At 37.6% G+C, this 57,671-nt stretch carries 57 protein-coding genes and 1 tRNA gene (2 of these 58 running past the window's edge); 33 read left to right on the top strand and 25 right to left on the bottom strand.

Going from position 1 to position 57,671, the window contains the following annotated elements; all coding sequences use genetic code 11:
- Positions 1–1,208, bottom strand: the 5' portion of a protein-coding gene (locus A994_RS05155; protein ID WP_004030275.1) for a molybdopterin-binding protein. The gene continues 25 nt to the left of window position 1, outside the view; the window shows 1,208 of its 1,233 coding nt (coding positions 1–1,208); its start codon is at positions 1,206–1,208; the stop codon falls past the left edge of the window.
- A 1,485-nt stretch (positions 1,209–2,693) separates the two neighbouring features.
- Between A994_RS05155 and eif1A the strand changes: the two genes are divergently transcribed.
- The 10 genes from eif1A to A994_RS05105 all read left to right on the top strand — a co-directional run bounded on the left by eif1A (position 2,694) and on the right by A994_RS05105 (position 13,530).
- Complete coding sequence (gene eif1A, locus A994_RS05150; protein WP_004030274.1) at positions 2,694–3,005, top strand: translation initiation factor eIF-1A; 312 nt, start codon at positions 2,694–2,696, stop codon at positions 3,003–3,005.
- A 237-nt stretch (positions 3,006–3,242) separates the two neighbouring features.
- Positions 3,243–4,013 (top strand): serine protein kinase RIO, encoded by a 771-nt coding sequence (locus A994_RS05145; protein WP_004030273.1) that lies wholly within the window; start codon positions 3,243–3,245, stop codon positions 4,011–4,013.
- Positions 4,014–4,073: 60 nt separating this feature from the next.
- Positions 4,074–4,649: a KH domain-containing protein gene (locus tag A994_RS05140; RefSeq protein WP_004030272.1), complete on the top strand. Its 576-nt coding sequence runs from the start codon at positions 4,074–4,076 to the stop codon at positions 4,647–4,649.
- Between the two features lie 135 nt (positions 4,650–4,784).
- Positions 4,785–6,350 carry a DNA topoisomerase VI subunit B gene (top6B, locus tag A994_RS05135; protein ID WP_004030271.1) on the top strand — a complete coding sequence of 522 codons (1,566 nt, stop codon included), beginning with the start codon at positions 4,785–4,787 and terminating at the stop codon, positions 6,348–6,350.
- Complete coding sequence (locus A994_RS05130; protein WP_004030269.1) at positions 6,343–7,398, top strand: DNA topoisomerase IV subunit A; 1,056 nt, start codon at positions 6,343–6,345, stop codon at positions 7,396–7,398. The genes top6B and A994_RS05130 overlap by 8 nt, the downstream gene beginning before the upstream one ends.
- A gap of 328 nt (positions 7,399–7,726) precedes the next feature.
- Positions 7,727–8,740, top strand: coding sequence for a phosphorylating glyceraldehyde-3-phosphate dehydrogenase (locus tag A994_RS05125; RefSeq protein WP_004030267.1), 1,014 nt, complete (start codon positions 7,727–7,729; stop codon positions 8,738–8,740).
- A gap of 503 nt (positions 8,741–9,243) precedes the next feature.
- Positions 9,244–10,095, top strand: a complete 852-nt coding sequence (locus tag A994_RS05120) for a decaprenyl-phosphate phosphoribosyltransferase (protein WP_004030266.1) — start codon at positions 9,244–9,246, stop codon at positions 10,093–10,095.
- 118 nt (positions 10,096–10,213) lie between these two features.
- Entirely contained in the window at positions 10,214–10,855 is a 642-nt protein-coding gene (locus A994_RS05115; RefSeq protein WP_004030265.1) for a PHP domain-containing protein, read from the top strand.
- Between the two features lie 413 nt (positions 10,856–11,268).
- A complete protein-coding gene (gene pscS / locus A994_RS05110) occupies positions 11,269–12,417 on the top strand; it encodes an O-phospho-L-seryl-tRNA:Cys-tRNA synthase (RefSeq protein ID WP_004030264.1) in 1,149 nt (382 codons plus the stop codon).
- 219 nt (positions 12,418–12,636) lie between these two features.
- Entirely contained in the window at positions 12,637–13,530 is an 894-nt protein-coding gene (locus A994_RS05105) for a patatin-like phospholipase family protein (RefSeq protein ID WP_004030263.1), read from the top strand.
- A gap of 76 nt (positions 13,531–13,606) precedes the next feature.
- Here A994_RS05105 and A994_RS05100 read toward each other — a convergent pair whose 3' ends face one another.
- The 5 genes from A994_RS05100 to A994_RS05080 all read right to left on the bottom strand — a co-directional run bounded on the left by A994_RS05100 (position 13,607) and on the right by A994_RS05080 (position 17,264).
- The gene (locus A994_RS05100; protein ID WP_048204092.1) at positions 13,607–14,371 is read right to left on the bottom strand and encodes a nitroreductase family protein; all 765 of its coding nucleotides are present in this window, start codon (positions 14,369–14,371) and stop codon (positions 13,607–13,609) included.
- 68 nt (positions 14,372–14,439) lie between these two features.
- On the bottom strand, positions 14,440–14,718 hold the full coding sequence (locus A994_RS05095; RefSeq protein WP_004030260.1) for an ATP cone domain-containing protein: 279 nt from the start codon (positions 14,716–14,718) through the stop codon (positions 14,440–14,442).
- A gap of 452 nt (positions 14,719–15,170) precedes the next feature.
- Positions 15,171–15,497, bottom strand: coding sequence for a DUF5400 domain-containing protein (locus tag A994_RS05090; RefSeq protein WP_004030259.1), 327 nt, complete (start codon positions 15,495–15,497; stop codon positions 15,171–15,173).
- A gap of 150 nt (positions 15,498–15,647) precedes the next feature.
- Positions 15,648–16,490 carry a DsrE family protein gene (locus tag A994_RS05085; RefSeq protein WP_004030258.1) on the bottom strand — a complete coding sequence of 281 codons (843 nt, stop codon included), beginning with the start codon at positions 16,488–16,490 and terminating at the stop codon, positions 15,648–15,650.
- Between the two features lie 93 nt (positions 16,491–16,583).
- Positions 16,584–17,264 (bottom strand): DUF169 domain-containing protein, encoded by a 681-nt coding sequence (locus A994_RS05080; RefSeq protein ID WP_004030257.1) that lies wholly within the window; start codon positions 17,262–17,264, stop codon positions 16,584–16,586.
- Between the two features lie 85 nt (positions 17,265–17,349).
- Between A994_RS05080 and A994_RS13645 the strand changes: the two genes are divergently transcribed.
- Together A994_RS13645 and A994_RS05075 are read left to right on the top strand one after the other, a co-directional pair.
- On the top strand, positions 17,350–17,478 hold the full coding sequence (locus A994_RS13645) for a hypothetical protein (RefSeq protein WP_394295004.1): 129 nt from the start codon (positions 17,350–17,352) through the stop codon (positions 17,476–17,478).
- A 181-nt stretch (positions 17,479–17,659) separates the two neighbouring features.
- Positions 17,660–19,309: a GAF domain-containing protein gene (locus A994_RS05075; protein WP_004030256.1), complete on the top strand. Its 1,650-nt coding sequence runs from the start codon at positions 17,660–17,662 to the stop codon at positions 19,307–19,309.
- A 154-nt stretch (positions 19,310–19,463) separates the two neighbouring features.
- Here the strand turns inward: A994_RS05075 and A994_RS05070 are convergent, their stop codons facing one another.
- The 3 genes from A994_RS05070 to A994_RS05060 form a co-directional block, all read right to left on the bottom strand.
- Positions 19,464–20,279, bottom strand: coding sequence for an AIM24 family protein (locus A994_RS05070; protein ID WP_004030255.1), 816 nt, complete (start codon positions 20,277–20,279; stop codon positions 19,464–19,466).
- A 180-nt stretch (positions 20,280–20,459) separates the two neighbouring features.
- On the bottom strand, positions 20,460–21,152 hold the full coding sequence (arfB, locus tag A994_RS05065) for a 2-amino-5-formylamino-6-ribosylaminopyrimidin-4(3H)-one 5'-monophosphate deformylase (protein WP_004030254.1): 693 nt from the start codon (positions 21,150–21,152) through the stop codon (positions 20,460–20,462).
- A 57-nt stretch (positions 21,153–21,209) separates the two neighbouring features.
- Positions 21,210–21,686 carry an RNA-binding protein gene (locus A994_RS05060; RefSeq protein WP_004030253.1) on the bottom strand — a complete coding sequence of 159 codons (477 nt, stop codon included), beginning with the start codon at positions 21,684–21,686 and terminating at the stop codon, positions 21,210–21,212.
- Between the two features lie 108 nt (positions 21,687–21,794).
- Between A994_RS05060 and A994_RS05055 the strand changes: the two genes are divergently transcribed.
- The 5 genes from A994_RS05055 to A994_RS05040 all read left to right on the top strand — a co-directional run bounded on the left by A994_RS05055 (position 21,795) and on the right by A994_RS05040 (position 26,209).
- Positions 21,795–22,037, top strand: a complete 243-nt coding sequence (locus A994_RS05055; RefSeq protein WP_004030252.1) for an LSm family protein — start codon at positions 21,795–21,797, stop codon at positions 22,035–22,037.
- A 51-nt stretch (positions 22,038–22,088) separates the two neighbouring features.
- The gene (locus tag A994_RS13025) at positions 22,089–22,271 is read left to right on the top strand and encodes a 50S ribosomal protein L37e (protein ID WP_004030251.1); all 183 of its coding nucleotides are present in this window, start codon (positions 22,089–22,091) and stop codon (positions 22,269–22,271) included.
- Positions 22,272–23,162 (top strand): toprim domain-containing protein, encoded by an 891-nt coding sequence (locus tag A994_RS05050; protein ID WP_004030249.1) that lies wholly within the window; start codon positions 22,272–22,274, stop codon positions 23,160–23,162.
- 76 nt (positions 23,163–23,238) lie between these two features.
- Entirely contained in the window at positions 23,239–24,639 is a 1,401-nt protein-coding gene (purF, locus tag A994_RS05045; RefSeq protein WP_004030248.1) for an amidophosphoribosyltransferase, read from the top strand.
- Between the two features lie 280 nt (positions 24,640–24,919).
- Complete coding sequence (locus A994_RS05040; protein ID WP_004030246.1) at positions 24,920–26,209, top strand: peptidase U32 family protein; 1,290 nt, start codon at positions 24,920–24,922, stop codon at positions 26,207–26,209.
- Positions 26,210–26,363: 154 nt separating this feature from the next.
- Here A994_RS05040 and A994_RS05035 read toward each other — a convergent pair whose 3' ends face one another.
- Entirely contained in the window at positions 26,364–27,884 is a 1,521-nt protein-coding gene (locus A994_RS05035) for an MDR family MFS transporter (protein WP_004030245.1), read from the bottom strand.
- Between the two features lie 138 nt (positions 27,885–28,022).
- Positions 28,023–28,484 carry a MarR family winged helix-turn-helix transcriptional regulator gene (locus tag A994_RS05030; RefSeq protein WP_004030244.1) on the bottom strand — a complete coding sequence of 154 codons (462 nt, stop codon included), beginning with the start codon at positions 28,482–28,484 and terminating at the stop codon, positions 28,023–28,025.
- Between the two features lie 428 nt (positions 28,485–28,912).
- On the opposite strand from A994_RS05030, the gene A994_RS05025 reads away from it, so the two are divergent.
- A complete protein-coding gene (locus A994_RS05025) occupies positions 28,913–29,386 on the top strand; it encodes a CBS domain-containing protein (RefSeq protein ID WP_004030243.1) in 474 nt (157 codons plus the stop codon).
- Positions 29,383–30,177 carry a Ni-sirohydrochlorin a,c-diamide reductive cyclase ATP-dependent reductase subunit gene (gene cfbC, locus A994_RS05020; protein WP_004030242.1) on the top strand — a complete coding sequence of 265 codons (795 nt, stop codon included), beginning with the start codon at positions 29,383–29,385 and terminating at the stop codon, positions 30,175–30,177. The genes A994_RS05025 and cfbC overlap by 4 nt, the downstream gene beginning before the upstream one ends.
- Positions 30,178–30,179: 2 nt before the next feature.
- Here the strand turns inward: cfbC and A994_RS05015 are convergent, their stop codons facing one another.
- Both A994_RS05015 and A994_RS05010 read right to left on the bottom strand, forming a co-directional pair.
- Positions 30,180–30,635: a GIY-YIG nuclease family protein gene (locus A994_RS05015; protein ID WP_004030241.1), complete on the bottom strand. Its 456-nt coding sequence runs from the start codon at positions 30,633–30,635 to the stop codon at positions 30,180–30,182.
- Between the two features lie 20 nt (positions 30,636–30,655).
- The gene (locus A994_RS05010; protein WP_004030240.1) at positions 30,656–31,477 is read right to left on the bottom strand and encodes an MBL fold metallo-hydrolase; all 822 of its coding nucleotides are present in this window, start codon (positions 31,475–31,477) and stop codon (positions 30,656–30,658) included.
- Between A994_RS05010 and A994_RS13365 the strand changes: the two genes are divergently transcribed.
- Both A994_RS13365 and A994_RS05000 read left to right on the top strand, forming a co-directional pair.
- Positions 31,476–31,685 carry a hypothetical protein gene (locus A994_RS13365; protein ID WP_048204078.1) on the top strand — a complete coding sequence of 70 codons (210 nt, stop codon included), beginning with the start codon at positions 31,476–31,478 and terminating at the stop codon, positions 31,683–31,685. The two genes, A994_RS05010 and A994_RS13365, sit on opposite strands and share 2 nt — an antisense overlap.
- Positions 31,686–31,716: 31 nt before the next feature.
- Positions 31,717–32,127, top strand: coding sequence for a DUF371 domain-containing protein (locus A994_RS05000; RefSeq protein WP_004030239.1), 411 nt, complete (start codon positions 31,717–31,719; stop codon positions 32,125–32,127).
- Between the two features lie 36 nt (positions 32,128–32,163).
- Here A994_RS05000 and A994_RS04995 read toward each other — a convergent pair.
- Positions 32,164–32,247, bottom strand: a tRNA-Leu gene (locus A994_RS04995).
- A 247-nt stretch (positions 32,248–32,494) separates the two neighbouring features.
- Here A994_RS04995 and A994_RS04990 point away from each other — a divergent pair.
- Complete coding sequence (locus tag A994_RS04990) at positions 32,495–32,785, top strand: DUF167 domain-containing protein (protein ID WP_004030237.1); 291 nt, start codon at positions 32,495–32,497, stop codon at positions 32,783–32,785.
- A gap of 173 nt (positions 32,786–32,958) precedes the next feature.
- Here A994_RS04990 and rfbB read toward each other — a convergent pair whose 3' ends face one another.
- Both rfbB and A994_RS04980 read right to left on the bottom strand, forming a co-directional pair.
- Positions 32,959–33,897 (bottom strand): dTDP-glucose 4,6-dehydratase, encoded by a 939-nt coding sequence (rfbB, locus tag A994_RS04985; protein ID WP_004030236.1) that lies wholly within the window; start codon positions 33,895–33,897, stop codon positions 32,959–32,961.
- Between the two features lie 39 nt (positions 33,898–33,936).
- Positions 33,937–34,404, bottom strand: a complete 468-nt coding sequence (locus A994_RS04980) for a dTDP-4-dehydrorhamnose 3,5-epimerase family protein (RefSeq protein ID WP_004030235.1) — start codon at positions 34,402–34,404, stop codon at positions 33,937–33,939.
- Positions 34,405–34,761: 357 nt separating this feature from the next.
- Between A994_RS04980 and galU the strand changes: the two genes are divergently transcribed.
- Positions 34,762–35,607, top strand: a complete 846-nt coding sequence (gene galU, locus A994_RS04975) for a UTP--glucose-1-phosphate uridylyltransferase GalU (RefSeq protein ID WP_004030234.1) — start codon at positions 34,762–34,764, stop codon at positions 35,605–35,607.
- A gap of 193 nt (positions 35,608–35,800) precedes the next feature.
- On the opposite strand, the gene A994_RS04970 is transcribed toward galU, so the two are convergent.
- The 3 genes from A994_RS04970 to galE all read right to left on the bottom strand — a co-directional run bounded on the left by A994_RS04970 (position 35,801) and on the right by galE (position 39,982).
- Positions 35,801–36,934: a ligand-gated ion channel gene (locus A994_RS04970; protein WP_004030233.1), complete on the bottom strand. Its 1,134-nt coding sequence runs from the start codon at positions 36,932–36,934 to the stop codon at positions 35,801–35,803.
- A gap of 777 nt (positions 36,935–37,711) precedes the next feature.
- Positions 37,712–38,695, bottom strand: a complete 984-nt coding sequence (locus A994_RS04965) for a DUF4013 domain-containing protein (protein WP_004030232.1) — start codon at positions 38,693–38,695, stop codon at positions 37,712–37,714.
- 306 nt (positions 38,696–39,001) lie between these two features.
- Positions 39,002–39,982, bottom strand: a complete 981-nt coding sequence (gene galE / locus A994_RS04960) for a UDP-glucose 4-epimerase GalE (RefSeq protein ID WP_004030231.1) — start codon at positions 39,980–39,982, stop codon at positions 39,002–39,004.
- Between the two features lie 252 nt (positions 39,983–40,234).
- Here galE and A994_RS04955 point away from each other — a divergent pair, with 252 nt between their 5' ends.
- On the top strand, positions 40,235–40,726 hold the full coding sequence (locus A994_RS04955) for a thermonuclease family protein (protein WP_081580327.1): 492 nt from the start codon (positions 40,235–40,237) through the stop codon (positions 40,724–40,726).
- A 98-nt stretch (positions 40,727–40,824) separates the two neighbouring features.
- Here A994_RS04955 and A994_RS04950 read toward each other — a convergent pair whose 3' ends face one another.
- Complete coding sequence (locus tag A994_RS04950) at positions 40,825–41,544, bottom strand: hypothetical protein (protein ID WP_004030229.1); 720 nt, start codon at positions 41,542–41,544, stop codon at positions 40,825–40,827.
- A gap of 138 nt (positions 41,545–41,682) precedes the next feature.
- Between A994_RS04950 and A994_RS04945 the strand changes: the two genes are divergently transcribed.
- The 4 genes from A994_RS04945 to A994_RS04930 are packed head-to-tail and all read left to right on the top strand — an operon-like array spanning position 41,683 to position 48,106.
- Positions 41,683–42,747 carry a DNA double-strand break repair nuclease NurA gene (locus A994_RS04945; RefSeq protein WP_004030228.1) on the top strand — a complete coding sequence of 355 codons (1,065 nt, stop codon included), beginning with the start codon at positions 41,683–41,685 and terminating at the stop codon, positions 42,745–42,747.
- Positions 42,740–44,272 (top strand): helicase HerA domain-containing protein, encoded by a 1,533-nt coding sequence (locus A994_RS04940; protein WP_004030227.1) that lies wholly within the window; start codon positions 42,740–42,742, stop codon positions 44,270–44,272. The genes A994_RS04945 and A994_RS04940 overlap by 8 nt, the downstream gene beginning before the upstream one ends.
- The gene (locus A994_RS04935; RefSeq protein WP_004030226.1) at positions 44,272–45,417 is read left to right on the top strand and encodes a metallophosphoesterase family protein; all 1,146 of its coding nucleotides are present in this window, start codon (positions 44,272–44,274) and stop codon (positions 45,415–45,417) included. Before A994_RS04940 ends, A994_RS04935 begins: the two co-directional genes overlap by 1 nt.
- Complete coding sequence (locus A994_RS04930) at positions 45,353–48,106, top strand: AAA family ATPase (protein ID WP_237739702.1); 2,754 nt, start codon at positions 45,353–45,355, stop codon at positions 48,104–48,106. Before A994_RS04935 ends, A994_RS04930 begins: the two co-directional genes overlap by 65 nt.
- Positions 48,107–48,222: 116 nt before the next feature.
- On the opposite strand, the gene A994_RS04925 is transcribed toward A994_RS04930, so the two are convergent.
- On the bottom strand, positions 48,223–48,528 hold the full coding sequence (locus A994_RS04925; protein WP_004030224.1) for a putative quinol monooxygenase: 306 nt from the start codon (positions 48,526–48,528) through the stop codon (positions 48,223–48,225).
- A 133-nt stretch (positions 48,529–48,661) separates the two neighbouring features.
- Positions 48,662–49,438: an SDR family NAD(P)-dependent oxidoreductase gene (locus A994_RS04920; protein ID WP_004030223.1), complete on the bottom strand. Its 777-nt coding sequence runs from the start codon at positions 49,436–49,438 to the stop codon at positions 48,662–48,664.
- A 566-nt stretch (positions 49,439–50,004) separates the two neighbouring features.
- On the opposite strand from A994_RS04920, the gene A994_RS04915 reads away from it, so the two are divergent.
- Together A994_RS04915 and npdG are read left to right on the top strand one after the other, a co-directional pair.
- The gene (locus A994_RS04915) at positions 50,005–50,604 is read left to right on the top strand and encodes a TetR/AcrR family transcriptional regulator (protein WP_004030222.1); all 600 of its coding nucleotides are present in this window, start codon (positions 50,005–50,007) and stop codon (positions 50,602–50,604) included.
- Positions 50,605–50,830: 226 nt separating this feature from the next.
- The gene (gene npdG / locus A994_RS04910) at positions 50,831–51,508 is read left to right on the top strand and encodes an NADPH-dependent F420 reductase (RefSeq protein WP_004030221.1); all 678 of its coding nucleotides are present in this window, start codon (positions 50,831–50,833) and stop codon (positions 51,506–51,508) included.
- A 168-nt stretch (positions 51,509–51,676) separates the two neighbouring features.
- Here the strand turns inward: npdG and A994_RS04905 are convergent, their stop codons facing one another.
- From A994_RS04905 to A994_RS04895, 3 genes are all read right to left on the bottom strand, one after another.
- Entirely contained in the window at positions 51,677–53,092 is a 1,416-nt protein-coding gene (locus tag A994_RS04905; protein WP_004030220.1) for an MFS transporter, read from the bottom strand.
- 208 nt (positions 53,093–53,300) lie between these two features.
- Positions 53,301–54,791: a phosphoserine phosphatase SerB gene (gene serB / locus A994_RS04900; protein ID WP_004030219.1), complete on the bottom strand. Its 1,491-nt coding sequence runs from the start codon at positions 54,789–54,791 to the stop codon at positions 53,301–53,303.
- 33 nt (positions 54,792–54,824) lie between these two features.
- Positions 54,825–55,370: a TATA-box-binding protein gene (locus tag A994_RS04895; RefSeq protein WP_004030218.1), complete on the bottom strand. Its 546-nt coding sequence runs from the start codon at positions 55,368–55,370 to the stop codon at positions 54,825–54,827.
- A gap of 434 nt (positions 55,371–55,804) precedes the next feature.
- On the opposite strand from A994_RS04895, the gene A994_RS04890 reads away from it, so the two are divergent.
- The 3 genes from A994_RS04890 to A994_RS04880 all read left to right on the top strand — a co-directional run.
- A complete protein-coding gene (locus A994_RS04890) occupies positions 55,805–56,209 on the top strand; it encodes a hypothetical protein (protein WP_004030217.1) in 405 nt (134 codons plus the stop codon).
- Between the two features lie 91 nt (positions 56,210–56,300).
- On the top strand, positions 56,301–56,840 hold the full coding sequence (gene cyaB, locus A994_RS04885; RefSeq protein WP_004030216.1) for a class IV adenylate cyclase: 540 nt from the start codon (positions 56,301–56,303) through the stop codon (positions 56,838–56,840).
- Between the two features lie 561 nt (positions 56,841–57,401).
- Positions 57,402–57,671 carry the 5' end (the start) of a homocitrate synthase family protein gene (locus A994_RS04880; RefSeq protein ID WP_004030215.1) on the top strand. 906 nt of this gene lie beyond the right edge of the window, so 270 of the gene's 1,176 nt are visible here — the first part of the coding sequence; its start codon is at positions 57,402–57,404; its stop codon lies beyond the right edge, outside the window.

The raw sequence follows: 57,671 nt of genomic DNA, 5'->3' as shown, positions 1-57,671 counted from the left end.
TCTATTTCTTCACCTTTTTCAATGATCTCTACATTCTTGGGAACTTCAAAGTAACCATCTGCATCAGCAAGGGCAGTTATTGCCCCAGAATCCTTTAATATTGGATGAGCAATATTTTCTTCTATTTTTACCAGCACAAGGTGGCTTCTTCCCCTGGCAGAATGATACCTTCGTGACAATTTAAGTGTAGATACCTTTTGTTTCTCCATGAATTTTTTAACACCCGCAACTCCTCTTAAAAAGGGGGCTACAAATCCATGAAAAATCATCAAAGCAGATACAGGATATCCTGGAAGTCCAAACAAAATAATATCAACATCTTCATCAGGTAAAGTACCGATTAAAGTGGGTTTACCTGGTTTTACTGAAATTCCATGGACCAGAACTTCTCCCATATCTTCCACCACCTGGCGCAGAACATCCCCCGCACCAGCCGATGTTCCTCCCGAGGTAATTATTACATCAGCATGTTTATATTCATCAATTTTGTTTTTTATAGAATCATAATCATCTTTGGCTATTGTGGAAGCTAACGGTATGCACCCACATGATTTAACTGCATTTGCTATGGATTCTGAATTGATATCGTAGAGTTTACCGTGCCGAAGTTCCTCATCTGGTTTTATTAATTCATTTCCAGTGGAGATAACTGCCACGGTTGGCTTGGCAAAAACTGGGATTTTTTCCAGGCCAATTGCACTTAAAGCACCGATCTTATCAGCGGTTAAAAGAGTACCTTTTGCCAAAAGGAATTTACCCTTTTGAATGTCAGATCCCCTGAGGGCCCGGTTAGTTCCTGGGGTAACTGCCTCCAATATCTGGACCTTGTTCTCCTGGATATCGGTAACTTCAACCATTACCACTGCATCAGAACCCTCTGGCATGGGAGCACCGGTACCCACTTCACTACAAGTTCCTTTTCTAACTTTTTGGGAAGGGTCATCCCCTGCTCTGATTTTTTCTATTAAATCTAAAGTGATGGGGTCATCCTCTGAAGCTCCAAAAGTATCCTGAGCCTGTACTGCATATCCATCCATTGATGCCCGGTCAAAGGGAGGAAGATCAATAGCTGCATAAACATCTTCCGCCAGAACTCGTTGATAGGCATCACTCAAAGTAACCATTTCAATCTTCCGTTCTATGTTCAGAGAGTCTATGACCTTTTTCACATCGTCTGGATCCATTAGATTTAAGAATTCTTTGCCCATGAATAAAACCTCAAAAAAGGGATTTAATAGTGTTTTTTGTGACTTATATTATTTTTGTTTATAAATAAACCCACCCCCTCCTCCATTATCATTAATCCATAGATTAATATTTCAACCGGAAGATTGATTTAACAAAAAATAATACTTCTAATGGAGTTTGAATGAATCTTAATTTAAAATAAATATCTTGAATCTAGTGATATCCTGAATTTATTTGGAAAAATTGTTAAAAACTCGCAAAAAAAGGAAATTATAAACTGCATATTTAAATTAAAAAGCGATTAATATTTCAAATGAAATTTAATCATAGATTATAATTTTATGAATTAGTTAAATACAAATTAAGACTTTAATAAATTATTTAATTAAAATTAGCTTTAAATACATTAATTAGTAATTCAAATGTAAGTTATGATGAGAGCAGATAACTGATTCTGCTCAGGATAAACTTACATGAAGAATGAGGAATAATTTTGGAATTTTTAAAAACCGTTTTCTAGCGGATTTTCCTGTAACAGTTTAGATATTAAACATTGCAGATCTAAACGCTAACGGCCCATAAGTACTTAATTAATGTTTAACTCCTCTTCCTCTTTTATTTCCTGGTTTTGCATGTTTTGCTCTGGTTCTTTTTTTAGTTCCTTTCACTTTTGCCATTTTCTCAACTCTTATTTTTATTAGTTATTGATTTTATTTATTGGTATTGAATTGTATTGATCTATTGTATTAAATGGCTTTTATTGTATTGAATGATTTTACTAAGAAAAATTAGATACAATTTAACTTAGCGTGCACTGACATTAATTTAATCCATTATTGTTTTTAAAATGAATTAATAACAACTGACTGTATGCAATCAAACATTAAAAATATTATTTTATAAGCACTCACTTGAAATACGAGATCACCAATATTTTTTTGATATTTAGTATATAACTTATATATAATTTGTTAATGCCCTTTAAAAAATAATGTCCTTTAAAAAAAGATTTTTTCCTGTATTAATTTCTTCAATAAAAATCAATATTACATGTTTATTAATCAAATTTTAACATGTTTTTGAGGTTTAAGCGAATTGACATATTAATACCTCATTTCTAATGGTTCACTATTTTAATCCATCTTGTCGTGTTTCATAATTAAATTTTTAAATTCTTCAGATTTTTAATGAGTCTAATAAAGAATTTGTTAAGTATTTAAAGTAGTTCAATAGTTCAATATTTTTTTATGGATACATACACTCATATATCCTATTTATATCATATTTCATTCACATCTATTTAAAAAAAGCAAATGCACTTTTTTATATACATCAAAATACTAATATAAAAACGAAAGTTAAACGTTAAATGATCAAAATGGTAATGTTATTGATGAGTTAGTTCATGATGCCTATAAAAATTATTAGGCCATGTTAATCTATGTAATCTGATTATCTGTTGATCTTTTACCTATGTCATCATTTTAATAAAAGGAGGAGAGTATTTGAGCAGAGGAAATAGTCGCGGTCCGCAAACACAAGAAGTAAGAAGGGTCAGGTCCCCCAGAAGGGGAGAAATACCAGGAGTGGTGGAACAAATTATGGGTCATGGTAAACTTAAGGTACGATGTGCCGATGGTAAAATCAGGCTTTGCCGTATTCCTGGAAAGATGAAGAAAAGGATCTGGATTAGAGAAGGTGATGTTGTCCTGGTCAAACCATGGGCCTTCCAGAGTGATGAAAAAGCAGACGTTATTTGGAGATATACCAGAACTGAATCCAACTACCTGGAACGTCGCGGATTCCTCAAACTATAAACACATGTTCATTACCCGGTAATGAGCGCATCCTCATTTTTCCATAAAGATTTCAATTTAATAAAATATATCTAATCATATTTTTGGGATACGCAAGTGAAAAAAAGATTTCTAACTTAATTTTGAGTTATAATTTATTTTCACAAATTTTATTCCTAAAGTTTCCATCTAATTTTATAAATGGGTGAATTGAATATCTCTGCCCATTTTCCAAGCAAAACAATTGATGTGCATCATATGGAATCCCAGATAACCAAATCAGACATCAACCTGCAGAAAATGCGGGAAGTAAAGCGTATTAAAAGCGTGGAAGACAAAAGGGTGGGTAGTGAAGTCTTTGATAGGATCACTCTAAAAACTCTGTACAAGCTGGCTAATCAGGGTTATATTCACCTTTTAAATGGAGCCATAAGTACTGGAAAAGAGGCGAATGTCTTTAAAGGAGCAGATGAGGATGGTAAAATTGTTGCAGTTAAGATCTACAGGGTCACCACCTCTGATTTCAAGAAAATGCAGTATTACATCCAGGGAGACCCACGTTTCAATGTAAGGAGCAACAGTAAGCGTCAACTCATTAATAACTGGGTTTTAAAGGAATTTAAAAACCTTAACCGAGCATGTGAAGCAGGGGTGCGAGTACCCAGACCAATTGTAGCTAAAAATAACGTACTGGTCATGGAATTCATTGGAGATAAAGATGGAAGCCCGGCCCGTCTTATGAGACAGTCCCACATTTCCAACCCAGAATATGTTTCTGATAAAATAATAGATTACGTTAAAAAGTTATATAAGGATGCAGAACTGGTTCATGGAGACCTTTCTGGTTTTAACATTCTTATACAGGATGGCGAACCAGTTATAATTGACTTGTCCCAGGGTTTGGTTGTTGATCATCCCTTATCAGGGGAGCTTCTAAACAGAGATATAGAGAACTTAAGTAAAGATTTTAAAAAAATGGGTATTGAAATATCCCATGACGAGATTAAGAGAAAGATTATCGATTTATGAGGATAGAAAAGTATATCTTAAAGGATAACGTAAATAATCATTTAGAGTAGAGGTGAAATTTTGCCCAACACAGAATATCTGAAGATCCCCAAAGAGAGAGTGGGAGTACTTATTGGACCACACGGAAAAACCAAAGAGACCATTGAAAAAACCACCGAAACAATTATTGAAGTGGATAGTGAAGCTGGAAGCATAGCTATATCCCCACAAGAAGATGCTAAAGATCCTTTAGCAGTTTGGAAAGCCCGTTACATGGTTAAAGCCATAGGCAGAGGTTTTAACCCAGAAATAGCCCTTAAATTAATTGATGATGATGTGATGCTGGAAATCATCAACTTGCCAGATTACGTTGGAAAGTCTAAAAAAGCTGTTTTAAGGCAAAAAGGACGTATTATTGGTAAAGATGGTAAAACCCGTGATATAATCACGGAAATGACTGGCACTTATGTGTCCATCTACGGTAAAACTGTGTCCATCATTGGAGAAATGGAACATCTTCAAATTGCCAAGGAGGCCGTGGAGATGATTCTAGATGGTGCTAGGCACAAAACAGTCTATTCTTTCCTGGAACGAAAAAAACAGGAAATGAAACTGAGAGAAATAAAGATGGGACCATCATATATACTCAAAGATTAATAATATCACTTATTTAATTGAAAAATCCTAAAACTAATTAAATTGTGATTGGTTGAATAATTTTAAAACTAATTGAAAAATAATAAAAATCCATTAAATAAATGGAATATTGAAAATAGTTAAAGGAGGCATAGTTTGGAGCGAGAAGCAGCTGAACTATTTGAGGAATTTAAAGAACTCACCGCATCAGAATTTTTCAGAAGGAACAAACAGATGCTGGGTTTTTCCGGTAAAATCCGGTCCCTGACCATGGTATTCCACGAACTGATAACCAACAGTCTGGATGCTTCAGAAGAGGCAGGAATACTTCCAGAGATAAAAATAGACCTCAAACGTTTGGATAAAGATCATTACATACTCAGACACACCGATAGTGGGCCGGGAATACCCGAACCATACATTACCAAGGTATACTGTACCATGTTCGCTGGTTCCAAGTTCAGGAACATCCAGTCCAGGGGTCAGCAGGGATTGGGGTGCAGTGGTTGTGTCTTATTATCACAGATGACCACTGGGAAACCAGCAAAAGTTGTGTCCGGTTACTATGAAGGTGACAAGCTTAAAGGAGTTGAGATGACCTTTAAGATGGATGTGAAAACCAACCGGGGGCTGGTCTTAGAAAGGAAAGATGTGGAAGTGCAAAACACCGGGGTTTCCATTGAACTACCCTTTAAAGATGTCTCATATTCCCTCTCAGAACAGGGAGCCTACGAGTACATCCGCCGAACCATGATCGCCAACCCTCATACCAAGATCACCTTCAGGGATCCTACTGGACATAAATACATCTTCAAAAGAGCCGCAGATATCATACCACCATTACCCAAGGAAGTGCTCCCTCATCCTAAAGGAGTTACCGCTGATGACCTGATATTCATGGCCAAACACACCGATAAACGCCGTTTCAGGAGTCTTTTGACCAGCAATTTGTCCAGAATGTCCACTAAACGGGTGAATGATATTCAGGAAATCACTGGCATTGACCTTAACAAACGTCCCAAGGACATGAAATGGGAAGAAGCAGAACAGATCGTGGAAACTTTCGCCAAAATGGATTTCATGGCACCACCTACCTCTGGTCTCATACCCATTGGTAAAGAACAGATAGAAAAGGGTATAAGGGAAATTTTGAATCCTGAATTCGTGGCCACCACCACCCGAAAACCAAAAACATTCCGTGGAGGAGTTTCATTCATCATAGAAGCAGGTATCTCCTATGGTGGAGACTCTGGAAGAATGGTTGGTGATCAGAGAAAAGCAGAGATAATGCGTTTTGCTAACCGGGTTCCACTGGCCTTTGACCAGGGAAGCTGTGCCATTACCGAAGCACTCAAAAGTGTTGACTGGAAACGTTACGGTATAAGAGACCTTGATAACGCTCCTATAACTGTTTTTGTGAATATTATATCCACCAATGTGCCTTACTTATCCACAGGTAAGCAGAGTGTGGCTCCTGAACCAGAAATTCTCCATGAAGTGCGTCAGGCCACCATGAAAATTGCCAGGAGCATGCAGAAGTACATACGCGCTAAAAAAGCTGCTAAAGAAGAAGCAATGCGTTCCAAGGTCTTTGAAAACCTGGTTCCAGTTATAATCCGTGAATCAGCAATACTTGCTGAGAAGGATGTTCCGGAATATGATGCAGTGTTAGCTAAAGTTACTCGCAGAGCCAAATACGAAGGCGTGGTTCAAGATGAATAAGAAAGATATTGCCGTTAACAAACTTAAAAGCCTGGGCGACATAATACTGGAAGATGTACACCAGAACAATGTCCCAGCAATTAAAGTTCCCTCCCGAGGAACATCCAACATAGTCTACGATACTGATAAACGTTACTACGTCTTAGGGGACCGATACGGGAAAAGATCCCTGGGTAACGTTAAACAAATCACCAAAATAGCCCAGATGGTTTACGTTGCCAACTTCTGCAAGGACCTGGTTCGCCGGGGAAAAACTGCCACCTTAAGGGAGATGTACTACGTTTCCGAAGGATGGGATGTTGATTTCGGAGACCAGCAGGAATCCAACATCGTGGGTGAGGACCTGGAAGTTACCCTGGGAATGACCCGTGAAGACCTGGGCCTCATGCCAGAAGAAGACGGAGCATCAGTCTATGGAAACATCACATTCCAGGATGATGACGTGGAAATAAACGCACTCAGAGCAGGTAAATCAGGTTACACCATATCTCCCACCATTGATGAGGTAGACTTTGTGGATCACGATGTGCGAAGGGTTATTGCCGTGGAAACCATGGGTATGTTCCACAGGATGGTCCAGGAAAATGCCTACAAAAAATTTGACTCCTTAATTGTGGGTTTGAAAGGACAGGCCGCCCGTGCAACAAGACGTTTCCTTAAAAGAGTTAATGAAGAACTTAACCTTCCGGTTTACATTTGTAACGACGGAGACCCATGGGGATTTCACATTGCCATGGTTATCATCAGTGGAAGTGCCAAACTGGCCCACGTAAATCACCAGCTGGCAACACCTGATGCCAAATTCCTGGGCGTTACCGCCTCCGACATCATCAATTACGACCTTCCCACTGACCCCCTCAAAGATATTGATGTTTTAAGGCTTAAAGAACTCTCCAAAGACCCCCGTTACAAGGACGAAGCATGGCAGATGGAGATCAAGAAGATGCTCAAAATCGGGAAAAAAGCAGAACAGCAGTCTTTCTCCAAGTATGGACTGGAATACGTTGTTGACACTTACTTACCTGAAAAACTTGAGTCAATGGAATAAACTCTATACATACACAGCCTTTTGTTAAAAAAGGCTGATTACCTATTTTTTCAATTTTTAAATAATATTTATTGTATTTTAAGTAATTTAATTAATTTTAAATAATATTTACAGTGAACAGGGTTAATTAGTTCTTTAAAAAAAATAATCATTAGTTAGTTTAAAATATTAATCACTACCTTAAACAAATATTTTAAAAGATTAAGTAGTACTTTAAAAAATGAAGAAATCAATATTACTTAGTTTTCCCAAAGATTAAATCATAAAATTTATTATATTCTAAAAAAGAAAGATAAACTTAATATGATACTATAACGGGGATTTTATTATGAAAAACGTAGGGATAAACGGATACGGTACTATTGGAAAAAGAGTAGCTGATGCAGTCGCCTGTCAGGACGACATGCAGATCGTGGGAGTAACCAAGAGAACTCCTAACTTCGAAGCCCAAATGGCAGTGGAAAAGGGATTTCCACTATATATAAGTGCACCAGAAAGAGAAGGGCTCTTTGAAGAAGCAGGAATAAAAGTGACTGGTACCATTGATGATCTCTACGATAAAGTGGATGTTATGGTAGACTGCACACCCGGAGGAATAGGTGCTAAAAACAAGGAAGTTTACTCTGAAAAAGGAGTCAAAGGCATATTCCAGGGTGGAGAAAAACACGAACTCATTGGAAAATCCTTCAACTCATTTGCCAACTACAAAGACAACTGGGGCGCAGACTACTCCAGAGTGGTCAGCTGTAACACCACCGGCCTCTGCCGAACACTAAAACCAATTGATGACCTTTGCGGTATTAAAAAAGTTAGGGCAGTTATGGTACGCCGTGGAGCAGACCCAGGACAGGTAAAATCAGGCCCCATAAATGCCATTGTTCCCAACCCACCCACAGTACCCAGCCACCACGGCCCGGATGTGCAGACTGTAATGTATGACCTGGACATCACCACCATGGCCCTTTTAGTACCCACCACACTCATGCACCAGCACAACATGATGGTAGAACTGGAAAATCCAGCTTCACTGGATGAAGTTATTGCCACACTGGAAGCAACCCCCAGAGTTATGTTAGTGGAAGCTGGTAAGGGACTGGGTTCAACTGCAGAGATAATGGAATGTGCACGAGATTTAGGTCGACCTAGAAGTGATCTGAATGAAATAGCAGTTTGGAAGGAATCTTTGAACATCAAAGATGGAGAACTCTTCTACATGCAGGCCATACACCAGGAATCTGATGTGGTACCTGAAAATGTTGACTGTATTCGTGCCATGCTGGAAATGGAAGAAGATCCAGCTAAATCCATTGCCAAAACCAATAAAAATATGGGAATAAGTTAAGGACATTCCTTCCTTAACTTTAACTAGTGTATTAAAACTCCATTCATTTTTTAGATAATATTGAAAATAATCCAATCATGAACATTTTCATCGAATTTGATCCATTTCAACCTCAATAAACCTATTTAATAAACTATTTTTTCAATAAAAGACTTATATGTTCACTTATACATCAAACAGAGAGTTATATCCTAAATTACCATTGAAGTTAATATTCTGTTTATAAAATTCCCATAAATTTACATTCAAATAAAGAATAAATCCATAATTAATAAGCTTATAAGATCAAACGATAAAATTACACTAATCATGTTATATTACACAATGTAAATAAGGATCATACTGCTTGATAATTCCTAAAATACCTAAATCGGTTAATATAAGAAGTTAGATATGAAAATAGATAAGAAGTTAAATAATAGAGTAAATAAGAAGTAAATTATTCTGATAAGGATTTTTAGAGTGTTTTAATACCAAATAGGTTAATGCAGTTAAGTGATAAAATGTTAAAAGATATTTTAGTATCCATGCGCCCAAAACAGTGGTATAAGAACCTGGTTATATTCATTGGAATCATATTTTCAATAAATCTTTTAAATTTAAACCTCTGGATTGAGGTAATAGCTGCATTCACAATCTTTTGCATACTTTCAGGAAGCATATACGTACTTAATGATATTTTAGACCTTGAAAAAGATAAAAATCACCCTAAAAAAAAGAATCGCCCTCTTGCTTCAGGACGTTTGAAAGTATCCCATGCATTAACCTCTGCTATAATATTAATATTCATAGCCCTTACTGGGGCCTATCTATTGAATTTACAGTTTTTCATGGTATCTGTAGCATTTTTCATCCTTATGCTTGTCTACTCCTTCTTCCTGAAGGAGATTATCATCGTGGACATAATGGTTATATCAATCGGTTTTGTGCTAAGAGCCATGGCTGGAGCCTTAGCTATAGGAGTTTATGTATCCCCCTGGTTGATAATATGCGCATTCCTACTGGCACTATTCCTGGCACTTGGAAAACGAAGGCATGAATTAGTTTTACTAAAAGAAAATGCATCCAATCACCGGAAAATATTAGGCGAATATTCCACAGATATGCTGGATCAGATGATCAACATCACCACATCCGCACTGATCATGTCCTATTCACTCTACACCTTCTTTTCAGGCAATATTTATATAATGATCACAATTCCCTTCGCTTTTTACGGACTTTTCCGCTACATTTTCCTGGTTCACGCCAGAAACATGGGGGGCGAACCTGAAATGATATTCAAAGATAGAGGAATGGTTATAAGCATAGTTTTATGGGTTATTGTAGTGGTATGTGTGCTTTACATAATATGATAATCATCTTAAGATAATTATTTAAAGACAATCATTTTAAGAGGTTTAAAGATATTAGGTTTAAGATAATCATTAAAGAGGGCCAATAAATTGATTCAATCACAAAAAAGGCAATTATATGAAATACGACCTTCACACTCACTCTAACTATTCCCGGGATGGTTGGGTAAATGTAGAAAAAATGGTAAAAATAGCCATTAAAAAAGGCATATCCGGAATAGCCTTAACCGACCATAACACCATTAAAGGAGCATTGAAAGCCAAAAAACTAGAAAGTGAGAAGTTTAAGGTGATTGTTGGCTCTGAAATAAGTACAGAAAGGGGGGAAGTAATTGGATTATTCTTATCTGAAGAAATACGTTCCAGAAAATTTGAAGAGGTAATTTCACAGATAAGGGAACAGGATGGTATCATAGTTCTCCCACATCCCTTCGATAATATTCGGGGAAATGGAATTAAACCCAACCAGGAAGATGCTAAACTGGTGGATTATGTGGAGATATTCAATTCCCGTTGCTTACTAAACAAGTACAATATCCAGGCAGAAAAATATGCCAAAAAAAATGGATTAAATGGACTGGCAGGTAGTGACGCTCACTTTGCCAGTGAAATAGGTAATGCTGGGGTGTTCATACAGGAAGATGACCTGAGAAAAGGCTTTGAAAAAGGTAATTTGGAAACTTTTGGCCGGAAAACATCTCCCCTAAATCTAGGACTCACCAAGGCAGTTAAAATACTAAAGAAGAACCAATTCAGGTGATTAATCGTTTTGTATCTTGCTGTTAGTTTTAAGAGGCATAATATTTTAAAAAAAGTAGTTTCTTACCTGGTAAAAATTCAACTTAACTCCTTTTCCATGGTTTAATTAGTATTTGCACAGGGTTATTTTATTTGCATCTTAAATTAACTTATTTTCATTTACATTACAAGTTATAATTTTGTTATCTTCACCATCCATTATTGAGATAAACAATCCATTATTCAGGGGATCCTATCCATTATTCTGGAGAAAATATATGAGAACCAAAAAATAAATTAAATAATATAAATAGTTAAGTTAAATTGGATTTAAGTTTTTGACAAAAGAGAAAGTATTATCCAAGATTAAGTTATCGTAGATAAATCTCAACTTAATGAATAAATATCAAGATTAACCAATACTGGTGAATTTATATGAAATGTCAAGATTACTCCCTTAATCGCCAAACAGAAAGAGAAAATCTTAATCTTAATCCACTTCAACGTGGAGGGGTGCTTCCCCCCGAATCCCGACAAGCATTATACGAATTTTCCGATGGGTACAGTGTCTGTGATTACTGTGCAGGTCGTCTGGACGAAATATCAAAACCATCCATAAATAGTTTCCTGGAGGATATGGCCCGTTTTATTGGTGCTGATTATGCTAGAACTGTTCATGGAGCAAGAGAAGGTAAATTCGCAGTAATGCATGCTCTTTGCAGACCCGGAGATACCGTTGTGATGGATGGTAATGCCCATTACACCAGTCACCTAGCAGCAGAACGTAACGGACTTAACATCGTGGAAGTTCCCAGCAGTGATGATCCAGAATATCGTATTAACGCAGAAGGGTACCGTGAAACCCTTGATGAACTCAATGATATGGGCGAAGATGTTAGTCTGGTTCTTTTAACCCATGTGGATGGTAATTATGGTAATGTGACTGATGCACAAGCTATTGGTAAAGTTGCCCATGACGCAGGTATTCCCTTCCTTTTAAACTGCGCATACTCTATGGGAAGAATGCCCATAGATGCCAAGCGGTGGAATGTGGATTTCGTGGTGGGTAGTGGTCATAAAAGCATGGCTGCCTCTGGACCCATAGGTATTCTGGGAGTGCAGGAAGAATGGGCAGATCTGATTTTAAAAAGATCATCACTGCATCAGGTTAAAGAACTTGAAATGCTAGGATGCACTAGCCGTGGAGCTCCCATTGCAACATTAATGGCATCTTTACCCCACATAATTCACCGGGTTAACAAGTGGGATGTTGAAGTAGAAAAAAGCCGCTACTTCGTTTCTGAAATGGAAAAAATAGGCGGAGTCAGGCAGATCGGCGTGCGTCCCACTGAACATGATCTGGTTCGGTTTGAAACTCCATTTTTCCATAGGATTGCAGATAAACATCCACGTAAAGGTTTTTATCTTTATGAAGAACTTAAAAAAAGGAATATTGTGGGGATCAAAAGGGGACAGACCCAGTGGTTCAAGTGCAGTGTTTACGGTTACAGTCAGGAACAGGTACACTACATAGCAAATTCCTTTGCTGAAATTGCCACTAAATACAAAGAAATGGCAGACTAAACATTAGGTAACTTAACTACAATTCAATGGTCCCCTGTGACCTAATATTTATGCTTTTGAAAATAAGAATCATCTTGGAATTAAGGGATAATATTTAAAAATAAAGGATAATATTTGGAAATAAGGGATTGTATTGAAATTAGGGATCTTAGGTTGAAGGATTATGGTGATTTATGATAACAGTCATTAAGTTATTAAAATCGTGACAGGAGGTAAATAATGGCTAAAAAGGATAAACCATCAAAAGCACTGGTTTTAAGTGGCGGAGGAATTACCGGAACTGCATGGGAGTTGGGTTTGCTTTTTGCACTTGAAGAAAGTGGATTAAATGTAATCGATGCGGAACTCATTGTTGGGACATCTGCTGGTTCCAGTGTGGGGGCTCAGATCACCAGTGGCCTCAGCCTGGAAGAACTTTACCATAGACAGTTAAAACCAGTCCATGAAACCAAAGAAAGGCCTGTTGATTTCGATGGGCATAAATTCCGTCAGATGATGGCTGCAGCTATTATGAGCTCCCCTGATTCACAAACTGCAAGGGCACTTATTGGAGAAGCAGCACTGGCCGCACCCACCATGGGCGAGGAAGAAAGACTGGAAATAATGGCCTCACGTTTACCAGTTCATGAATGGAATCCAGAGAGAAAGTTGGTATTAAATGCCGTTGACGCCGAAACTGGTGAATGGGTTAAATTTGATCAGGATTCAGGTGTTCCTCTTTTACTTGCTGTATCTGCCAGTTCAGCAGTTCCAGGTATTTATCCCCCCACTACCATTAATAATCGCAGATACATTGATGGAGGTATGAGTTCAGGGACTAACGCCGATGTAGCGCAGGGTTATGATCTGGTACTCATAATTGTTGCCGAACCCAGTATGATTGCACCGGCAATGGGCCCCACCATGCATCGCATCACTTTTCAAGAGGAACTGGCCCAACTAAAAGAATCTGGTTCCCAGGTTATGGTTATAAGCCCAGATACAGAGTCAATTGAAGCTAAAGGACCCAACCCTCTAGATGCCACTTTCCGTGGCGCATCTGCTGAAGCTGGACACAAGCAGGGGGAAAAAATAGCAGGAGAGGTTAAAGTTTTCCTGGAAAGTGTCGAATAGGTTTTTTTATTTTTTTTAATAAAAAAAGAATATCCCACTTGAATGTCAACTACTTTTTAAATGTCAACTTTTTAATTTAATCAATTTTCAAACTGGCCACATATTCATATCTTGGGGGTGTGCTTTTACTACCGGTTTCATCAAAAATAATCTGGTTTGTTTTCTCTAAATGTTCTGCTGCCAGCTTTAAATGGTAAAGTGCAATACCCATGTCAATCAAAATATATTTTTTAAGCATAATAGCCCTTAAAATGTTTGGTTTGACTGCATAAGCATGGATTATGTGATTATCACCTTTAAAAAACCATGGTTGACTATTGGTTGCCGAGGGAGCCAGACGTGCTGCCTCCAATAATTCACCCAAGTCTCCTTCAGTTTTAATATCACTTATCTTAGAGAGAGGTTTTCTCTTGAATTCTAAATTACTGGTTCGGTGCAACTGCGTATTTGTCCTTCCAAATGCCATTAAAATGACGAATTCTAGATCTGAACTTTCCAAAACCTGTTTTTTTGGCTTGGGTATCCCCTGCCAGCAACTACCCAAGCCACTGGCTGAAAAGAAAAGATCCATCTGCTGAAGCATAAACCCCACATTGGTTTTATAACCCTCTTTATTTTCAGAGAATACTACAATGTAGTGGGGTGCTTTCTTCATCATCCGTTGATTAACATCATTTTGAGATACAATCTTAAACTCTACATTAATATCATCATATAATGGTTTTAAATTCTTAATCTGTTCAACAACCTTTTCAAGAGCAACACTCTCCATTGGAGTAAGATCATAATCTCTAATGGATTTTCTCTTGAATATTTGAGTATAAAGATCAACCATGACCATGTTTTCCATCTCCATTTATTATCTTCATTGAAAAATATGGTTAAAAATGGGTTAAAAATAATAAATTTTTATCTTGATTTGTATTTATCATCAAATCTACGCCATGATTTAGCAATATATGGTTCGCATTTATCTAATTCTGTTAAAAGACACATTTTAATGGTTTCACTTTTAATCTCTTTTTCCTCGTCGATCTTTTTATTGATATTATTAAAAACCTGGTTTATAATATCCTTTTTCTCATCCAGACTGTATCCTGCATCTATAGTTGCTTTTTGGAGTGAACCTTTAATTTTATTTGGATTAAATGATTCGATTTTGCCTTTCTTTTTTAGAACTTTAGTCATGCCACCCCTCCTCTATTAATATGACCACTGTTTATATTTTTTAGAGTTTGTAATTTTTATAATTGACACATACTAGTTCACATTCTACAGATGTCACACCTTATTAAATAGCACTGGAAACGAAACTATTTTAAACATTGAAACGGGTAATTTGATTTTGGAATTTTTTTCATGACATCTGGTTAAAATATTAATTTTAATACCAATTATAATTTTTCTTAAGATGAAGTAAGTCTTAAAATTTAAGGTGTGACCTATTTGTAGCCTATTAAATAGTTAATTGATTTATTAAATAAAAATGTAATTTTAAAATAAATTTAGATAAATTAAACTGAGTTAATAGGAAGATAGATTTAATAATGGATGTAAAAAGTTAATTAAAGATTAAAATTAGGCATTAGATGTAAAATACAGTAGAGACTCTCTCTTTTCAAAAAAAATAAAAAAATAAATTAAATCATGGATGCCACTGCAAGTACTGGTAACATGGTCATTAAAGTCAAGTGCGGGGCGTATGCCGGTGCAGTTTGAAAGTTATACTTTAATGTGGCCCATGTCTGGGTAAATGCGGTTATGGTAGTCAGAATCTGTAGTAAAACAGCACAGTAGAGTATGTAACTATTTCCATTGATGATGGATATTAGTGTAGCCACCAGAGCTAGGATCAGTACCACAAAATGTGGTGCCAGTCTCATTCCATGCATCCTGAATGTTATAAACCCACTTACAAGTCCACTTGCCAGTATGGCCAGAATAATAACGGGATAGGTAACCTGCATTCTTTTCACCTTTTTAAATTTTTAATACTGATTTGTAAAATATTAATTAATTGAACTATAAAATCTCAAAACTCATTTATCATTTGACGATTTGATCTTCCAGTAATTATCTTTCAGTTTAAATCTCTCAATATATTTTTAATTCTTTATTTAAAAGTTAACCACCGCATAGGTGGGATCTGAAAGTAATGTAACATAGGTTGCTGCACCTGCCAGTTTGCAACCCTTTTCAAGGTCTTTTTGTTTGATTCCCCTGAAATTTGCACTTAACTCACAAACGTAGATGGTTGCACCAGCATCAATTGCTTCGGTCATCAGGTGATCCAAGCGGTCAAAGGCAGGATGTTTCACTGTAGCTGCATTGCCTTTACGGGCTATGCTTACTCCATCCATTAGTAAAAATATGCCGACTTTTTTACCCATACTCAAAGCAGCTTTGGCGAATATGAAAGTAGCATATGCTCGTTCTGCATTGCCAATTCCATTACTCTGAACCACCAGAACTTTATCCCGCTTGACTGAAGTTGTAGTCTCTTTCGAGTCTTTCTTATCGACTTTTTCGATTACGAGATAATGTTTTTCGCCATCGGTTCCTTGATCCAGCACTTTTCCACCCATTTCAGGCATGGCTATGGCTATGTCTTCAATGGTTTCCAGGTTGTTGTTTTTTATCTTCACCCGGTCTCCGTTTGCCATAGAACCCAGTTTGTCACCGGCAATGATGATTGGTCCGGGACAGGTTTGGCCTGTAACATCAAGTTCTTCCAACGTTTCCAGTCCCCCTGAATTTTCAACCAATCTTATCACTACTTCCTTTTCTTTGTGCTCTGCTTCTATTACAAGTCCATATTTACTTGCAACTTTTTCCAAACCTTCTTCTGTACCTGGGCTGAGAATGATTATAAGTCCACCAGTAGGATCCTGTTTTAAGATGTTATCTACCATTATAGATGCGTTTGGGGCTTTTATTCCAAGGAGTTTGATTGTTTTCATACTTTTACACCCTTCTAATTTTACACTCTTCTAATCTGTTGAATGCTCATTAATTTCATTATAATGAGTTTAAGATTGGATAAGATGTTGTGTTCATCCCCATTTTTCCTGGAATGTTTTTAGAGCTCCCAGTATGTCTTTGAGGTTTTCAGGTGGGATTCCAATAACCACTTCTTCTTCTGCAACACCAGCGTATCCTCGTGATCCATTACATCCCAGAGTCATATTTGGCACGCCCCGCTCTTTCACTGCAACCACAGCATCAGCACATAGTGATTGTATTCCTGAGTAGTCACTGGATATTCGGCCACCTTTAGCGTTAAGATATGCTTGACTGACTCTTAATGCCTGTTTGGGGTTGAGTATTAGGACCACAACATCGGGTTCATAGTTTGCTGATTCTAATGGTGCGTACAGTGATGCGTAGTATTCTTCGCTTGATTTAGGTATGGCTTCCACTGTATCTAGAGCCCCCTCTGGTGTTTTGAAGTTTCCTAACTTGTGGTACATGGTGCCATCAGCTACGCTGGGGGGTAGCTGACCAATTCCCATGACTCCAGCTCCACCTTTACACATATGTTCTAAAGCTGTGGCGTAACCTGTGTCGCCTTTGAGTCTGGCATCCTGGATGAATTCACAGTGCCTTTTGGTTTCAGGAATTTTTTCATGACCCTCAGGTATGTCTTCCTGTGTTTTAACCATTTTAACTGCTACTGGGCTTCCTTTAAGTCCCAGTACTTGAATCAGTTCTTTTGCTTCAGTTTCATAGTACATCTTTTCATCTCCAAAATCTATACTTTATAGTATAACTATAAGGTATAGTATAACTTACTCCTTATAAATCTTTCCAAACCCAAACATGAAAATAAGGGACATCAATAGAAAAATAATAAAGCCAATAGTAGACCCAATTAACAAAAACGCTGATCATCAGGTTACAATGAGAAAAATCCAGTTCATCTGCAGAAACCCAAAAATAAAAAAATAATGTTTGGAAATGATAAAAAGCCTGGAAATGATAAAAAAGTCCTATAAAAATAACAAAACCTTGATAATTTTGATTCAAATAGTTCTACTCAATGGATAAATTTTTTTGAATAACTGTAAAACTTATATACTGTTTGCCAAACATTATACTATATAGTATAAAAAGGGGAAGTGCGAAAGAGATGACTAAACCTGGCCCAGAATTAACTGATACTGAGAGACTGATCATATCTTACATTAATTCCCATCCTCCAGAGGAGTGTATGTTAGATAAAATCACCAGAGGCACCAGCAGGAGCCGGGCCACAGTTTTAAAGTATCTGGAAATACTAAATGCTAAGGGAATTATCAACTACCGTTTCGTGGGGCGTAGCAAGTTATGGAGTCTTACTGAATTTTCCAAAACAGATATTAAGCCTGGACCAATAATTAAGTCAGAAATCATAACCAGGAACACTGACACGCTTGCGAGTGTTGCATCCCAACTGCATAACTTGATTTACAAAGAGTCAGACCTTAAAAAATTTATTGACAACCCTGAAACTTTAGTGTTTACCCTTAATAGTTATCAGGACATCATCGCAACCAATGACACCTTTGAGACTTTCTTTAATGGAAAAAATAACCTTCAGGAAATGGTTAATCCCAGGGAAAGAATTGTAGTTGACAATGCCATTAATTCTCTGAAAGCAGGTCACAGTACCAGTCTTGAAATTGATTTTATGGAAAAATCAAATGTATACCGGCCATATAAAATTTCCATACATCCCATAGTAGGGGAAAATAATAAAATCACCGGAACCACAATCATTGGAGATGATCTTTCCCAATCAAAACGCACCAAGCGCGAATTAGAAATTCTTTTATCCATTGCTCGTTCCACCAGTTCAAGGGAAGGTGGAGAACAAACCCTTAAAGAAGTGGTTGGGGGACTTAACAGGTTACTTCCCACTGAATACTGTGGAATATTCCTTAAAAATGGAGGTAGATTGAATCTCCAGTACCAGATTCCAGCACTTGAAAACAGCGCACCAATAGTGGGGACCCTGGAAGAATTCGTATCTAAAAGTATGGATTCTCTGGAGACTGTATCTGCTGTAAACGGTGATTTAAACTTTGAAAAGGTTAAATCCCACCTAAAAAATAGTTCATTATTCATGATGCTCTCCGTTCCAATTATAAGTGAAGATCATGCCATTGGTGCCATAGTTCTATTAACCCAATCTAAATCTGTGAATTCTGTTAATATTGAGAATTTGGAAATGGCCTCAGATGAATTGTCCGGGTTTTTTAAGATAAAAAGGTTAACCCATGAAAAAAATGAGTATATTAACACCTTGGTGGCCATGAATAATGTTTCATCAGTACTTAACTCCACCACAGTGGAAGATGAGATTTTAACAAAATCAGTGACCAGCACCATAGATAAGCTTGGTTTTGATATGGGATGCATTTATCTTACTGATGATAAGGAGGAACTGGCCTTAAAGGTCCATGAAAATTTGCCCGAAAACCTGAGAAACATGTGTATAGCCGGAATTTTCAAGGATCTCTTTAAGAAAACACTTGAGAATCAAACTTTAGTTTACATTACATCCGAATCTGCTGATTATGACCTGATAGACCCATCTATAAAAAAGAATGGTGTGAAAACTCTCCTGATACTACCAATAAAAAGTGGGGAAAAGATCATTGGACTTCTTAACATGGGAAGTAGAAATGTGAAAACCTATAACCAAACCAGCCTTGAAAATCTTAGTTCCATTGGATTACAGCTGGGTTTGGCTCTTGAAAGGTCAAGATTAGCCCTAGAACTTAATGAAAATGGCTGATTGGAATTATTGACTGAGATTCATGGAAACTGTAAATGAAAATATTATTAGAAAGATATGATTGTAAAAATACCGAGAAATACACCGTATTAATTTAAAAAAAGATGATTAAGTAAAAAGGATAAAAAAAGAATTTATGTGTTAAATTCTTTTCTTAATACTCTTCGAATGGTTGTACTATTACAAATCCCTGGCCCTGGAATTTTAACTGGAATGTTTCACCACTATCTTTCCCTAAAAGTGTTTTAAAGTCCATGTCTGTTTTAACAGAGGGGCTTAAACCACCAGACCAGGCCACTGTGGCATTGGGATCGGTGTACACCGGTTGATCTGGAGTTACCACCAGGGTGATGGGTGTGAAATGGGTGGTTATGGCTACCATGCCGGTTCCTTCCAGTTTCACGTGGAACAACCCGCCAGCTGACATTCCCACACCAGAGCTCATCATGGTTATGTCCCAGTCAATCTGTTCTTCAAAGGCCAGCAGATCATTTCCATTAACGTAAATCCTTTCATTTTGAAGGTTTAAAACAACGATCTCTTTCCCCTGATCTGCCAGGAAAACTTTACCCCTACCTTCCATTTTCATTAAGGTGCTGGATTCCCCGGTCACTGCTTTTTTAACGAACCGGTCAATCCCATGTTCTAAAGTTCCCTCTCTTTTAAAGCGAACATCGCCAGTATATGCTACCATTGCTCCTTTTTTTGACCAAACCTTACCATTGAGGTTTATGTTCAGTAAGTAGTTGTTTTCAATCTCGAATGTTTCACCAGTATCAACTTTCTCCATGGTTTTGTTGATGAAATCATTGACCGAATATTTACTGGATGAACCAGTAACTGGTGCAGCGGTTGCTGCGGGTTGTATTTCAGGAGTTTGAACAGGTTCCTCTATGGTTGTTTCCATTGATTCACCACAGTTTGGGCAAAATTTTCCATTAACTTCAGTTCCACAGTTGGGACAAAACATTCTTCACACCTCTATAGAAAAATTCAATTAATTACCACTTAAATTAAGTTCTTAATATAATAATCTATTTTTTTGATAATCTCTTTTTTTGTTAGTTAAATAATGAATTATCCACTCTTAGTTTGTATTGTTTAATAAATAAAGATTAATGTCCCCCAAAATTAGAATAGTGTTGCATAATTAACTCAGCAAAATTTTAATATCATTTATAATGTCACAAATAGCATTTTCAAGCAAGGATTCTCCTAATTCACGGTCCAAACAAACACCATGCTCTTGAACGATAGATGCACCTTCATCAATACCCTTATTCTGATGGCGTGCCTTGTGAAGGCCAACCATTCCCACTTCAGGGTATGTATCAAACTGACAGTGTTCACTAAGGCGGGATTCATCGGCCATTCCAATGATCACACCCATGGAAAGCTCCCCTGTGCCTGCGTGGGGGCCCTCAATTTCCACAATCTTGTTGTTGAAGATGAGTTTAAGGCCAGTTTCCTCTTCAATACCATTCAGATAATCTTTGATGGGTACATTTCCCCCATGACCATTAACCAGAACCACTGCTTCCAGATTCAAATTATTTCGGGCATTTTTTAAAGTGGGAATAAGTTCTTTTTCAACCAGAATATCTACAGGTAAATGGATGCCATGTTTAACATAATCATACTCGGTTGCAGCATATAATATACCCAAAAATTTGGCTCCTGTGCGGATTGAGGCCTGAAATGCCAGGTAAGATGCTATTTTAGAATCAGTGTCAATGGGAAGTGCTGCACCATGGTTTTCCAGGTGTGAACCAATGGCCATGATTCCGATTCTATGAACACCCGGTGAAAGTATCTTGCCTGAGGAGTATCTTAGTTCTACCATTATCAAGCACCTATTTTTAATTGAACATCAAGATTAATTGAACATCAAGATTTTTAGTTAAACATCAAGATTCCAGATCTTATCCCCAACATAGTGTAATGTCTTCACTGCCTTTCCCTTATCTTTATCCACCATTTCTTCTCCAGATATGATAGCGGTTCCCATGGCCAGGGGTTTGCGATGGTTTTCATCAACCACTATGACTGTATCTCCCTCCTGGATCTGGGGGTCTGCCTCCACAATACCTGGGGACATTACATCGGCTCCACTGGTCATGAATTTCACTGCCCCCATATCCACCACCACCATGTGACTTTGGATGGGGTGTTTCAGGGCTCCCTTCAGGGTGGGAAATGGTTCACCATCCAGGATTATAATAAGGGGATCACCATCTACCAGGATCAGATCGGGCAGATCACTTTCTAATATCTCTACCTTAGATTTAAAAGGTATTAATGAACCATAAGGACCTAGTTTGTCTTGAAAATCTTTTAGCTTCTTTTTTTTCAGATGATATCTTTTTTTTATTTTCAATTATAATTCACCCTGATTTTAGTTTCCATTCTCACTTTTATATTTTTGATGGCGGTACATTTAAATATAAATCTTACCAACATTGATGGTATAGGAAAGGTGATAATAGTGAGTGTACAGAAGAATGTAAATACATCACGACCATTAGATGTTTTAGGTCGAGCCCTTAACTCTCAAGTGTTAATTAAACTTAAAGGCGGCAGAGAATTCCGTGGAGTTCTTGAAAGCTTTGATATGCATATGAATTTAGTTCTGAATGACGCTGAAGAATTAGAAAGCGGCGAATCATCAAGAAGATTAGGCGTCGTCCTCATACGTGGGGATAACATAGTATACATATCACCAGGATAAAAATAAGTACCGGTTAAATGAACCGGGAGATATTATTAGGAGGATATTAAATTGAAAGGTACACCATCATTTGGTAAACGTAATAAAAAAACCCATATCCGTTGTAGAAGATGTGGGAAAAATTCGTACAATGCCAGGAAGCGATACTGTTCAGCCTGTGGATTCGGAAGAACCAAAAGGGTCAGGACCTACAACTGGCAGAACAAGAAACTTAATGGCTACAGGTTGAAATAGATGGAAATCAGAAATCCCATCGATGTGCGTATCATTGTGGAAGGAGCTTCAGACGTGGAAAACGTCTCCCGGGCATTACAAAACATTGCCCTGGGAGCGGAGTACCACATAACCATCTCCTCCATTATACCCACCACCAACATAGAAATAGCAAAAAAAGCAGTTAATGGTGCAGATATTCTTTTAATCGCCACTGATGTGGATGCCCCTGGAAGAGAACTGGCTGAAAAATTCCAGAAAGTTCTTAAAAAAGAAGTGGGTCACATAGAAAGGATGAAACTCCCCTTCGGTCATGACGTGGAGTACATTGATCCAGTACTTATCAGAAGGGAAATTAAAAACGCCATAATTCGTTCTGGATTATTATCCATTGCTAACCTGGGACGTTTCCAAGAAACTAAAGACAAGCTCAGAGAATCTGATGCCAAAATTAAGGAATTGGATAAAGAAATTCAAGATCTGTCTTCACAAAAGGATGAACTCATCTCAGAGAATCAGGAACTGACTGATTCCCAGGAAAGGCTGAAATTAAAGCAAAATGATTTACAGGAAGATTTAAAGGTTACTAAACAGCGCTACGCGGATGTGAAGAACCAGTACGGAATTTTAATAAATAAAAATTTGTACGAAAGATTTTCTCTCAGTGAACTGTGGAAGGAAACCTTTAATGAAACCTTAAATGACGAAGAACATATTACTTTTATTACCAGCGAATTTAAACCAGATAACATCACTTTAGGGCAAGGTTTCATAGCTGCCCCATCTCGGAAAGATGCAGTGGACTGGTTAAAGGTTATTCGTACGGTGCTCATTTTTTACGATTCAAAAATTGAAGATCTTAAGGAAGAAATAGGTGATGAGAAATTCAACCCGCACCTACTCAAGGAGTAGTGTAAATATAATGAATTTTTCCATCTCTTTTTAAAAAAAATAACCTATACCTAAAGATAATAAGGGAGAATTCCAAGTGCAGGATAAATGTGGTATTGTAGGTGCTTATTCTCATAATAAGTCCCATAACATTTCTAGAGAGATATATTACGGTTTATATGCTTTACAACACCGTGGACAAGAATCTGCAGGCATATCCGCCCATAATGGTGAGGAAATGCGTACCTACCGAGGTATGGGACTGGTCTGCGACGTTTTCAACAACGGCAACATCGAAGGATTGGATGGGAATGTGGGAATAGGCCATGTACGTTACTCTACAACAGGTGAATCACAAATTCAGAATTCCCAGCCATTTATAAGCAAATTTGACATGGGAAACATTGCTATAGCTCATAACGGAGATATTATTAACTCCATGGAACTCAGGAGGGATCTGGAGAAGGAAGGAATAAAATTCCAATCATCCACTGATTCTGAAGTAATCTGCCACCTTTTAACCAGGGAGTACTCCAAAAACCATGACATGGTGGAATCCATTAAAAATGTTTCCAAAAAATTAATTGGTTCCTACTCACTGGTTTTACTGGTTAATGATGACCTGATGGTGGTAAGAGACCCAATCGGCATCAAACCATTATCACTGGGACAGAAAGAAGGAATTACCATGGTTGCCTCAGAAACAGTTGCTTTTGATGTGGTAGGGGCAGAATACATCCGTGACGTGGAACCAGGGGAAATACTGCTTATCAATGATGAAGTGCACAGCTTCAAAATCCCCAAAACCCCAGGTACACCCCGTGCCCACTGTATGTTTGAATACGTTTATTTTGCCCGTCCGGATAGTATACTGGATGGGAAGGTTGTTTACCGGGTACGGAAGAACATTGGCAAAGCCTTATTTAAGGAACACCCCGTGGAGGCAGATGTGGTCATTCCCGTACCGGATTCAGCTATTACTGCGGCCATAGGTTACTCTCGTGCTTCGGGAATTCCTTATGGAGAAGGGCTGATTAAAAACCGTTACATAGGACGTACTTTCATCATGCCCACCCAGGAAGAGCGGGAAACATCCGTCAAACTCAAAATGAATCCAATACGGTCTGAGCTAGAGGGTAAAAGCATAGTACTGGTGGATGACAGTATAGTGCGAGGAACTACATCTAAAGCCCTGGTGAACGTGCTTCGTGAAGCAGGAGTGAAAGAAATCCATTTACGTGTAGGATCACCACCCATAACTTCCCCCTGTTACTATGGTATTGCCATGGCCACCCGTAAGGAACTCATAGCATCAGATAAAAAGGTGGAAAAGATAAGGGAAACCCTGGGTGTTGATTCACTGGGATACCTCAGTATAGACTCCCTGGTGGAATGTATTGGAATCAAAAGGAATGAACTGTGTCTGGGATGTCTCACTGGAGAATATCCAACAGAGTTACCAGCTGATATTGATGAATATGAATCCTGCAGGTGTTAATGAGTTCTGCAGGTTTAATTTTTTATTAATATAACATTGATTTATTAGTAATTCCAATTTAACCCAGAGACTTAACCATCTATAGATATAAAATTATTTGAGGGTTTAATTGATCACTTTAATCGCAATGTGATTATTTAAACCTCATTAAAATTATTTAAATCATCATATGAATGATTCACCCCCCATAAGATTCATTTAACTATCATATTATTGATTTAACCTCATCAAACATTCAAATTTGTACTGCTGATTTTTTTATACAAGATAAGGTGATTTTATGGTCGAATTACTGGCACCGGCCCGGGACTTTGCAGCCCTTGAATCTGCCCTGAAAAATGGGGCAGATGCAGTTTACATAGGGTTAGAAAATTACAACATGCGCGCCCACACTGACAACTTCTCTTTAGATAACCTGGGTGATGCTGCAGAACGCTGTCATCAGCAAGGAGCTCGTCTTTATGTTTGCACCAACACTGTCATGCGAGATAGTGATATAAATCATCTAAAAACTGTTTTACCTAAAATCAAAGCTGCGAGAGCTGATGCTATAATTGCATCAGACCTTGGAGTTCTTAAGATCGCCAGGGATGAGGATGTTGATGTTCATCTGAGTGTTCAAGCTAACATATCCAATCTGGAATCTTTAAAACTCCTCCATGAACTGGGAGTTAAAAGGGTGATTTTATCCCGAGAACTATCCTTAAATGAGATAAAAGAACTCAACAGTGAAAGTCCCATTGAAGTAGAGGTTTTTATCCACGGAGCCATGTGCCTGGCAATCTCAGGGAGATGTTTTTTAAGTTCCTACCTTTATCAGAAGAATGCCAACTGCGGGGAGTGTCTGCAACCCTGCAGAAAAGAATGGAAACTTATATGTCAGGATGAAAATGAATTTTCTCCAGATTCAAAAGAGGATAATGAAATAAGAGATGATAATGGGATAAAAAAGGATAATGAAATCTCAGTTAGTTTAGGGGAGAATACTCCAACAAACGAACAGGGGGATGGTGGATTTAAGGGCCATATTTTAAGTCCACGTGATCTTTGCATGGTGGAACACATCGGTGAACTTATAGATGCTGGCATTTCTTCATTTAAGATTGAAGGGAGGGCCAGACCTGCTGATTATGTGGCCACCGTAACCAGGGTCTACCGGGAAGCAATTGATTCCTATGAGAATAGTCAGTGGAAATTCCAGGACCGCTGGTTAGATGAACTTAAGAAAGTATACAACCGTGGATTTGATACTGGATTCTTCTTCCAGACTCCTTACAAAACCAGCAGCTACAACCAGGCCACTCATTCCAAACAGGACGTAGGTGAGGTGGTTAATTATTATTCTAAAGTGAATGCTGCGGAGATAAGGCTCTGGAACCCTCTGGAAGTGGGTGATGAAATTATAATACAGGGACCAACCACTGGCTCCATTATTCAACCGGTAAAATCAATGCAGATAATGGGGAAAAACATTGAAAAATCAGAAGGAAGAGAAAATGTGGGAATCTTCATTGAAGATAAAGTCAGACCCGGAGATCTGGTTTACCTGCGTGTTGAAAGAATAAAATAACACTTTCTGAATAAAAATAACATTTTCGGACTAGATTTATAAAAATTAATCTAGTTTTACATTGAAAATCATTAATTCATATCCTTAAAATTGGTTTTATATGTAACTGAATTAATATAGGATTCATTGTGGGATTTGAAAAAATAAATAAAAATTACTTGGCATTTTCACCAAGTTCCATTTTATCACCATTACTGTTTTTTAACTCCTTTGAAGGAGTTTCTCCTTCCATTCGATTGCTTAAAACAGCATCCTTGAGGAAGAAGCATGATATAACTCCCAGTATGCTTATAACCAGTCCAGTCAGGTATACATTGTGTACAGCCAAGTTCATGAGATTTGCGGGAATTTTACTGGCCATGTTGATGTCCATGTTAATGGTGAGATTCACTATTACCCCGAATATGGGTAAGGCAACTGTGGCCCCAATGTTCCGGAAAAACTGCATTGATGCAGTTCCCACTGCTATTTCCCGTTTGGATACTGCATTCTGCACTGCCACGTTGAATATGGGATAGGTCATACCAGTACCTGCCCCCAGTATTGCCGAGTAAATTACCACTTCCAGGATACCCGTACCAATTCCCATGGTTGAAAGCAATGCCATACCTCCTGTTAGGAGTACGAATGCCCCTACTGCCAGTTTTTTATAGGTACCGGTTTTGGAGATTATCTGCCCGGCAATAATGGATGAAAATGTCAAACTTAGAAGCATGGGAGTTATTAGCACTCCTGAAATGGCAGGGCTTAAATTTTGAACACCCTGCATGAAAAGGGGCAGGTAAATAATTCCACAGAACATAACTGCACTGGCTAGGAACATGGCCACTGCTGAAACATTGAATATGGAGTTTTTAAATAAATGCAGTGGTAAAATAGGCTCCCTTGATCTTTTCTCAACATAGGCAAATGCAACAACCATGACCCCTGCGAATATAAACAGAGCTGCCAGGAGATATGGAGGTATGGCTGGGTCCCGGATGAATGTTAAAGCCAAAAACAGAGAACTTAAAGCTGCAGTTAATGTGATTATTCCACCGTAGTCTATTATCCTCTCCTTGACCACCTCTTCCATGTGTGGGAAGTAGGAGCGAAGGATGTAGATGGCAGCTATGCCCACTGGTATGTTGATGAAGAACACCCATCTCCATCCCATGAAACCCGTGATAACTCCCCCCAGTACTGGTCCCAGGACGTTGGCCAGGCCGAATACGGATGAAAGGATTCCTGCATATTTTCCCCTTTGGCGGGGTGGGAAAACTTCAGCAACCACTATGAATGGTATGGTCATGAGTATTCCACCACCAATTCCCTGAATTCCCCGGAAGAAGGTAAGTTGCAACATGTCTCCTGCAAAACCACAAAGAGTTGAAGCAGCTATGAATAATGCAATACCTAAGACCAGGATCCTCTTACGACCATAGATATCTGAAAGCTTTCCTGAAAGTATTATGGCCATGGTTGAACATAACAGGTAAATGGTGAAGGGCCATACATAGTAAGCCATACCTCCCAGGCTACTGATGACCTGTGGCATGGCCGTACTCATGATGGAGTTATCCAGGGCACCCACCAGAAGACTGATCATCAGCCCCGCCATAAGCACCTTTACCTCGCCAGGTGCGAGTTTTCCACCTGAACTACCATTGTTAACGTTAATATCTTTATTAGTCATTTTTAACATCCTTATTTAAATTTATTCTCATTTTACATCAATTATTTATTTTTATTCAGTTTTAATATCCTTATTTGAATTTATTCAATTTTGACCCCATTATTTGAATTTATTCAGTTTTAACCGCCTTATTTGAATTTATTCATTTTTAACGTCCTTTATTTTAAATAAGAGTTTTTTAATGGTTTTTACTGCCGTGAAGAGTTCTTCCATTTCAGCATCACTCAGGGAAGAGAGATTATTCAACATGTTTTCCTCAACTTTGACCCGTGCTTTTTTCATGAAATCCCTCCCTTCAGGAGTAATAGAGATCAAAGTTATCCTTCGGTCTTTTTCATCTCCTTTACGTTCCACCATCCCATCTAAGACTAGTTTATCAATATGAGAGGTCATGTTAGGTCGGGAAATATATAGATAATCACCAATAACTGATATGGGAAGGCTCCCAAGATCCATTAACAGTCCCATAATCTGATAGTAGGCTGCTGAAGTTTGTTTTTCCTTAAAATCCTTTGAGGTGCGAACCTTCTGGTAAAAGATGGGGAAATAAATCAAAAGATCATCCAACATTGTTTCCATTTTCACGTTTTCATTCACCATGTTAAAACTCCCTAATTTCAAATTTAATAATTATTAAAAGTTTTTATCCCATTATCCCCCTTTAATTCCATATTCACCATCACAACCGAAGGGAAAAATCCATGCCATAATTAATCCAGAAATGATTAACTTAAAAATAATAGTTAAATTTCTGAATTATTAATTATATGAACTATTAATTAAATGAATTATTCATTATTTAAACCTTTCGTTTATAATTCTGGACTGTTTAAAAAAAAATATCTACAAAATATTCAGAAACCCAAATACTAGATAACCCAATACTAAATAAAATAGAAAAAATTTATTCCCTATAAGGTTATACTAATTAGGAGATATGTGTTAGATTGTAAGTAAGAGAATGTGCTAGATTAACAGTAATATTTTATTATAGTAATCTGAGAATTCTCAGGGAAGGAGTTGATATGATGAAAATTCAGGATGCCATGGAAAAAGAAGTAATCAAATTCCAAGTGGACGATCGCATCGTTGATGTGGCTGGAAGCCTACGTGAGAACAAGATCAGTGGAGCACCAGTGATGAATAAGGAAGACCAGCTGGTGGGAATCATCAGTGAAGGTGATATCATGCGACTCCTTGAGATTCACTCCCCCCACATTAGACTGATCCTGCCATCTCCACTGGACTTAATCGAACTACCGGTACGTATGAAATATGAAATGGATGAGATAGCTGAAGACATGAACAAAGCTGCTTCCGTGCTTATCGGTGAAATTATGACCAAAAAAGTGGTGACCATCGACCCCGATTCAGATATCAGTGATGCTGCCCAGCTCATGGACACCCATGATGTTAAAAGACTACCAGTTGTGGATTCTGATGGAAAAATGGTGGGTATAATCACCAGAGGAGATATTATCGGAGCTATGGTGAGGGGATGAGTAGCAAGCACATTGCCATTTATGGTAAGGGTGGTATTGGTAAATCCACCATTGTCTCCAACCTGGCTGCAGCCTACTCAGAAGATAAAAACGTTCTGGTAATTGGCTGCGACCCCAAGGCAGACACCACCCGCACTCTGGTGGGGAGAAGAATCCCCACCATCCTGGACATCTTAAAAGAAAAAAAGGGCGCCCAGGAGGAAGATGTCCTCTTCCAGGGATATGGTAATGTGATGTGCGTGGAAAGCGGAGGCCCTGAACCGGGTGTGGGCTGTGCAGGAAGGGGTGTTATCGTGGCCATGAAACTCCTGGAGAACCTGGAGGTCTTCAGCCAGGACCCAGAAGTTATCATCTATGACGTACTAGGGGACGTGGTTTGCGGAGGATTCGCAGTACCCCTCCGGGAGAACTTTGCCGATGAAGTTTACATCGTGACTTCTGGAGAGTACATGGCCCTTTACGCAGCCAATAACATCTCTAAGGGCATTAAAAAACTTAAAAGTAACCTGGGTGGTATTATCTGCAACTGCAGGGGTATCAACAGAGAACTGGAGATCGTGGAAGAATTCGCTCACCGTATTGGGAGTAAGGTTATAGGGGTAATTCCTCGCAGTGAACTGGTTCAGGAAAGTGAAATTGATGCCAAAACAGTTATGGAAAAGTTCCCAGAATCAGAACAGGCACAAAAATACCGTAAACTTTCATCAGCCATTTTAGATAACCAGGGCTTTGTTATCCCTGAACCCATGGGTGCTGATGAATTTGATGAATTTTTCAGGGGATTTCAGTAAACTCAAACCCCACCCAGATCTTCAAGGGTTTTAACCTCTAATTTTAATTTTTTAAACCCTTCCAGGCAGTTTAAAGTGGCTTGGGACTCATTTTGAAAATAGAATAGGTGTGCAGGGCAGTTGCAGTCAGAACAACCAAAACCAGTTATTCCTTCACTTTTTCTAGCTATTTGGGTTGCCAGCTCACATTCATGTTTAAAACCATCATCACTGTAAAATACTTCTGTTACCTGAGTTTTGGGGCTGTCCAGGAGGTAATCCACGTGCCAGTGCATTTTTTTATTTTGCCGGAGGTGTCTTTTGATCCTACCCTCCAGTGAGTTAAGGGCAGACCCCACATAAATATAACAACCCTTTTTAAACTGGATCTCTCCTTTTTTACCAATTTTTAGGGATTGATTTTGGTTTAAATTTATTAAAAGACAGTAAGTTCCCTTTAAAATAGTTTTTTTGACCATGAGCTGCTCACATTCCCAGTTTAAATCGAAAGTTCTGCACCAGACTCCAGTGGGATGAATTTTTCCCCAAATTCCTTTTTAAATAAACATAATGCATCAAAACCTGTGCAATGCCCCAGGGCAATGATTTCCGGGTTTAATTTTTTAAAGGATTCCACTGTTTTTTGAATCCTCTCCCGAGGTGCATCCATGAGATGTGATCCTCCAATAACTCCATATATATCATCCTGAAAGTATTCACTGACCGAATTCAAGATGTTAACAATACCCTTGTGGGCGCATCCAGAAATTACAACCAGTCCCTTTTCAGTTTTAATTACCAGATTTAATTCATCCTTGAATTTATCTGGTGAGCACTTTCCATTTTCCATAACCTTCAAATATTCAGGTATTGGCTCAAACCCAGAATGATCTTCAACCTGGTTGAAAATCCACATATCATCACTGATCCTGGTATTTTCACTGATCCATTCCAGGTTAAGAGTTTCTACATCAATACTTGTGGGGAAACCAATATAACGTTGTTTACCATCCAATAATGCAAATTTCTGACCTAATACCCCAGGATGCATGTAAAATTTGGTTTTGACACCATTAATGCCCATAGTGTCTTTAATTGCAAAAATACCTCCTGTGTGGTCGTTGTGACCATGACTCATCAGTACCCCATCCACTGCTGTGATTCCCATGGAATCCAGGTTATGTTCTAAAACTAGGGGTGTCTGTCCGGTATCTACCATGAAATTCTGGTCATTGCCCTCTACCAGTAATGAAAAGCCATGCTCTGCATATAAATTTGATTTGAGTCCTGCCCTGTTATCGACTATACATCTGATCTTCATGGAAACACCGGGAACATTTTATTTGCTTTCTAAACTTATTCTTAATATAGTTATATTTCAAACACCATTCTTACACACTAATATTCATTTGAATATATTAAAACCAAATCTTATTTATAAGCATAATCCTGATGAAATGAATCAACCATTATTTGAAAATCAATCTTTATCCAAGTCAAAAACTAATTCACAGGCACCAGGTTTATGATAATCAATGATAACGAAATCACGGTGATTAAATGAAATACACATTCAAGGCCAAGGGACATCACAACGTAACCTCTAAACATAAAACCACCTTCGAAGTAACCCAGGAAGCTGAAATTAGATTGGCAGCAGATTGTATTGTGGGAGTATCATCTAATGTATCCTTAAATGATCTTCCTCTCAAGATGCGAGAGGCTATTCAGGATGAAAATACAGAAATTAAAGTTGTTCTTAAAACAGAAAATGCTGAAGATATTATTACAGGATACGGGCATTCTACACTGACTTTGGATCATCCCACCGATATGGTATGCCGTAAGAGTGATTATACTTGCAGTCGCACCCTGATGATACATGCAGACAAGGCAGCAGTGGATCTGGATAGTGATTTAATAGACGAACTTGCCTCTGGAAAAACATTAAAAGTTACTATAATTGTCTAAAAATAAAAATAAAGAATAAAAGAAGTCCAATAGAAGTGCAGGGGACGGGATTCGAACCCGCGAAGAGACTCACTCACTAGGCCCTCAACCTAGCGCCTTTGACCGCTCGACCACCCCTGCTGTGCTGATTCTCACACAAGAGAGTGAAGCATACCATCTTCTCTTGCTTACACTATTTAAAGGTTACCGTTACTGATTGTAACAGTATTTAAATGGTTTAAAAGCAGTTTATATGAAGAAGAAAAAACTTATAATTATTACAAAGTATTTTTAAGTATTGAAAACTATTATTAGGATTCAAAATAACAATATAATAAAAATTAAGAGCCATTCAATAAGAATAATAGATAATCTGGATGTTTTCATTATGCAGGCAGTTCACACAACTCCCCAGGGGATAACAGTAATGATAGAAGTATCCCCTAAATCAGCCAAGTTCCAGATAGCTGGTTACAACCAGTGGCGGAAGACACTGGAAGTGAAACTCAAGTCTCCTCCAACCAAAGGGAAAGCCAACAAAGAACTAATGAAAGAATTTTCTGCACTGACCGGCCACCCCACAGATATCATCTCGGGACATAAAAGTCGTCAGAAAACCCTGCTCATACATGATATGGATGAAAAAGAGTTTTATAAGATTTTAGAGGGTTTGATCTAGTTTTTTATTCTGAAATTTAGTTTTATATTCTGAAATCTAGTATTTTGAAATCTAGTTTTTATTTTGAAAAGTTGAATTAAAATTTAATAGATTATAGGTTTACTCTAATAAAAAAAAGTGAGATTTTAAAATAAAAAAGGATACGAATAATTATCGGGTAAAATAAATCAGAATTACTTCAAATATCGGGAGTAATTCTCTTTATACCATTTCACAGTCTCTTTTAATGCTTCTTCGAATGAATATTCTGGTTTCCAGCCCAGTTTCATTGCTTTAGCAGAGTCCAGTGAGTAACGGCGGTCATGGCCCAGCCGGTCATCAACGAATGTTATAAGGCTTTCTGGTTTGTTTAATAACTCCAATATTAGGTGGGTTATTTCCAGATTATTTTTCTCGTTTCCTCCACCAATGTTGTATACTTCTCCCAGTTCACCCTTAAGTAGAGCTGTTTCTATTCCTTTACAGTTATCCATCACATAGATCCAGTCTCTGACATTCTTCCCATCACCGTAGACTGGTAACGGTTTATCCTGCATTGCGTTTAAGATGAAAAGTGGTATCAACTTTTCAGGGTACTGGCGGGGTCCGAAGTTGTTACTGCTTCTGGTGAGGATGATTGGTGTGCCGTATGTCTTCCAGTATGCCCCTACCAGAAGGTCACCACCGGCTTTACTGGCAGAATACGGGCTGGATGGGTCAATGTTGCTACTTTCAGTGAATGATCCTGATTCTATGCTCCCGTAAACTTCATCAGTTGATATCTGCAGGTAACGTTCCACATCGTATTTGCGAACGTTTTCCAGGAGGTTGTAGGTCCCAATAACATCTGTTTTAACGAACAGGCCTGGGTCCTCTATGGATCGGTCCACGTGGGTCTCAGCAGCGAAGTTAACCACCATGTCACAGTCTTGCATTATTTTGGAGACCAGTTCCTCATCTGCTATATCCCCTTTGACAAATTCGACCTTGTCACGGATTTCCTTGAGGTTTTCCATGTCCCCGGCATAGGTCAGCTTGTCCAGGACCATCACTTCATAATCATCGTTAGTACAAAGGTGATGTACGAAGTTGGATCCTATGAATCCTGCACCACCTGTAATCATTATCTTCATAAAATCACCAATTATCCTTATTTAAGCTATTATCCCATATTACCCATGTTTTTTACTCTTATCCAGTATCCAGTCATATGGGATTTCATCGGTATCAGGGTCAAGACGGTACTCATCAGGTTCATCATAGTTAAATGGTAATGTGGGCACACTTACAAAAAAGGCTGTTTCAGTACCAACTGCTTTAAATCCATGGTAAACCAGTGGGGGGACACTTATGAGCATTGGATTTCTGTCTCCAACAAAGAATTCGTTGACCTCACCATAAGTTGGTGAATCTTCCCGACTATCATACAATGCAACCTTCATCATGCCGTTGACACAGGTGAAGTTGTCAGTCTGTTTTTTATGGAAATGCCACGCCTTCACCACCCCCGGATAGGCTGTGGTCAGGTAAACCTGTCCGAATTCCTGATAAATATCATCATCACATCTTAATATTTCCATGAGCCATCCCCTTTCATCGGGAATGACTTTAAGTTTCTTTACTTTTACGCCGTCAATCATAGATACACCGTTTATTCCTTCTTGGAAAGCTTTATATATCTCTCTCTTATTAACCATTACTATCAATGGTTTTGGGTAGATTGATGTAATGAATTATCATGCTCTAAATTAAAGAATATCTGGTGAGACCATCATATACTTATCAAAGCTGCCTGAAACAGTGCCTTCAAGATAGTGGTTTTATAAAAAAGAATATTAATATAAAAAGGTTATTTTAATAATTGATGTGGTTTTTAAATATAAATGGCTTGAAATGAAAAATTAAAAATTTATTATTATCCATTAAATCAAGTCCCAGTAAAAAGAGTACATGCTGGGCAACTGGAATAATTACAGTGCAAATAAGGAGGCAGAATTATGAAAGCGGTTATACCTGCTGCAGGACTCGGAACCCGGTTTTTACCGGCCACCAAAGCCCAGCCAAAAGAAATGTTACCAGTTTACAACAAACCAACCATACAGTACGTGGTGGAGGAGGCTGTTGCCTCTGGAATTGATGACATACTGATTATCACTGGTAAGGGGAAAAGATCCATTGAAGACCACTTCGACCGTTCCTTTGAACTGGAATATTCCCTTCGTAATTGCGGTAAAATGGATTACCTGGTGGAAGTGGAAGCCATATCTGAAATGGCTGATATTTATTACGTTAGACAGAAGCAGCAGAAGGGACTGGGGGATGCCATACACTGTGCCAAGAAACATATCGATGGTCAGCCCTTTGCCGTGCTTTTAGGTGATACAATAAGCCAGTCACAGGTTCCCTGCACCAAACAATTGCTGGATGTTCATGAAAAGTATGGTGCATCAGCTATTGCTATCGAAAGAGTGCCCAGGGATAAAATTGAACGTTACGGAATAATTAAAGGGCAGCAGGTTGAAGATTCTGTTTACCATATCGAGGACATGGTGGAAAAACCTCGTCCTGAAGAAGCACCATCTGATCTGGCAATAACCGGACGTTACGTACTGGAATCTGATATTTTTGACCATATTGCAGAGGTAGAACCTGGTGTGGGTGGAGAGATACAGCTAACCGATGCCATGAGGCAGCTGGATAGTATCTACGGCCACATATTCGATGGGAAGATTTATGACATCGGAAACAATGTGGAATGGCTGAAAAGCTCCCTGGAGATTGCCCTACAGGATCCTGATGTCAATGGAGAGCTAAGAGAATATTTAAAGAATATTCTGAAATAACTATTCTCTTTTTTTAAAGAATCCCTGAAATAAAAATCCTTGAAAATTATATTTATAAAATTCTTAAATGAATTACCGTGGTAAAGACTCACTGATACCAATCATCAATGTAAATAGTCTTTGAATGAATTAAAAGGACCGGATTATTTCAATTGTTGTGGGGTTTTTGATTTATTTTTATTTATTTTAGTTTTTAGGGTAAATAATTTAAAGCAGGATTAAACCAGGCAATTATAATTATAGTAGATACTATTAGGAAGTAACCAGTGGCCAAAATAATCAAAGAGACTTTATCTTGCATTTTAGATACTTTCTTATACCGTTTTACCCTATCCTTTTCACCTTTATCCTTAAATCTATCACTTTTATATTCAAACCGGTGGTAGGCTATTGATTCTAAAAGGGTTAAAACTATAATGAATAATCCGAAAGAACTGATGAGATGTGCAATGCTAATTACTCCGTTGGGCACTAAACCAGTTATGAGAACCATGTTCACTATTCCTACAAACAAAGCACTGACTGATACCGTGTAACGGTTTTTATAGGGTATGGTGAGGGATATCAACGCTGCGAAAACTGCTGCAAATGAACCAATCAATGAAAACAGGAGTACAGTTAGTTCTTCTCTGCTGAAGAACATGCCTGCACTAAACTGAGAAAAGGTGTTATCTTCTTCAATATTGTTACCCATGGCAGAATCATAGTATAATGGTTTTTCTGCAACTATTAATCCTAAATAATGGTATCCTGACAATACTACATTGAAAATGTTTTCTGAACTTTCATTATCCGGCACGTAAACCAGTTCATCCCTTCCATAACTTTTATCCTGAATATTCAAAAGAAGTAACTGATCATCTTCAGGGAATCTGAACAGTTCTGAATTATCAGATATGGTAGCCGAAACCTTGTAAAGTGCAAATTTCTCATCACCATGGGTAGAGTTGTTAATCAACTCCTTTTTTTCTATGGTTCCACTAGATACCTGAAAATTATCACCAGGATTCCTATCTCCCGTCCATCTGAACCATACATAGAAATCTGCAGAATAGATATTGTCTTTTAAGGAGGCTGATTTGATCCTATCAATATAAATGCCAGTGTATACTTTCTGTGCACTGTCTGGAATTGCCATTTCTCCAGGGGTGAGAGTTTCATTAGGGGCTATCTCGTATTTGAAGGTATCAAATTCTTGATAGGTATTTTCATAGGCAAAAAAGATCATGTAAGAACCAACAATGGCCATTACAGCGAGCAAAAAAATAGACCACTTACGGACTTCCTTATATCTCAAGGCTTCCTTTAGTTCTCCCAGATAACCCATATTACTCCCCAGAATAGTTCATATGATAAAATTTAACCAATTTTAGACACCTATTCTGTTTTTTCACAGGTACTTAAACTTCTTAAATTTTTTTGTGAAGGGTAGAACTAAAACAGACCTGACCGGTGCCCTATCTCATTTTAGTAACAATAATAAACATCTATAAATGTTAAAAAAACTTGTAATAGCAAAAATAAACCCTAAAGGTTTTATATTACTAATATATGGCGCTGAATCCCCTAATTGGAGTCAATTTAACTTAAAGAAAAGATTTAGGAATTAAGATAGGTGTAAATATATTAAAAAACAAAAAATAGCCAAATAAATCATGAATATGCCACTTCCACATAAAAATCCAATGTCTGAAATATATTGGGGTAATATTATGAATATATAAAGTAAAATTGCTCCAGATAATACTGTGAATAATAATAAAATAAGTGGAATCATCCTTTTTAATGGAGTTAAAATAGAAATAAACATTAGGATAATGAAGACTCCTAAGAAACATATATTAAAAATAGAGGGTTCCCTGAACTTTGGAAATCAAAAAATTTAGACAATAATTGGAATGTGAGTAAAATCGTGAAAAATACCTACCATAAGATATAATACTAATTTTTTCACATTGATATTACTGTGACTCGCCATTCGATTAATCTGATGCGATATCTTTAATGTAGTCTTTCTAACCATTTTATAACCTTACCAATCATTATTCATCAAACTCCTTTTAAATCATGCCTTACTTGTTTGTGATTTTCATTATTCTTGGAATCAAGGAGATTCTTCGTGTGATTGATAGTTTATGTAGTTTTCGCTGCCTAAATAACTCTTAATTGCAGAATCATAAATTAATGCAGTTGATCTTGAAAGGAATATCGAAAGATAGGGAAATAAAACTAAGGGCATAATTAGTGTACGTAAAATATTGTAATTTGAAATTGTGCATAGATGTAGGCCAAACAAGATTGAAATTGAACTGATATTAACCATAAAGTATCCAATAAAGGTTATGATTAAAAAAATAGTACCCGTTGCAATATACCAAATTATAAGCTTTTTCCACCCTATGCTGTAAATTTTTTCAAGAATTTCATCCAATACAAAGAATCCAATAATAATTGGAATTAAATCATAACAAAAATACCACATAAACCCTGTGGATCTATTCCAAGACAATTTTGCAAGGTTACTAATAATTTCCCTGAATTTAAAAGCTGCACTGAGTTTTCCATTAGTATAAGCCATATTCGAAACCGCCATTAAAATCACTGGAATGATCATCACGAGATATAACAGTGCAATTACCACAGGAATAAAATGAGAAAACACCTCATATGACAATAAATCGAAATTTAAATAGGATAAACCTGCAAAGATAGTTTTTAAATCTGCTAATCCAGAATATCTTAATACTGAAATACTTATCAAAATAACAGGAATTAAATAAATAAAATTAACTATAAACACTTTAATACCATCAATAAACATTTTTTGCCAATCTTTGAAATCAGGAAGCTCATCAACATCCGTTAAGGACTCACTTATAATCCTAAACAAATAACCCCTTACAAATGATCCTACAACTAAAAATCCAATAACATCTAAACAAATAAAGATCAGATAATTCATGTTATCCAGATATAAAACAGTGTATTGAGAAAGACTAATCAATATAATAATTCCAAAAACAAAAAATCTTATCCCATTAGAAAAAGGATAAGCCAAAGAATCAGTTAGTATCTCTTTAATCCTCATAAATAACCTAACCTATTCCTAATTTTAAAAAAAATATTTTTCAGTGAATAAATCTCTGAAGGAATCTATTTTATTTCTTTTGTGATTTTTTATCATATTTTCTGATTAACCATATAATTACCAATAAGAGTACTAAAAAAACAAGTAAACCTATGAATAATTGAGTTGTTGTTATTGGTAGTGGTTGCAATTGCAGCTGAAGTTGCATTTGTCACATTTACCATGATTCTGCATCCAATGAACCTTTATTTTATAAATATATAATCTAATCAGTCATTACAAGTTTTGTTTTGATGTTTACTCTAACTACATTCCAACCTCATTATCTTTTTTATACCATTCCCAGGCAGTGGTGATGATTTTGGTTAAATCATCATATTTTGGTTGCCATTTCAGGATTTCTCGGGCTTTCTTTGAACTTCCAACCAGGATGGGCGGATCTCCCGGTCTTCTTTCTATTTCTGTAGCTTTTATTTGGTTACCTGTGACTTTTTTCGCTTCTTCAATTACTTCACGGACTGAAAATCCGTTTCCATTTCCCAGGTTGAAAACTTCACTCTTACCCCCTGTTTCCAAGTATTTAAGGGCTTTTATATGGGCATCTGCCAGATCGGTTACGTGTATATAATCCCTGATGCAGGTACCGTCCGGTGTGGGATAGTCTGTTCCAAAAATCTTAATATCTTCTCTTTTACCTGCAGCAGCGTCCAGTATGAGTGGTATCAGGTGTGTCTCAGGATCGTGCCTTTCCCCTACGTCCTGTTCTGGGTCTGCACCTGCTGCGTTGAAGTAACGGAGGGATACGTATCGAAGATCATAGGCCTGGCTGTAATCCTTTAAAATCTTTTCCACCATTAGTTTTCCCTGGCCGTAGGGGTTTATGGGGTTTTGAGGATGGTCTTCGGTTAGGGGGATTTTCTGGGGGTTTCCATAGGTGGCACATGTTGATGAGAAGACCAGCTTCTTCACTTCGAATTCATTCATCACCTGGAAGAGGTTTAAGGTGTTTCGGAGGTTGTTGAGGTAGTATTTCTGGGGGTCTTCCACTGATTCCCCTACATAGGTGAATGCTGCAAAATGCATCACTGCTTCTATCTCATATTTCCTGAACACATCTCTGATTGCTTCTGTGTCCCCTAAATCCACTTCTTCAAAGACTCCCCACTTCAGGAAGTCCTGGTGTCCGTAGCTCATGTTATCCAGTACCACTGTTTCGTATCCTGCCAGGTTAAGCTCCTTATTTGCATGGGAGCCAATGTATCCTGCCCCTCCAGTTACCAGTATCATGGATAAAGGTTAGATTTTATTACATTTAATTGCATCGTGTACTGAATTTTACTGCATAAGGATCATCCCAGCAAATTCTCAAGGAGTAAAAGAGATAAGTGTATGTTAAAATGAGTTCCTTTAAAAACCCCAGTATTATAATAAAAGAATATTTTTAATCTTTTAAAAAAACCTTATTAATAAGAAATAAATTGATTCTGACAGATTAAAATAGGATTAGTTTAAGATTAAGATTATTATTAAAGGGATAAAATGCGCTTGAAATATCTTTTAATTATCATTTGCATCATGGTACTGGCTGTTTCCGGTTGTACCAGTCATGAAGGGAATCCAGTAAACAATTCATCATTCTCTTCTTTAAACAACAGCACCACCTCAGTTCCCTCAACCACTACTTCTACTGGTTCCAGTGATCACGCTGAGGTGAGTGGTAAGTGTTACAAAGTGGTGGATGGAGACACCATTGATGTGGAAGGAGTGGGCAGAGTGAGATTTGTGGGAGTTAACACCCCCGAGAAAGGACAAGCAGGATATCAAACTGCCAAGGACTATGTAACCCGCATGTGTCTGGGTAAAACAGTGGGACTGGACATTGATAATACCAAAAATAAGGATAAATATGACCGTGCCCTGGCAGTGGTGTATGTTGATGGCGTGAATCTCAACCAGGAGCTCTTGAAGAAGGGTTATGCTGAGGTTATGTACATTCCACCCTCGGAGTTTAATCCGTATAGCTGGTTATGATTTAGTAGATGTTGGTAAATTTGAAAAATGATAAGATTTTGAAGATATAATATAATAAATGTAATTGGAATAATGCCAAATTGGCTTTTAAAATAAAATCAAGGGCTGAATTTATAATATTCCCCATCTATAAGCTTAATCTTCTTTAAGACTCCTTTATACTCCAGAGAGGTTATAAGGTTGTACATGGCGATGCTGCTTAATCCCAGCTCCCCGTAGAGTAGATTACCCTCTAAAATTGTTCTGGAAATGTTCCCGGAATCATCCACCAATTTTTTAATTATTTCCAATGATTCCAGTTCAGCTTCAGAGAACTTTTCAATTACTTCCACTTCTTCTGTTTGCTCAGTATCATCCCTATCCTCAATAGGAGTGCCATTCATATTCTCAGTAGGAATGTCATTCATATTTTCAGTAGGAGTGTCCTTCATATCTTCAATAGGAGTATCACTAACCTCAGAACCAATATTCCCAACATCCACAACATCAGCAGAAGAGTTAAAATCATTAACATCATCAAGTAAATCCGGATTATTTTCAACTGTTCCCTCTATAGATTCATCTAAATGTGTTTTTTCCAGAACATCATCACTTTTCTCATTACTTTTACTTCCCCTGTTCTTCTCCAGAGTGATGATCCCATCCTGGAGGGATATGTAATTTTCATTCTCCAGGTGTTCTAAAATTGGGTTAAGATCGTCTTCAGAAGTGTCCAGGTCCAGTTTCAGGATATTGTATGGAACTCCTCCCTGGTATTCTGCACTGAAATATTTAATGCCGTTTAAGACCCTTTTTTGTTGGGATGTGAGGATGTTCATAAATATAGATTGGTTATCTCCATATATTAAAATAAAGTTTAAATCAATGGGAATAAAATATAGGTTATAATGATCATTACCCGCTTATTTATGATAAAAAATGATTGAATGAGATTTATATTGATTTTGAGGGATTAAATGCTGGATTCACTCTATGAAAAAGCTTTAAAAAAGAGAGATAACATCCATCAAAAATTAGAAGGAATTGAATATTCCCTGGTAGATGCTTCCCAACAGTGGATTGATTATCCCCTAGCAGAAATTGGCCGGGATGTGAATATTGGTGCAGGGGATGGCAGTATAAATAAACGCAAATTCCTGCCATTCATATTTTACGCCATTGATGCTGAAGGAATAATTCACTCATCAGAGGGTCTTAAAAAGATTGAAAGCTCTGAAATTGACATCATATCCCACCATAAATATGTTGAAGACCGTTTAAGGAGTTATATGGGGATATTTGAAATTAAAAATGCCCTGAAAATGTTCAATCAACACCATGTTGATTTATTCCTCTTCGATGGATCGATCCTGGGCAATCTCATACGACCGTTCCCTATTGAAAAAGAACTTAAAGAACAGGTTAAAGAGATAATTAGGGAAAAATATTTGCCCCTTCTCGAGAAAAAATTGAATAACTCTCCCGACGTTGAAATTACTTCATCTAAATTTGCTTCTAAAATTTCCAATGAATTTAAAGATGATACTGAGGCAATGATTTACCTGGAAAACCTGGAGAACCTCCGGGTAATCAGTGACTTGATGAAAGAAAACAAAAAAATCGTGGCTATATCCAAAACATCCACCAGTACTGAATATTTCGATAGAAAAATACCGGATATAGCTATATTTGATATGCACAGTAAAAAACAGGGGTATTCTAAACCAAGGTATTCCAATGTTTCCGAGGTTAAAAGGGATTTCCCGGTTAGAAATGATGTTCTAAAGAGCTTGATCTTCACCATTTTCTACGCCAGATTAGAGGACCATAAAAACATTTTAAAATTTGAATTACCGTACCATGCCACAGAAGAAGATATAAGAGATTTATTGAAGTCCATTAAAAATATAAGTGCAGAAGGATATCCATTACTCTTAAAAAAAGCACATAACGATGTTGTAATCCGTAAAAATGACCTGAAAAACCTTTCCAAGATAATGGGATTCATGGAAAAGAGTGGGAGGGAGATGCTAAATGAATGAAATCATTGGAAGATGCATAGGAGAAACATCCCTGGTTAATGTGAGTTTTATCTCCAAAAAAATGCCCAGGGTAGGTGAATACGTCTCCTTAAAATATGATGGGAAGAACGTACTGGGGATGATCGAATCCCTGGTGAGAGGTAGTGTTTCCATTAACGATCAGATATACGACCCCCTGACCATTGAAAAAATCAAAGCCATTGAAGGGGACGACCATTACGTTAAGGGTAGTGTTAAAATACTGGGAGATATTGATGATGACCTGCGCATTCCTCGAACACCTGCTCCCCCTGGAACCGAGATACAGGTGGCAGATTCTGAGGTTTTGAAGAAAATATTCAAAGTGGATAAATACGGTTTAAAACTGGGGAAGTTAATAAGCCAGGAAGAAGTGGGTGTAGAAGTTGACATCAACAGGATGGTGTCCAGGCACCTGGCAGTTCTGGCAATGACCGGTGCAGGAAAGTCAAATACGGTATCAGTCATTGTGGATGGTCTTTTGAATGTTAATGGTAGTGTTCTGATATTTGATATGCATTCGGAGTACGTGAACACTGATTTTGGTACTGATAAAGTCAATGTAATAATACCCCAGATCAACCCCCTCTACCTGTCATTTGGTGAAATCAAAAAATTATCGAACATACCACCCAATGCCTACGTTCAGGAAAGATACTTCTTAAAAGCGTATAAATCCGCACGGAAAAGCCTCATGCAGGGGTCACCCACTGGAAAAGATTTCATTGGATTGATTCAGAGTAAACTGGAAGGTTGGTTAGCTGAATCCGAGGATCCAGATGCTAAATCCACCAATTCCGCAGATAAAAAATCAATAGCCGATGTTTTAAACAAACTGGAACACATGCGGGATAAGTACGGGAACATACTCAGCCTGGAAGCAAAGGATATAATTGACAGTTTGAAAGTGGGCAAAGCCAATATATTGGACCTGGGACCTGTGGATGAATTTGCATCGGATGTGGTGGTTAGTCATATCCTCCGGAATGTCCTGGCCAGTCGGAAAGAGTTTTTAAGAACTGGAGAGGGTCTGGAATTCCCAATATTTTTGATCCTGGAAGAAGCACATATTTTAGCTCCTCAAAATAGGAAAACAGAATCGAAACTGTGGATAAGCAGAATAGCCCGGGAAGGGCGTAAGTTTTCAGTGGGACTGTGCCTGGTGAGCCAGAGCCCCAAATCACTGGACTCTGATGCCCTGTCACAGGCTAACAACATGATAATATTACGCTTGGTGGAACCAACTGACCAGAATCATGTGCAGCGTGCCAGTGAAAGCTTGAGTGATGATTTGATAGCTCAGCTTCCTTCCCTGAATATTGGGGAAGCCATAGTGCTGGGTTTAATGACTCGCATCCCCACTCTGGTTAAGATAGATGAATTCCAGGGGAAGATCACAGGAGGAGACCTTAACATTGTGGAAGAATGGTCAAAATCCCACCAAAATCAGGAAAAACTCCTTGAAGAACAGAAAAGAGAATATGATGATCTGGGAGGAGACTACTGATGCAATTTGCCCATTTAGCTGATACCCATATGGGTTACCGCCAGTACGGACTTACTGAGAGGGAAACTGACTTTTTTGAAGTTTTCGACCAGGCTATTGAGGAGATAATTAGTGAAAGGCCTGACTTTGCCATTCACTCTGGAGATCTGTTTGAATACTCGAGACCCCCAACCAGGGCATTACTCACCGCGCAACATGGTATTTTAAAGTTAAAAGAAGCAAAAATTCCAATTTATGCCATAGCAGGTAATCATGATGTTGTAATGCGTAAAAATGCACTACCACCCCAAATTTTATACAAGGACTTTGGTTTAAAACTCATAAGCCCCAATAATCCATTTTACGTGATAGATGACGTTTTTATAGGTGGATCACCCTACACATCGAAATATCATTCAAAGGCATTGATTGAACGACTGGAAAGTATTGAAAAATCATCCCAGAATTATGAAAAAAGAATTCTGGTCTTACACCAGGGGATTGACCGTTATATCCCCTATGAATATGAGCTTAAAATTGGTGATGTGCCCCAGAGTTTCAACTACTGTGCATTTGGACATATTCATGAAAGGGTGGTTGATGACTTTGGAGCGGGCAAACTGGCCTATCCAGGTTCTACTGAGATATGGCGCTCCAACGAGGTTGAAGGTTATAAAAAGAATGGTAAAGGATTTTATCTGGTGGATATCAGTGGTGATATTCCTGAAATTGAAAATATCAACCTCAAACTCCCCCGTGAGTTTATAAAAAAAACCATTCTGGCCAGTAAACTTCAAGAAGAGTTATCCCGGATTAATCAGTACATCAGCAGTCTCCAGGAAAAACCCATACTCATGGTGACTGTGGAAGGAGGAAATTTCAACCGTTCTGAGGTGTATGAAACTTTAAACCAAACATTATCTGACTCCTGTCTTACAGTACGGCCCAATTATCATCCAACAACCATTGAAAGTGAACCAAATCCTTTTGAAAATGGGAAAGAGGCTTTAAATATTAAAAAAATGATTGAGCATAATCTTAAGGATTTTAACAGCGAAAAAGTTAACCAACTGGCAACCGGGCTCCTGAAAGAACTGTCTGATGGAGATTTCAAGACTGCCCAAACCATTGCCCAGAATTTCTACGAGGATTTATATGATCATTGAAAGTCTTCACATTAGTAACTTTAAATCTCACCGGGACACACGTATCGAGTTTGATACCGGGATATCCATAATAATAGGTGGAAATGGTGCGGGTAAGTCCAGTATCCTTGAAGCAGTGAGTTTTGCATTGTTTAAACAGCACACCAGTAAGAGAATTGAACAGCTTATAACCATTGGCCAGAAGAGGATGTCAGTTGAGATCCAGTTTACTGCCAATGGCCGGACCTACCGGGTACTGAGGGAACGGACAAAAACATCTTCTAAGGCCATTATGAAGATTAAAGAGGGCGGAAGATTCCAATCGTTGGTTTCAGGGGATAAACAGGTGACTCTGGAAGTTCAAAACCTTCTGGAGATGGATGGGGACCTGTTCCTCAATGCAGTCTATGTCAGGCAGGGAGAAATAGCAGATCTCATTGATAAAACCTCTTCTGAAAAAAAACAGATGATTGGAAGACTTCTTGGTATTGATTCCCTTGAAAAGGCCTGGAAAAATTTAAAAGTCATCCTGGATAAGTACAACGAACGAAATATAAGATTGGAAGGAAAAATAGAATCATTTGAGGACTTTGAAACTGAATTTACTGTCAAAAAAGACAGAAAACGTGCACTGGCACTGAAAATTAAGGATATCAACCTTAAAAGAGATGAAAATATTATTGAATCTGATCTTCTCCAGGAGAAGAAGGAGATTCTGGATAAGAGGAGTATGGAATTTGAAAATGCCAATACACTCCTTAAATCCAAAAAAGATTTCCAGGATCAGCTGGAAAAAAGCAGGAAAGATCTTGAAGGTCAGTTAAATGAAATTATCCTTAAAGAAGAAGAAATTACCAGAATAGAACCTCGGTTAAAGAAATTGAACGTTTTAAAAAGTCTTGCCGAGAAAAGTAAAGAGTTAAAAGTTTTACAGAAAGATAAAAAAGGAATAATCACTATTTTAAACGATATTGAACGTTTTGAAAAAGTTTTAAATGAAAATGAACAGTTTTATAATGAGTATTCTGAGTTAGACAGTGAAATTAACAATTTACAGTATGCTAAGGATCAGTTTGAGGGAAGCAGGATGCTGATTCAGCAGTACACAGAAAGAAAGTCTAAAATTGAAGGAAAAATGAAGCAATCCCTCAAAAAAATAAGGGATGTTCTTGAAAAATCCAATCAGGTTTTAGGCACTAGTTTTGCTTCGGTGGAAGAGTTTGAAAATCACTTATCAACGTTTAAACCACAGTTAGAGGCACAGATCAGGGAAGCTTCTGATTCTATTCAGGATATTAAAAGGGAACTGTCTAACCTACAGGTCAAAAATGAGAATCTGGAAAAACCCATAAATGAGTTGGAGCAGGTTAAAGACCAGTGCCCCATCTGTAAATCAGATATAACTCCCCAGAAAAGGGAAGAACTATTAACAGATTATCAATCAGAAATAGAGGATAACCAGGAAATATCAGGGACTTTGAAGGTAAGATTAGATGAACTTGAAAGCAAGAAGAGAATTTTAGATTCCCAACAATCCAACATTCAGAGTATAAATCTGGGAATCCTGAAGGAATACTTAAAATCAGGAAATGATCATCAACAGGAAATTGACAACATTAACTCTAGTCTCCAGGAACTTCAAAAGAAGATAGTTATCCTGGAGAATATTGAAAAGGATATTCAGAACAATAGATCTAAACTGGCTGCCATCAAAGGTAATTATGAGAAATATCTCACTGCTCTTGGGTCTTTAGAGTCCCTGGGCGATTATGAAGAACACAGGGCAAGGTTAGATGAGATCAATGCAGCGATAAGGGATTTGAAGAAAAATATCAGTGCACTGATGGAAATTGCAGGGGACAGCGTGGAAGACCTCCCCGGAGAAATAGCCTACCTTGAACAATTGAGCCGAGAACATCAGCACTTACTGGGGCAAGTCAGTCAGAAAGAGTCCCTAATTCAGAGAATTGATGAAAATCAGAGGCAGATTCGGGAAATCAATGAAGAATTGGACCAAATCCAAAAAGTGATTGATGATTTAAATTACAATGAGGAAGCCCATGAAAGGGTTAAAAATGAATGGAAATTGAAAAATGAAGAATTAATGGAGCTGAGTGGTCAGAAACAGTTGCTGGTCGGACAACTTGATCAACTATCAAACTCCATCCAGGAGATAGAACAGAAACTGGATTCCCTTAAAAAATATGAAAAGGAATTAAAGAATCTTAAAGACTTTTTAAAGCTTTTAAACATCATAAGGGATCTTTACGGTAAAGATGGTGTTCAGAAGGATTTACGGAATATATCCAGGCCACTTATTGAGGAAAAAACAAGGGAGTTATTTGAAAGATTCAACTTTGAATACTCTGATGTGAGGTTGGATGAGGATTACGACGTGACCATCTACGGCCCCAGCGGTGAAAGCAGCCTAGACATGATCAGTGGCGGGGAAAAAATAGCAGTTGCCCTTGCCCTGAGATTAGGGATAACCCAGGTGCTCTCAGGAGGCAATTTAGAGATGATAATGCTGGATGAACCCACCATTCACCTTGATGCCTACAGAAGACAGGAACTAATTGATCTACTCAAGAAGATGTCCATTATACCCCAGATGATCATCGTTACCCATGACGTAGACCTGGAGGATGCTGCGGATAACATTATGAAGATCGAAAAGGAAGATGGTGTTTCATTTCTGGTGGAATCTTAAAATAATTACAGATCACCATTTGAATTTAAATTGTTGAATTTAAAGAATGGAAAAAAGGAGTATAAGGGAAATTAAATCTCTCCTGAAACTCCTTAAATTATGCTTATTTCCCGAAACTATGCCTTTTCAGCTGAAACTTTCTCAGCTGAATATATGTCAACACCCATTTCTTCGGCCAAAATATCTGCAGCAGCCCCACAAAATGCTTTAAAATGGTCGGTTTGCATGTGGGTGTCCAATACTTCTTTGTTTTCCCATTGTTCAATCATTACCAGTGCATCCTCATTTTCAATACTGGCATATAGATTGTAGCTGATGCATCCTGGTTCTAAACGGGTGGCTTTAATCAGATCCTGGGATTTGGAAATGAGTTCATCTCGTTTACCTGGTTTAGCGGTTATAGTAGCTGTTACTATGATCATTAGGTCATTCCTCCTTTAATTTATTTCATGATTCATCTTTAAACTTATTTTATGATTGCAACCATCTTTCTATGATTCCATTCATCTTGTTCTATTCAATCCAATTCATGACAATTTGAACTCTTTTGATAAATCAAACCACTGAGAAACCACCATCAACAAAGATGGTTTGTCCGGTTACATATGAGGATGCTTCTGATGAAAGGAACAGGATTGGTCCGTTTAATTCTCCTTTTTGAGCTGGACGGTTGAGTGGTACAATCCTGCTGTAGGCTTCCAGGAAATCATCAGATTTGAATAAGGTATCTGCTGTCATTTCAGATTCAAATAAACCTGGTCCAACCGCATTGATGGTAATTCCATATTTACCATAGGAACAGGCCATACCCATAGTCAGACCACGAACAGCTGCTTTTGATGCATTGTAAACGTGACGTATGAAGACATCATTCTTATCACCGGCCACAGAATTGATGGAACTGGTATTCACAATTTTTCCATAGTTATTTTCAATCATGTGTGGGATGACGTGTTTTGAGACCAGATAGATTCCTTTAACATTTACATCCATTCCCTTATCCCAGTCTTCAACGCACAAATCACATACACCCCCACGGATTGCCACACCAGCATTGTTCAGGAGAATATCAATTTTTCCAAAATAGTTGATGACTTCTTCAATTGCATTTTCAACACTTTCTTCATTGGCTACATCACACTGAACTGCAAGGGCTTTTCGTCCGGTAGATTCAATTTCTTTTGCCAGTGCTTCTAATCTGTCTTTTCTTCTGGCTAGAAGAGCAACATCAGCACCATTTTGTGCATATGCCATTGCTGCATCTGCTCCAAGACCACCGGAAGCACCGGTTACAACTGCCACTTTCCCCTCTAAATCAAAACAATTTTCCATTCAATCCCTCCACATGTGTTTTTAGGTTAAATTTTATTCTCTATAGACATCTAACTCGGGGTGGTTTCCTCGAGTTGATATTATAATCGCAACATCCCACATATAAACATAGCGATTACTCTGTTTGTAATGATTAATAATCCATATTTATAGTGATTGTTCTCTTTGTAATTCCGAAAAAAATGGTGAATTTTAACTATTTAAGAAAATAAAAGATAAATATCATATTTATTAGAATAAATTAGCACATTTACAGTTAAAATTGAGATATAAATATATTTGAACAGCTTAATTTAATTAATCCCACTTAAGAACCAAATTATCATATTTTTAACATCATTTAGACTTAATATAGGTTTAATAATGATTAAAAACTCTAATTCATTTAAGATTTATATGATAAAAGTTTATTAATCGTTTTCCTCATAGAATTACAATACACAATTTGGAACTGATTTCCTAATCCGGGGTTTTCATTACATCCATAGTGTCCCAGAATACTTTTAAGATTATATATGGTTTTAAGATTAGATACACTCTAAAAAAATTAAAGAAGATGACAAATCATGGAAACAAAATCTAGAATTCTGGAAACAGCTTTCAAGCTTTTTCTAAAAAAAGGATTTGCTGGTGTTTCATTAAATGAAGTTATAAAAGCATCAGATATTACTACTGGTGGTTTTTACTATCACTTTGACAGTAAAGAGGCTTTGATGGTCGCAGTGATTCAAAAATACATTTTTAACTATTTTAATTCAACTATAGAACAGATTAGACATTTTGAAGGCACACCAAAAGAAAAATTAAAAAGTGCAGCACTATCCATGATAGGAGAGGATCAGACCACCCAGCTGGTGGAAAGCACAACAAAAATAGATTACAGAGTCTTGAATCTGTTGTTACTTGAAGGTGTCCAGAAATATGATATAATAAGTGAACATTACACTGAATTTTATTATAACCTGTTTAAATTCAACAAAGATGTGATTGAAGATGGTATATCCCATGGAATAATTAGAACAGATGTGGATCTTAATGAACTAGCCATGATGACTCAAACTGTTCTGGTTGGAACAATTGTAATGTGGGTGATAATGCCAACTCTGCCCCTTGAAAAAACATTACGAACCAACATAGACCAATTATGGGATTATATGAAAAAATAAACCCAAATATTCTTTTTTACGTTTTAAAACTCTTTTTTGGAGTAGTGATTATTGTTATAATTTTCCAATCTTTAGATTTCCAATCTTTAGAGACAAATTTTTAAAGAAATCACATCGTGATTAATCATTACAAACAGAACAATCGCTATGTTTATATAAAAGAACTTCCACCTTACAAAAATAGATACCAAACATGGTAGATAGATGGATAAAAAGGAGTGTTAAAATGAAAATAGCAATAATAGGTGGAACTGGTGGACAGGGACTTGGAATTGCAATACGATTTGTACAAGCAGGAGAAGAGGTTATAATCGGATCAAGAACCATAGAAAAAGCCCAAACAGCAGTAGACAAAGTTAAAGATCTTTTAGACAATGTAGAGAATCTTAAAGCTGCCGAAAACGTTGATGCTGCAGCAGAAGCTGAAATTTTGGTTTTAACTGTACCATTAGCAGCTCAAAAATCAACTTTACTCTCAATTAAAGAAGAAGCAAAGGGTAAAATATTATTAGACGCAACTGGACCTTTAGAATCAGCAATAGGAGGATCACCCACCCGATGCATATACCTACCGGAAGGAGCAGCATCAGAAAGAGCACAGAAGACCCTACCAGAAACCAATATTATCTGTGCATTCAACAACATCAGCAGTGGAGCCCTGATGAATTTCAACGAACCCATAGACTGTGATTGCCTCATATCCGGCGATAACCCAGAATCTAAAGCGACAGCTGCTAAATTAATTGAACAAATACCCGGAGTACAGGTTGTAGACTGTGGACCCCTGGAAAGAGCCCAGATCATAGAAAAAATCACTCCACTGCTCATAGGTTTGAACATTCAAAAAACCTGTAAAGATGCAGGAATACGAATAACTGGCATAAACCCCGAGTGCAAACTGTGATAATTAATTTATTTATTAATTTTTTTAATGATTGAAAGACATTCCAATATTAATTTTTTAAGTACCTAATTACCATTTTTGATAATTTAGTGGGGTTAAAAAAAAGTGGTATTATAAAAAAATATTTGTTTTAAATTTTAATAAAATATGTTTAATTTTATAAAAAATTTAGTGTCCATCCTTTTCTTCCTGGTAATCACTTTCTCCCCTGTACCAGGATATGAATACTCCCACAAAACAGAGGATAGTGAAAACCACAAAACAGATGTGTATACTTCCCAGAAGTGCAGGGTATTGTTCCGGTGTGATCTGCACCCTTCCCAGTAAAAGAGCAAAGACCAGGGTGGCAATCCCAATACTCATGGTCTGGCCTATTAGTCTCATGGTGCTCACTGTGGCTGAGGCCACTCCATAGAATTTTCTTTCCACTGAACCCATTATTACATTGGTGTTTGGTGATGAGAAGAGTCCGAATCCCAGTCCCAGTACTGCCAGCCCTATGATGATATTAATCAGGGATGTATCAGAACCAATGAAAGTGAATGTGAATAGACCTAAGGCAACCACTGCCATCCCGGTGGTAGCAATGAGACGGGCGTCGATCCGGTCTGACATTCGACCTGCCAGAGGTGCGGTTATGGCCATTAGTATAGGTTGAGCCACCAGTATTAATCCAGCAGTCTGGGGTTCAAATCCCCTAATGTACTGAAGATAGTAACTCAAAAGCAGAGTTACCGCGAATGTGGCACTGTAATTGATAAGTGCTGCTATTGAGGAAAATGTGAAGGATGTATTTTTAAACAATCTGACATTAAACACCGGGCTTTTGCTCCTGAGTTCCCATCTGAGGAATGCGAAAAATCCTGCAATTCCCATAATTAACATGATCCAACCGTCAAGTTGTGGGAGATTTGAGAACCCGTACATGACTAAAAACAGCATTATACTGTAGAGTATTGAACCCACCCAGTCAAATTTCTCTCCCCGGGAGGCAGCCCATTCATCTTTGAGTTTCCAGAATACTATGGCCACCACCATGATACCAAATGGTATCATTAATAAAAATAAACTCCTCCAACCCAGGTACTGGGTCATGAGACCACCAATTACCGGGCCCAGGGATAATCCAACATAAACTGCAGCTACATTTATACCAATAGCCTTTCCCCTGTTTTTAGGGTGAAAAACTGAAGTTATTATGGCCAAGCCGGTAACGAAGATCATGGCTGACCCAATTCCCTGGAGCACCCGGAATGCTATTAAAACAATTGAAGAGGGGGCTAAGGCGCAGAAAAGAGATGCCACCGTGAATATGATGATTCCATAGGTGAATATCTTCTTCATTCCATGTATATCCGCCACTCTTCCCAATGGAACTGCAAAAATAGCAGCTGCTAAGAGAAATCCATTGGTAACCCAGTTTAAGAGGATTGCATCTGCCCCAAAATCAATTCCAATGGTGGGTAGAGCAATGTTAATTGAGGTTCCCATGAATGGTGTGAAAAAGGAAGCTATGGATGCTACTAAAAGTGCAGCTATTTTAACATCATTATTAACCTTAAAAGAATTATCAGTAGGTTTCATTTATTCACCAAGCCCATTAAAATTTTTATAAGTAATAATAAAGTGGAATTAACAACTATTTCGGTTATTGATTATCCTTAATGTTCGGTTATAATAATTATCCTTAATATTCCAGTTATAATGCCTTAAATTAGTTACTGGATAAATTGATAACAAAAAAACCTGAAAATAAAAAAATAAAAAATGAGGGTGTGGGCCAGAAATGGCCTCAGACAATGTTGTGTTTCTGTAAGAGAAGTAGTTCCTCTGTGGAAACTTTTTTACCCTCTAAGAACTTACGGTAGATTTCTTCGGCTTTCTCCTTTTCCTCGGAGTTTTTCTTACGCACGACTTCATCTTCAGCGCTTCGTTCTTTAGCTTTAACTCTGTCCATGCCTTTATTGGCTTTCCTAATTTTACCAAAGGTGGCTTTAACCTCTTCATGGACTTTGTTTGCTTTTTCTCGGGTTTCTATGAACTTCTGATGGGCTGCATCTGCCTGGCTGCGGATTTCATCGATGTTGCGGAAGTATTCCAGCATTTTTTCGTGAGTTTCCTGTGCCTTGTCAGATAACTCCACCACTTTTGCATGGTGGGTTTCAGAAACTTCTTTGAACTTTAAAGCTTCACTGCGACTTTCTTCATCTTCTTGCATACCCTGAAGCTTTTTACGGAGATCAGTAACCTTTTTAACCAGTTCATTTTCTTTTCGGATGTCTAAAACTCTGGTTTCAATGGTTTTTTCCAGACGTTTTATTTCATCTTCAATCTGAACGGCTTCCCTTCTTCCGGAGGTCCATTCCATTTTTTTGTAGGACTGATGGGCTTCATCTCTGAGTTTTTTATACTTCTTAACTTCCTGGTTAATCTGGTCCCTTTCATCCCTGTATTTCAGGGCATTGTCCAGGTTTCCTCTTATCTGGGAGTTAAGTTCATCCCGTTCCTGACGGAATACTTTAGCCTCATCATTTAGCTTGTCTCTTTGGGTTGTGAGTTCTTTAAGGGTCTTTTCAAGATCCTTTTTCTTAGATAAAAGTTCGGGGAAGCTTTCTTTAGGTTCATCTTCAGCCTTTTTAGAAGCTTTTTTATCAGAATTTTCATCAAATATTTCCAGTAATTCTCTTAGGTCCTTATTTTCGACGATTACATCTGCTATTTCTTTTAAAACAGGTTTAGCGTTGAATGCTATTCCTAGACCTGCTTCTTCAAGCATGGAAACATCGTTGGCACCATCGCCAACTGCAGCACATTCTTCAGCTGAGATTTTTTCTAGTTTCATCAGTTCCTGTAGAACTTCTTTTTTAGAACCATCTATCAGCGGACCGGTTACTTCACCAGTTAGAACACCATCTTCTTCCTGGAGCGAGTTGGAATACACGTAGTCCAGGTCCAGTTCGTCTTTCATGCGTTGAGCAATACAATCAAAACTGCCAGTTATGGTTGCTATTTTGTAACCCCTCTTTTTGAGCTCTTTAACACTGTCTTTTGCCCCTTCCATAAGGGGAATTTCCAGCATTACCTTGTTGATATCTTCAACTGATGCTCCTTTCAAGAGTAATACTCTTTCTTTCAGGGCTGTTCCAAAATCTATTTTTCCTTCCATGGCCTGACTAGTTATTTTGGAAATTTCTTCGTCTACTCCAGTCACTTTAGCCATTTCGTCTATGACTTCACCGTCTATAAGGACGTTATCAAGATCAAATGCGATAAGTTTAATCAAAAGATCACCAAATATTTACGTAAAAAGATAGAATTATAATAAATCTAATTCAGATAATCTTTCCTTCGTTTTTTCTACACCAAGTTGTGCGTCTGAGATAGTTTTTGCACCGGTACATACTACTTTTCCAGATCCAAATAGTAAAAGTACTACTTTAGGATCACCAAGTCGGTAAACCAAGCCAGGGAATTGTTCTGGCTCGTATTCAGTATTTTCCAGGTCAAGAGCCACTGCCTCCAGGTTGAGTGTTTTATCAAGGTTGGCAGAAGCAACTATGTTTTGAACTTTAATTTCAAATTCATGGGGTATATCAGGGTCAAGGGTGCGCATCTTGTCTACTGCTATGTGTATAGCCTTTTTAGAGTTCTCTATGGACTTAGCTCCGGTGCACACCAGTTTACCGGATCCGAAAATAAGAGCCGCAGTTTTGGGTTCTTTAAGCTTGTAGACTAATCCTGGGAATTGTTCCAGATTATATTCTACACCTTCCAGCGCTGGTGCGACTTGAGGAAGGTCTACGGACTTTCCGAGCGTTGCGGAAGCCACTATGTTCTCCACTTTGATTTCAACTTTTGTCATCTAACATCCTCCCATGGCTACTTGTAACCATGTGCTATTTTATTCTTTTATAAAAGGCTTTATATAAATTATATAAATGACCGTGAATTGGACATAAAAATAGTTAGTTTTATACTGCCAATTTTTTTATAAAAAGATTCATTATCTCACTTTTACCTAGATATGTTCATGACTATATATATTAGTTTCCTGATTATGGGTTTTTTTGAAACTATATTATAATAGTATTAATATTTCATGCACAACAGTGCCCCATCTGTGATGAAGAATTAATCAGGATTAAAATTAAATGAATATTTTGTCCATATCATGTGTAACTATATATTCACATTAATAAACCTTTGTTCACACTAAACTATTAAATAATATACAAATATAATACCATCAAGACCAATTGATCTTATGTTATATTAATCTTACTGGGGTGAGGGGCAATGTTCGGTCCCAAATTTTACCAACAACAACTCGATGAACTCGGAATTGACGGAATGGAAATAAATGTTTCAACCATCAAAGAAGCCATGCAAACCCTTAATGAACTGGAAGAGTATGAAGATATCTTGAAAAAGATGAGGCACAACATCAGGGTGGATATAAGGAACATCAGAAAAGAATATTTGTTGATTTTAAAGGAATTAAATCCCTCACCAGAAGATAAACAAAAAGAAAGTGCTAGAAAAGTTCAAAAAAGAATAAAAAAGAAGAAGAGTGTCTTAAAAAAGAGGGATGCTAAAATAAAATCTTATGAAATTATGGAGAACATGGTGGATAATTATTTAACCCAGATAGATGATGCCCGCATCTATATACGAAATTCAATTGAAACACGTGTGGGGTAGAAATAGAATCGAGTTGTTAACCCAAAAACATAATACATTTTTTTAAAATCAGCTAACTTTATAATCATCACTAAAAATTCAGGAGTTAAACATGATCGAAGTGGAAGTTAAAGCCCACGCACCTCAAGATAAGGGTGCATTGGAAGAAAAACTGGTCGAAATTGGTGCCAGAAGAGTTGGGGAGGAATTTCAGGAGGACGTTTATTTTAATGCACCCCACAGAGACTTCGCACAGACTGATGAAGCCCTCAGAATAAGAAAAGTCACAGATGAATCTTCAGAAAAAATATTCATAACCTACAAGGGCGCCAAGATGGATGAAGTGAGTAAAACCCGGAAAGAAATTGAAGTGGGAGTGGAAGACTCTCATAAAGTGGCTGATATTTTTCAAAATCTCAGTTTCCGTCCAGTGGCAACCGTGAGAAAGAATAGAACTATTTACTCCCTAAAGGATCTGGTTATAACCCTGGATGAAGTTCAGAAAGTGGGCAGTTTCGTGGAGATTGAAAAAGAAATTGAAGAGGGTAACGACACCCAAGAAGCATTGGATGAGATTTTTGCCACCTATTCAAAGATAGGGATAGAAGATGGTTTTGAAAGAAGATCTTACCTTGAACTAATGGAGATTTAAGTGAAAAATCTAATGGAAGTTCAAAAAAAATAAGATCAATAATCCTATACAATTAAAATCAATAATCTTAATTTCTTAATCATACCTGGATGATCCCCTCTGAATAATCCCCATACCGAGACTTCCATTACTTGAATTTAAGTTTAAATATTTGTTATTATTAAAATGAAATTCACTATCTTGAATCCACCTTAATAAAAAAATAGATGAATTTTCCGTTTGAATTTACCTTAAATATTAAGTTTAATCCCAAAATAACCCTGAAAACCTGTTGTTTTTATTAAGAGCACATATTGAGGTTTAAAAAAGAACTAAATGTTACTCCACCGGCAACCGGAATTTGTTATCCGGTGAAATTTAGGATTAAAACGAAAAGTTCATTTATATTTAAATAATAATGATCCAAGATAGTCTATGGATATTTCTATCCTAGTGATTATCCAATGAAAATCACAGAATTCCAGAAAATCATAGTTATAATAATTATATTCCAGATTTAATTCATTATTGGATGGAATTCAAACATTTATTGTATAATATCTAAAAACAGGTGGTAATGTTTTGAAATATTTCGTAAGTCCTTATAACCAGTCCGTTGATTTAAAATTTCCGGAAAAAATCACTGTTTATGACACTACACTTCGGGATGGTGAACAAACACCAGGTGTCTGTCTCCGGACACCAGAAAAACTTCAGATAGCACGAAAACTTGATGAATTGGGATTACACCAGATTGAAGCAGGTTTCCCCGTAGTTTCCCGTGAAGAAAAACGTTCAGTGAAGGCTATTGCAGATGAAAATTTAGATGCTCAGATATTAGCACTCTCCCGT

It is taken from the genome of Methanobacterium formicicum DSM 3637 (assembly GCF_000302455.1).
Classification (GTDB): domain Archaea; phylum Methanobacteriota; class Methanobacteria; order Methanobacteriales; family Methanobacteriaceae; genus Methanobacterium; species Methanobacterium formicicum_A.
This window is presented reverse-complemented; position numbering and strand designations above follow the sequence as displayed.

Coding starts and splice junctions, on each gene's coding strand:
- A994_RS04955 (WP_081580327.1), top strand. CDS start 40,235: ATGCGCTTGAAATATCTTTTAATTATCATTTGCATCATGGTACTGGCT.
- A994_RS05050 (WP_004030249.1), top strand. CDS start 22,272: ATGGAAATCAGAAATCCCATCGATGTGCGTATCATTGTGGAAGGAGCT.
- A994_RS04905 (WP_004030220.1), bottom strand. CDS start 53,092: ATGAAACCTACTGATAATTCTTTTAAGGTTAATAATGATGTTAAAATA.
- A994_RS04965 (WP_004030232.1), bottom strand. CDS start 38,695: ATGAGGATTAAAGAGATACTAACTGATTCTTTGGCTTATCCTTTTTCT.
- A994_RS04950 (WP_004030229.1), bottom strand. CDS start 41,544: ATGAACATCCTCACATCCCAACAAAAAAGGGTCTTAAACGGCATTAAA.
- rfbB (WP_004030236.1), bottom strand. CDS start 33,897: ATGAAGATAATGATTACAGGTGGTGCAGGATTCATAGGATCCAACTTC.
- A994_RS05100 (WP_048204092.1), bottom strand. CDS start 14,371: ATGGTCATGGTTGATCTTTATACTCAAATATTCAAGAGAAAATCCATT.
- A994_RS05000 (WP_004030239.1), top strand. CDS start 31,717: ATGAAATACACATTCAAGGCCAAGGGACATCACAACGTAACCTCTAAA.
- A994_RS04990 (WP_004030237.1), top strand. CDS start 32,495: ATGCAGGCAGTTCACACAACTCCCCAGGGGATAACAGTAATGATAGAA.
- A994_RS13365 (WP_048204078.1), top strand. CDS start 31,476: ATGGAAACACCGGGAACATTTTATTTGCTTTCTAAACTTATTCTTAAT.
- A994_RS04930 (WP_237739702.1), top strand. CDS start 45,353: ATGGAGATTTCAAGACTGCCCAAACCATTGCCCAGAATTTCTACGAGG.
- A994_RS05030 (WP_004030244.1), bottom strand. CDS start 28,484: ATGGTGAATGAAAACGTGAAAATGGAAACAATGTTGGATGATCTTTTG.
- A994_RS04925 (WP_004030224.1), bottom strand. CDS start 48,528: ATGATCATAGTAACAGCTACTATAACCGCTAAACCAGGTAAACGAGAT.
- A994_RS04890 (WP_004030217.1), top strand. CDS start 55,805: ATGTTCGGTCCCAAATTTTACCAACAACAACTCGATGAACTCGGAATT.
- A994_RS04970 (WP_004030233.1), bottom strand. CDS start 36,934: ATGGGTTATCTGGGAGAACTAAAGGAAGCCTTGAGATATAAGGAAGTC.
- A994_RS05075 (WP_004030256.1), top strand. CDS start 17,660: ATGACTAAACCTGGCCCAGAATTAACTGATACTGAGAGACTGATCATA.
- A994_RS05120 (WP_004030266.1), top strand. CDS start 9,244: ATGTTAAAAGATATTTTAGTATCCATGCGCCCAAAACAGTGGTATAAG.
- A994_RS05080 (WP_004030257.1), bottom strand. CDS start 17,264: ATGTACTATGAAACTGAAGCAAAAGAACTGATTCAAGTACTGGGACTT.
- A994_RS05085 (WP_004030258.1), bottom strand. CDS start 16,490: ATGAAAACAATCAAACTCCTTGGAATAAAAGCCCCAAACGCATCTATA.
- A994_RS05125 (WP_004030267.1), top strand. CDS start 7,727: ATGAAAAACGTAGGGATAAACGGATACGGTACTATTGGAAAAAGAGTA.
- A994_RS05015 (WP_004030241.1), bottom strand. CDS start 30,635: ATGGTCAAAAAAACTATTTTAAAGGGAACTTACTGTCTTTTAATAAAT.
- cyaB (WP_004030216.1), top strand. CDS start 56,301: ATGATCGAAGTGGAAGTTAAAGCCCACGCACCTCAAGATAAGGGTGCA.
- arfB (WP_004030254.1), bottom strand. CDS start 21,152: ATGGTAGAACTAAGATACTCCTCAGGCAAGATACTTTCACCGGGTGTT.
- cfbC (WP_004030242.1), top strand. CDS start 29,383: ATGAGTAGCAAGCACATTGCCATTTATGGTAAGGGTGGTATTGGTAAA.
- A994_RS04980 (WP_004030235.1), bottom strand. CDS start 34,404: ATGATTGACGGCGTAAAAGTAAAGAAACTTAAAGTCATTCCCGATGAA.
- galU (WP_004030234.1), top strand. CDS start 34,762: ATGAAAGCGGTTATACCTGCTGCAGGACTCGGAACCCGGTTTTTACCG.
- A994_RS05115 (WP_004030265.1), top strand. CDS start 10,214: ATGAAATACGACCTTCACACTCACTCTAACTATTCCCGGGATGGTTGG.
- A994_RS04920 (WP_004030223.1), bottom strand. CDS start 49,438: ATGGAAAATTGTTTTGATTTAGAGGGGAAAGTGGCAGTTGTAACCGGT.
- A994_RS05070 (WP_004030255.1), bottom strand. CDS start 20,279: ATGTTTTGTCCCAACTGTGGAACTGAAGTTAATGGAAAATTTTGCCCA.
- A994_RS05130 (WP_004030269.1), top strand. CDS start 6,343: ATGAATAAGAAAGATATTGCCGTTAACAAACTTAAAAGCCTGGGCGAC.
- A994_RS04945 (WP_004030228.1), top strand. CDS start 41,683: ATGCTGGATTCACTCTATGAAAAAGCTTTAAAAAAGAGAGATAACATC.
- galE (WP_004030231.1), bottom strand. CDS start 39,982: ATGATACTGGTAACTGGAGGGGCAGGATACATTGGCTCCCATGCAAAT.
- A994_RS04940 (WP_004030227.1), top strand. CDS start 42,740: ATGAATGAAATCATTGGAAGATGCATAGGAGAAACATCCCTGGTTAAT.
- A994_RS05090 (WP_004030259.1), bottom strand. CDS start 15,497: ATGCAGGTTACCTATCCCGTTATTATTCTGGCCATACTGGCAAGTGGA.
- A994_RS13645 (WP_394295004.1), top strand. CDS start 17,350: ATGAAAATAAGGGACATCAATAGAAAAATAATAAAGCCAATAGTAGAC.
- A994_RS04895 (WP_004030218.1), bottom strand. CDS start 55,370: ATGACAAAAGTTGAAATCAAAGTGGAGAACATAGTGGCTTCCGCAACG.
- A994_RS05145 (WP_004030273.1), top strand. CDS start 3,243: ATGGAATCCCAGATAACCAAATCAGACATCAACCTGCAGAAAATGCGG.
- npdG (WP_004030221.1), top strand. CDS start 50,831: ATGAAAATAGCAATAATAGGTGGAACTGGTGGACAGGGACTTGGAATT.
- A994_RS05105 (WP_004030263.1), top strand. CDS start 12,637: ATGGCTAAAAAGGATAAACCATCAAAAGCACTGGTTTTAAGTGGCGGA.
- A994_RS05010 (WP_004030240.1), bottom strand. CDS start 31,477: ATGAAGATCAGATGTATAGTCGATAACAGGGCAGGACTCAAATCAAAT.
- A994_RS04915 (WP_004030222.1), top strand. CDS start 50,005: ATGGAAACAAAATCTAGAATTCTGGAAACAGCTTTCAAGCTTTTTCTA.
- A994_RS05035 (WP_004030245.1), bottom strand. CDS start 27,884: ATGACTAATAAAGATATTAACGTTAACAATGGTAGTTCAGGTGGAAAA.
- A994_RS05095 (WP_004030260.1), bottom strand. CDS start 14,718: ATGACTAAAGTTCTAAAAAAGAAAGGCAAAATCGAATCATTTAATCCA.
- A994_RS05040 (WP_004030246.1), top strand. CDS start 24,920: ATGGTCGAATTACTGGCACCGGCCCGGGACTTTGCAGCCCTTGAATCT.
- A994_RS04935 (WP_004030226.1), top strand. CDS start 44,272: ATGCAATTTGCCCATTTAGCTGATACCCATATGGGTTACCGCCAGTAC.
- pscS (WP_004030264.1), top strand. CDS start 11,269: ATGAAATGTCAAGATTACTCCCTTAATCGCCAAACAGAAAGAGAAAAT.
- A994_RS05025 (WP_004030243.1), top strand. CDS start 28,913: ATGAAAATTCAGGATGCCATGGAAAAAGAAGTAATCAAATTCCAAGTG.